Annotated in this window: 34 protein-coding genes (2 of these 34 only partly in view); 17 read left to right on the top strand and 17 right to left on the bottom strand. The window is 49.2% G+C overall.

Features of this window, described 5'->3' with window-relative positions; translation table 11 throughout:
- Positions 1–936, top strand: partial view of a citrate synthase gene (locus BMW71_RS01810; protein ID WP_092168647.1) — the 3' portion only. It extends 351 nt beyond the left edge of the window; only the last 936 of its 1,287 coding nucleotides appear in the window; its start codon lies off the left edge, out of view; it ends in the stop codon at positions 934–936.
- Positions 937–1,197: 261 nt separating this feature from the next.
- Positions 1,198–2,895, top strand: a complete 1,698-nt coding sequence (locus BMW71_RS01805; protein WP_092168644.1) for a DEAD/DEAH box helicase — start codon at positions 1,198–1,200, stop codon at positions 2,893–2,895.
- A gap of 55 nt (positions 2,896–2,950) precedes the next feature.
- Here BMW71_RS01805 and BMW71_RS01800 read toward each other — a convergent pair whose 3' ends face one another.
- Positions 2,951–4,474 carry an N-acyl-D-amino-acid deacylase family protein gene (locus BMW71_RS01800; RefSeq protein WP_244891043.1) on the bottom strand — a complete coding sequence of 508 codons (1,524 nt, stop codon included), beginning with the start codon at positions 4,472–4,474 and terminating at the stop codon, positions 2,951–2,953.
- 160 nt (positions 4,475–4,634) lie between these two features.
- Complete coding sequence (locus tag BMW71_RS01795; protein ID WP_092168638.1) at positions 4,635–5,591, bottom strand: ketopantoate reductase family protein; 957 nt, start codon at positions 5,589–5,591, stop codon at positions 4,635–4,637.
- Between the two features lie 493 nt (positions 5,592–6,084).
- Between BMW71_RS01795 and BMW71_RS01790 the strand changes: the two genes are divergently transcribed.
- From BMW71_RS01790 to BMW71_RS01775, 5 genes are all read left to right on the top strand, one after another.
- On the top strand, positions 6,085–6,780 hold the full coding sequence (locus BMW71_RS01790) for a class I SAM-dependent methyltransferase (protein ID WP_092170155.1): 696 nt from the start codon (positions 6,085–6,087) through the stop codon (positions 6,778–6,780).
- A 316-nt stretch (positions 6,781–7,096) separates the two neighbouring features.
- Entirely contained in the window at positions 7,097–7,786 is a 690-nt protein-coding gene (locus BMW71_RS01785; protein ID WP_143057526.1) for a hypothetical protein, read from the top strand.
- On the top strand, positions 7,783–8,193 hold the full coding sequence (locus BMW71_RS01780; protein ID WP_092168632.1) for a hypothetical protein: 411 nt from the start codon (positions 7,783–7,785) through the stop codon (positions 8,191–8,193). The genes BMW71_RS01785 and BMW71_RS01780 overlap by 4 nt, the downstream gene beginning before the upstream one ends.
- The gene (locus tag BMW71_RS23645; protein WP_154854464.1) at positions 8,194–8,352 is read left to right on the top strand and encodes a hypothetical protein; all 159 of its coding nucleotides are present in this window, start codon (positions 8,194–8,196) and stop codon (positions 8,350–8,352) included.
- 246 nt (positions 8,353–8,598) lie between these two features.
- Positions 8,599–10,068 (top strand): Gfo/Idh/MocA family protein, encoded by a 1,470-nt coding sequence (locus BMW71_RS01775; RefSeq protein ID WP_092168630.1) that lies wholly within the window; start codon positions 8,599–8,601, stop codon positions 10,066–10,068.
- Between the two features lie 121 nt (positions 10,069–10,189).
- Here the strand turns inward: BMW71_RS01775 and BMW71_RS01770 are convergent, their stop codons facing one another.
- From BMW71_RS01770 to BMW71_RS01750, 5 genes are all read right to left on the bottom strand, one after another.
- On the bottom strand, positions 10,190–17,518 hold the full coding sequence (locus BMW71_RS01770; RefSeq protein ID WP_092168627.1) for a PAS domain-containing protein: 7,329 nt from the start codon (positions 17,516–17,518) through the stop codon (positions 10,190–10,192).
- A gap of 57 nt (positions 17,519–17,575) precedes the next feature.
- Positions 17,576–18,610 (bottom strand): Gfo/Idh/MocA family protein, encoded by a 1,035-nt coding sequence (locus BMW71_RS01765; protein WP_092168624.1) that lies wholly within the window; start codon positions 18,608–18,610, stop codon positions 17,576–17,578.
- Positions 18,611–18,623: 13 nt separating this feature from the next.
- Positions 18,624–19,634, bottom strand: a complete 1,011-nt coding sequence (locus BMW71_RS01760; RefSeq protein ID WP_092170152.1) for a Gfo/Idh/MocA family protein — start codon at positions 19,632–19,634, stop codon at positions 18,624–18,626.
- Between the two features lie 89 nt (positions 19,635–19,723).
- Complete coding sequence (locus BMW71_RS01755; RefSeq protein WP_244891042.1) at positions 19,724–20,872, bottom strand: PKD domain-containing protein; 1,149 nt, start codon at positions 20,870–20,872, stop codon at positions 19,724–19,726.
- Positions 20,869–22,779 (bottom strand): DUF8034 domain-containing protein, encoded by a 1,911-nt coding sequence (locus BMW71_RS01750; protein WP_092168621.1) that lies wholly within the window; start codon positions 22,777–22,779, stop codon positions 20,869–20,871. Before BMW71_RS01750 ends, BMW71_RS01755 begins: the two co-directional genes overlap by 4 nt.
- A gap of 295 nt (positions 22,780–23,074) precedes the next feature.
- Between BMW71_RS01750 and BMW71_RS01745 the strand changes: the two genes are divergently transcribed.
- The 5 genes from BMW71_RS01745 (at position 23,075) to BMW71_RS01725 (ending at position 33,592) form a co-directional block, all read left to right on the top strand.
- A complete protein-coding gene (locus tag BMW71_RS01745) occupies positions 23,075–24,088 on the top strand; it encodes a nucleoside hydrolase (RefSeq protein WP_244891041.1) in 1,014 nt (337 codons plus the stop codon).
- 185 nt (positions 24,089–24,273) lie between these two features.
- Positions 24,274–26,688, top strand: coding sequence for a TonB-dependent receptor plug domain-containing protein (locus BMW71_RS01740; RefSeq protein WP_092168615.1), 2,415 nt, complete (start codon positions 24,274–24,276; stop codon positions 26,686–26,688).
- A 198-nt stretch (positions 26,689–26,886) separates the two neighbouring features.
- Entirely contained in the window at positions 26,887–30,840 is a 3,954-nt protein-coding gene (locus BMW71_RS01735) for a heparinase II/III family protein (RefSeq protein WP_092168612.1), read from the top strand.
- A complete protein-coding gene (locus BMW71_RS01730; protein WP_092168609.1) occupies positions 30,824–33,124 on the top strand; it encodes a hypothetical protein in 2,301 nt (766 codons plus the stop codon). The genes BMW71_RS01735 and BMW71_RS01730 overlap by 17 nt, the downstream gene beginning before the upstream one ends.
- A gap of 78 nt (positions 33,125–33,202) precedes the next feature.
- Positions 33,203–33,592, top strand: a complete 390-nt coding sequence (locus BMW71_RS01725; protein WP_092168606.1) for a hypothetical protein — start codon at positions 33,203–33,205, stop codon at positions 33,590–33,592.
- Here the strand turns inward: BMW71_RS01725 and BMW71_RS01720 are convergent.
- Both BMW71_RS01720 and BMW71_RS01710 read right to left on the bottom strand, forming a co-directional pair.
- A complete protein-coding gene (locus BMW71_RS01720) occupies positions 33,582–34,505 on the bottom strand; it encodes an ROK family protein (RefSeq protein WP_092168603.1) in 924 nt (307 codons plus the stop codon). The two genes, BMW71_RS01725 and BMW71_RS01720, sit on opposite strands and share 11 nt — an antisense overlap.
- 168 nt (positions 34,506–34,673) lie before the next feature.
- Entirely contained in the window at positions 34,674–35,501 is an 828-nt protein-coding gene (locus BMW71_RS01710; RefSeq protein ID WP_092168597.1) for a CvfB family protein, read from the bottom strand.
- 306 nt (positions 35,502–35,807) lie between these two features.
- Here BMW71_RS01710 and BMW71_RS01705 point away from each other — a divergent pair, with 306 nt between their 5' ends.
- From BMW71_RS01705 to BMW71_RS01695, 3 genes are all read left to right on the top strand, one after another.
- Positions 35,808–37,238, top strand: a complete 1,431-nt coding sequence (locus BMW71_RS01705) for an alanine/glycine:cation symporter family protein (RefSeq protein ID WP_092168595.1) — start codon at positions 35,808–35,810, stop codon at positions 37,236–37,238.
- A gap of 132 nt (positions 37,239–37,370) precedes the next feature.
- Complete coding sequence (locus tag BMW71_RS01700) at positions 37,371–39,668, top strand: acyl-CoA dehydrogenase family protein (protein WP_092168592.1); 2,298 nt, start codon at positions 37,371–37,373, stop codon at positions 39,666–39,668.
- Complete coding sequence (locus tag BMW71_RS01695) at positions 39,668–41,437, top strand: SLC13 family permease (RefSeq protein ID WP_092168590.1); 1,770 nt, start codon at positions 39,668–39,670, stop codon at positions 41,435–41,437. Before BMW71_RS01700 ends, BMW71_RS01695 begins: the two co-directional genes overlap by 1 nt.
- On the opposite strand, the gene BMW71_RS01690 is transcribed toward BMW71_RS01695, so the two are convergent.
- The 6 genes from BMW71_RS01690 to BMW71_RS01665 all read right to left on the bottom strand — a co-directional run bounded on the left by BMW71_RS01690 (position 41,434) and on the right by BMW71_RS01665 (position 48,755).
- Positions 41,434–43,005 (bottom strand): sulfatase, encoded by a 1,572-nt coding sequence (locus BMW71_RS01690; RefSeq protein WP_092168587.1) that lies wholly within the window; start codon positions 43,003–43,005, stop codon positions 41,434–41,436. The two genes, BMW71_RS01695 and BMW71_RS01690, sit on opposite strands and share 4 nt — an antisense overlap.
- Positions 43,006–43,031: 26 nt before the next feature.
- Entirely contained in the window at positions 43,032–44,480 is a 1,449-nt protein-coding gene (locus tag BMW71_RS01685; protein ID WP_092168584.1) for an arylsulfatase, read from the bottom strand.
- 765 nt (positions 44,481–45,245) lie between these two features.
- Positions 45,246–45,779, bottom strand: coding sequence for a GRAM domain-containing protein (locus tag BMW71_RS01680; protein ID WP_092168581.1), 534 nt, complete (start codon positions 45,777–45,779; stop codon positions 45,246–45,248).
- A gap of 193 nt (positions 45,780–45,972) precedes the next feature.
- Positions 45,973–47,586, bottom strand: a complete 1,614-nt coding sequence (locus BMW71_RS01675) for a phage tail sheath family protein (protein WP_092168578.1) — start codon at positions 47,584–47,586, stop codon at positions 45,973–45,975.
- Between the two features lie 163 nt (positions 47,587–47,749).
- Positions 47,750–48,127 carry a DUF1801 domain-containing protein gene (locus tag BMW71_RS01670; protein WP_092168575.1) on the bottom strand — a complete coding sequence of 126 codons (378 nt, stop codon included), beginning with the start codon at positions 48,125–48,127 and terminating at the stop codon, positions 47,750–47,752.
- A gap of 244 nt (positions 48,128–48,371) precedes the next feature.
- Positions 48,372–48,755 carry a DinB family protein gene (locus BMW71_RS01665; protein ID WP_092168572.1) on the bottom strand — a complete coding sequence of 128 codons (384 nt, stop codon included), beginning with the start codon at positions 48,753–48,755 and terminating at the stop codon, positions 48,372–48,374.
- A 296-nt stretch (positions 48,756–49,051) separates the two neighbouring features.
- Between BMW71_RS01665 and BMW71_RS01660 the strand changes: the two genes are divergently transcribed.
- Positions 49,052–50,419: an inositol monophosphatase family protein gene (locus tag BMW71_RS01660; RefSeq protein WP_092168569.1), complete on the top strand. Its 1,368-nt coding sequence runs from the start codon at positions 49,052–49,054 to the stop codon at positions 50,417–50,419.
- 136 nt (positions 50,420–50,555) lie between these two features.
- On the opposite strand, the gene BMW71_RS01655 is transcribed toward BMW71_RS01660, so the two are convergent.
- Together BMW71_RS01655 and BMW71_RS01650 are read right to left on the bottom strand one after the other, a co-directional pair.
- Positions 50,556–52,202, bottom strand: coding sequence for a RagB/SusD family nutrient uptake outer membrane protein (locus BMW71_RS01655; protein ID WP_177179554.1), 1,647 nt, complete (start codon positions 52,200–52,202; stop codon positions 50,556–50,558).
- Positions 52,203–52,267: 65 nt separating this feature from the next.
- The gene (locus BMW71_RS01650) at positions 52,268–55,345 is read right to left on the bottom strand and encodes a SusC/RagA family TonB-linked outer membrane protein (RefSeq protein WP_092168563.1); all 3,078 of its coding nucleotides are present in this window, start codon (positions 55,343–55,345) and stop codon (positions 52,268–52,270) included.
- 724 nt (positions 55,346–56,069) lie between these two features.
- Between BMW71_RS01650 and BMW71_RS01645 the strand changes: the two genes are divergently transcribed.
- On the top strand, positions 56,070–57,671 hold the 5' portion of the coding sequence (locus tag BMW71_RS01645; RefSeq protein WP_177179553.1) for a PA14 domain-containing protein. 180 nt of this gene lie beyond the right edge of the window; 1,602 of the gene's 1,782 nt are visible here — the first part of the coding sequence; the start codon lies at positions 56,070–56,072; its stop codon lies beyond the right edge, outside the window.

Here is a 57,671-nt window from a genome sequence, read left to right as displayed (position 1 = left end):
AAAAAGATTTTGGACGGATTCCCTTCCGTGGCGCATCCAATGGGTGTATTGTCTTCCCTGATCTGTTCGCTTACTGCATTTTACCCGAACTCACTGGATCCGAACAATACCGATGAAGAAATTCAACTCAGCATCGTGAGACTCCTGGCCAAAATGCCAACTTTTGCAGCTTGGGCTTACAAAAATAAAATGGGGCATCCGGTCAACTACCCCGACAATAACCTGGATTATTGCGGCAATTTCATGAAAATGATGTTTGCCCTGCCCTCAGAAAAATACGAAGTGGATCCGGTGATTTCAAAGGCCCTGGACAAACTGCTTATCCTGCATGCAGATCACGAGCAAAATTGCTCTACTTCTACCGTGCGTATTGTCGGTTCGTCACAGGCAAGCATCTATGCGTCCATTTCTGCCGGTATCAACGCCCTTTGGGGGCCGCTGCACGGAGGGGCCAATCAATCGGTGATCGAAATGCTCGAAGCAATCAAAAACGATGGTGGAGATTCTAAGAAATACCTTGAAAAAGCCAAAGATAAAAACGATCCTTTCCGGCTGATGGGCTTTGGACACCGCGTATACAAAAATTTCGATCCACGTGCTAAAATCATCAAAAAGGCAGCCGACGATGTCCTGGAGAAACTCGGGATAGACGATCCTGTTTTGGATATCGCCAAGGAATTGGAAACTGCCGCCCTGAATGATGCGTATTTCGTTGATCGAAAGTTATACCCAAATGTAGACTTTTATTCCGGCATCATTTACCGTGCACTAGGCATACCAACCGACATGTTTACGGTCATGTTTGCGTTAGGACGCCTTCCCGGCTGGATTGCGCAGTGGAAAGAGATGCGGGAAAACAACGAACCCATTGGCAGGCCGCGTCAGGTATACGTCGGCTCTACCGAAAGGTCGTATGTACCTATGGAAAAACGCTAATTGATCAGAAGCTAACCGAATAAAAAAGGGCATTTCCGCCCTTTTTTTGCTTTAAACCAGAATATAATTCAGTAAATTTTAGACTTCATAGTCAATTATTTTCTAATCTTAGATGCAATCGTTGGTAAATGAAAAAAAAATTACTTACCTTTGCAGCTTATTATCTAGTAAAATTTTTCTCCTACGCCGTGGGGTTCCTTATTGTTGATCGACACTGGGATATTTTGGAATACCGTGGCTCCGAGAAGTAAGGAACATTTCATGGAAAAAGAAGTAACATTTTCAGACCTTGGGGTTTCGGAAGAAATCCTAAGGGCAGTGGAAGACATGGGCTATACCCAGCCTTCCCCCATCCAATCACAAACCATTCCTTTATTGTTGCAAGGCTCCGATGTCATCGGACAGGCGCAAACCGGAACCGGTAAAACCGCCGCCTTTGGTATTCCGATCATCGATCGGATTGACAGCGGCACAAACAAGCCTCAGGCATTGATCCTCTGCCCTACGCGGGAATTGGCAGTGCAGGTAGAAGGGGAAATTGTAAAACTCACCAAATACAAAAAGCGAATTTCCTCCACCTGCATTTACGGCGGGGAGTCCATCGACCGGCAAATCAGAAGCTTAAAAAAAGGCGTACAGATTGTTGTTGGCACGCCCGGCAGAATAATGGACCATATGGATCGAAGGACCCTGGATTTGAGTGAGGTCAGCGTGATCGTTCTTGATGAGGCTGATGAGATGCTCGACATGGGGTTTCGCGAGGACATCGAGACCATTTTGAGTAGCATGCCTTCCGAACGGCAAACGGTATTCTTCTCGGCTACCATGCCAAAGCCGATTTTGGAACTCACGAGAAAATATCAGACCGATCCGGAAATCATTAAAGTCCTACGAAAAGAACTTACCGTAGAAAACATCACGCAGGTGTATTACGAGGTACGGTCCGGACTTAAAACCGACTTGATAAGCCGACTGATCAACTTACACCAATACAAACTCAGTGTGATTTTCTGCAATACCAAACGGGTGACAGATGAAGTTACCGAAGAACTTACAGCAAAAGGAGTACCTGCAGAAGCCTTACACGGAGACTTGTCGCAAGCCCAGCGTACCAAGGTAATGAACAAGTTCAGAAAAGGCCATTGCGCCGTTTTGGTCGCAACCGATGTAGCCGCAAGAGGCATTGATGTAGAAAATGTGGAAGCCGTCTTTAATTTTGACTTACCCCTGGACGAGGAAAACTACGTGCACCGGATCGGGCGTACCGGCCGGGCTGGAAAATTTGGAACGGCCATAAGCTTTGTTTCCGGCCGAAGGGATGCCGGAAAAATAAAAGATCTGGAAAGGTTTATCAAAACCTCCATTGATAAAGCAGCGCCTCCTTCGGTGGATCAGTTGATCCACATGAAAAAAGAACAGCTAATCAAAGACATTCACCGACAACTGGCCAAAACAGGAGACGATCAGGTGTTTGAGGAAGTCATCGGAAACCTGATGGCCGAAGGGCTATCGCTGGAACAAGTAACCATGGGACTGGTTAAATTGCACCTGGGCGAAGCCGTGGATAAGTTTAAGGAAATGAATTTTACACCCGAAAAAGAGCGTGCCTTCGGAAGAGACGATAAGCGCCCCAGAAGGGACCGATCGGACCGTGACCGGGGAAGCAAACCTCACCGAGGAAGTGAACGTGGCGGGAGAAAAGGGAAAAAAGAACGGGAGCCCAATATGGCCCGACTTTTCCTAAATCTTGGCAAGAAGGACCGCATACGTCCCAATGACATCGTGGGTGCCATTGCCGGAGAAACCGGGGTATCGGGAGGTAGCATCGGGGAAATCGACATTTACGATAGTTTTTCCTTTGTCGATATCCCGAAAAAGGATGTTACCCACGTGATCAAAGTCATGAATACAAATACCATTAAAGGCAAACAGGTCAATTTTGAAATTTCAAAACCCTGATTTTTCCTGAATAAAGGAGCAAAAAACCGGAGCCATCCCTGCAAAGTGGATGGCTCTATTTTTTTTCGGCGGGTGGGGATTTGCGGATAATTCGACCCCGTCCCGGACTGGCGTAGGTATCGGCCTCTTTCGCCACCTTGCCGTTTACCAAGACCCAATCAAAGCCGGACGCAAGTTGCGCCGCCGCCTCATAGGTAGCGTTGGCCTGCACCTGCAAAGGGTCAAAAAGTAAAAGATCTGCAAAATACCCCACTTCGATGCGGCCTCTGTCGGTAATTCCCAAATTGTTGGCCGAGAGAGCAGTCATTTTGTATATGGCTTCGGGAAGGCTCAACAGCGAATCCTTCACCACATATTCCTCAATGATCTTGGCAAAAGTGCCGTGGCCTCTGGGGTGGTTGGAGGTGGGGCTTCCGTCGGAACAAATATTTACAAAATCATCTTTTAAAAACGCCTTCATCACGGTTTCATCCATGACAAAATAGGCTGCACTTGCTCCGGAAGGACCGATATCCTCCACCAATACCCTTTCAAAGGGCTTCCCTCGTTCCAGGGCCACTTCCGCCAGGGTCTTGCCCTTGAAGGTGCCGGACCCAAGCAGCGTTGCCTCGGGGCCATTTCTGGCATTCACACGGTTTCTAAGGTGGTCTTCCAATTCGGACTTTCTTTCCCGGGCAACCGTCGGGTAGTCTGCCGGAGGCTTTGCCCATTCGGGAAACAAAAGTCCAATCCCCGTATAACTTGCCTCATAGGGATACAAGTCAGCAGTTACCTGCTTTCCTGACGCTCTTTCCCGCTCCATGATGGACAGAATTTCCCGGGCCCGATCGGCCCCTTTGGCGTACACGATTTTTATATGACTGACATGAACGGGGCAGTGGTCCCCTTGTTTCAAGAGTTCCTGCAGGGACGCTTCAATCTGATCGTCATCCTCATTCCGCATGTGACTCATGATCATGCCTCCCTTTTCCCCGACTACTCGTGCCAGCCGATCCAACTCCTTTTCCCCCGCCAGGTAACCGGGATTGTATTCCAACCCCGTGGAAAGCCCGAAGCAACCATTTTCCAAGGCCTCAGCCAACAAATTCTCCATCCTGGACAACCCTTCCTCAGACGGTTCCCTATCGTAGGCAACGCCAGAAACCATCCGCAAGGTACCGTGGCCCACCGACATCCCGATGTTTACTCCGGGGTGAAGCCGATCCACACTGTCCATCCAATGCTCAATGGCAGGTGTATTCGGACTGGACCCATCCTGACCCAAAAAGATGGTGGTAACCCCCATGGCAAGAAAATTCCTGAACTCCGGTGTCTTCAGCGGATCTCCATGCGCATGACTGTCAATAAAACCCGGAGCAACTACCTGCCCCTTTGCATCGACCGTGTGAGTAGCCTGGAAAACCCTGGCGGTATCCGTTTCGATCTTTGCTATTTTTTCGCCGCTGATTAGCACCTGCCCGTAGTAGGGCGGAGCACCCGATCCGTCGTGAATCCAGCCGTTTCGAATAACCAGATCGTAAACAGTACTGTCCGCCTGCTTCTGGCAACCAAAACTGGCCATCAGACCTAATAAAACCATACATCCAAAATACCTTTGTAAAGCAATCATCTGTAGAACAAGTTAATCCGCTTTGAAATATAGCCTATAAAGCACGATTCCACACCCTTTTTGACTTTTTTGATGTAAAATCAATCAATTTTAAGCCAATCCCTCCCACTTTCACGACAAATGGCTCCAATCAACAGGTAGTTTTGCCATTTTTTTGGATGTTTTCGCAAATCAGCACTTCCATCGATTCGTACCTTTCCGGAGACAATCCCTTCTGCCTTGATTTTGCGATTACCTCATCGACCAACACCTCCTTTTCCCCTGCATTGCCCTGCGCAACGTCGCGTTGAAACGAACTGCGGGAATCTGCGGGAAAACTCCGAACCACTGCCTGTGCCTCTCCAATAGCCGCAGGTGAAAGGGACACCCCCGACGCTTGCGCCAATTGCAGCAACTCTCCCATCAATTCTTCCCACAGGGCCCAGTGTACCTGTGATTGCAGGAGCATTCCAAATGTCAGTCCGTAGGCTGCCGTCACGGCACCCAAACTGGATATAAAAAGGAATTTTTTCCATAACTGCACGTCAATATCCGCACACAGGCTTACTTCCAGACCCGTTTTTCCCAGTAAAGAAAAAACCCAGGCGTACCGTTCGGTTGTTGGAAAACCAGCCGCAATTTTTCCGGGCCCGCCAAGGTGTCGCACCTGACCGGGTTTTTCTACATTGGAAACCAGGTAGATGCACGCATCGATTACCGCTGCACCGTTGACCAGTGGCCGTATCCTACTTGCCGCATCCACCATGTTCTGGAGGGGTATTACCAGTGTTTTTTCAGAAAAAAGCGTCTGATTCTCCGCTACGGCCGCCTCCAACCCGTTGGATTTGGTGGCGAGGAGCACCAGATCTACCGCCTCCGTAGTGGTGCCGCTTTGGATTAGCCGATCGGGTCGGACGACCGTTTTCGTGCCCTCCGATTCGAAAATTAGTCCCGTTTTCTGAAGCGCCCTGTAGGTTTCTCCCCGGGCAACGAAGGCGATTTCCAAACCCGAATGCTGGCCTGCAGAAAGCAGGCGTGCCCCCAAAAATCCCCCTACTCCTCCCAGTCCCAAAATTGCTACCGTCTTCTTTTCTTTCTCTACGTTCATACGCCTTGTTTTTGTTGATCAAAAATACGGTTCCCGTGAGGGTTACACTGTTTTATCCTGGCAAAAGTAATCCGAATTTTTCACCTACAAACCCCTCAATGCCCCGAACAGGTTCGATTTGGTAGAATTGCTACCCTAGCCAGCCTCCTTTTGGCAAGGTGATTTAATTTCCTACCAACGGATGAAGAAGGCCTTCTGCAACAAACTGGATAAATTCGTTGGAAAAAAATCTCCCCAAATCTACGATCGAACCTTCGTAGATGGAACTTTTTCAACCAGCCTGCCGTATCCTTCCAAGCCATCCGAAAGGTTACCCACTTCTTAACTGCTACGGTTGTGGGGAATTACTCAGTAGGCGGACCTGGCGCGACATCGGTACGAAGAGCCAGAAACAATTTATTGAATTTTGTCCCGTGGTACGTTATTTCCTTTGGGTATCCCCTTGCAAACCAATTCGATTCCTTTTATTTTAGAAAGAAATTCAAAAAAACGGATGGATTGGCTTTACGATGAATTTCAACAAACCGGAAAAGACTATGCCTCACAGGAGGAGGTCGACATTTACGATCCTTCGCACGATGACTTTAGAGACATAGGGCAGGAACTAGACGAAGCCGTGAACTGGATTCAACCTACCTTGCAAAGTCGCATCCTGGATATCGGCTGCGGGACGGGAAACTTTTCCATTCATTTTTCCGAGCGGTGTCAAAGGCTCTACGCACTGGATATTTCACCGCCTATGCTGGCGCTTGCCCAAAAGAAAGCAGCGGAAAAAAAAAGGGACAACATCGAGTTCATCCACGCCGGATACCTTACGTTTGATTTGCCGGAACGCTCAATCCATGGGGTGATAAGTTCCCTTTCCCTGCACCATTTGCCTGATTTCTGGAAAGCGGTAGCCCTAAAGCGACTATTTGCTGTCCTGGCACCTGGTGGTAAGCTTTACTTTCACGATGTGGTGATCCCCGACGATCATTCGGAAAAGGCGATTCAGGAATTTATCGACTTGCAAGGAGAAAGAGGTGGGGACTTCCTGCGGGAAGACACCCAGATTCATTTCAAGGAAGAGTACTCCACCTGCGACTGGGTCATGCAGGGCCTCTTGCGAACCGCTGGTTTTCGGATCCGGCAAGAGAAGACCCGAGACAGGGTTTTAAAGACCTACTACTGCGAGAAGCCACACGAATAATGACCGCACTTTTTTAAGGAGGCAGCTGGGTCAGACGGTGACCCGGCTATCCTGCAAATTTTTTACTAGAAAAAACGAATCGTTGCATTTAAAAGCACTAGCTCTATCCGGGGAGCTGCCGTCGGGGGACAAAACTATCAGATATTTTGGGTACCTTTAGCGGATGGTCTGTAAACTTCCAGCGGTTTTTCTGTTGGTACCAGGTATCTTCCTGGCCTGCACAAGCTTAAAACCCGTTCAACAACTGTCCGAGGAGGCCAGAAAAGGGTTGGGGCATTTCCACAAGCTAGGTTATAACTACGCCGAAACGTGTACCATGGATTGTACGTTTCAGAAGGTACGTACGTTCACTGTTGATCGGCGTCTAAACTGCGAATGTGCCAGTTACCAGAAAGCAGACAGCGTGGTTTGGGGGCTTTTTCGGGCAATGGAGCAGTATTGGATGGGTTTATCTGAGTTGGCGTCCCCTAGATTGACAAGCTATGACTTGAGTGCTCCGGTACAAAGTCTACACGCTTCCGAGTTCGTGAGCCTGTCGGAGGGAGAGGTGTCCGCAATCCAAAAGATGGCAGAATTTGCCGTAAATACCAGCACCGGTCGTTTTCGTAGCCGCCGTATCCTTCACTACATGAAAGATGCTGACCCACACCTGCGCCTGTTGACCGAAAAGTTAGGTTTTGTTCTGGAGCAAAACCTTCTTGGCTTACTCGAAATACAGCAGGAAGAATGGTACACGCACTACAAAACCCAGACAATAAATTCGGGGCTCAATGCCATGGAAAAAGAATGGGCTACCGAAAAACACTACCAATTAGTCGAGGATGCGGAAAAAATACGTCTGAAAGTCGTATCGCTTGTTGCCATGTTGGATTTGATTGCCGAAAAACACCATTCGCTGGCGGTAACTGCGGAAAAAATCGGAAGCGAAAATTTCCGAAATACAACGGCAGCGCTATCGGATGAACTAAAAGATTTATATGTTGTATTTGAGCAAGTGAACGAATGAAGGAAAGAGTGGATAGCGTTTTTTTAAGCCAATTGGCGGATGATTTTTTGGAAATAGCCAAAAAATTCAACGATTACCGGTTTGAAAAAATTAGCCAGCAGGTAATCAGTCAGGTCACGTTTGTCGAGATGGGCAAAGAAGCAAATCGGCTAATGGACACTGCGAGAGAAATGAAACTGCTGTCTACCTTGATTGTAGAAGAAGAAGCAGCGGAGGCGCTCAATCAGCTCCAATCCATTAATCTGGAAATCAAGCAAACGATCGCCACTTTAAAAAACGTACAGACTGCTTTCGACCTGATCGGGACCTTAGGTGAATTGGCAATGGCTATGGTGGAAAAGAAGCCCTCGGCCATTGCCGAAAAAATCCGCGCATTGATGGACTTGCTATCGGAAAAAACGGATTGAATGGACACCAAGACTGATCGCAGAAAAAAGCATCCGCCCAAGCCCGCTTCCCCCAAAGCGCCGGCTTCTCCGGTTTGTTTTCAAAATGGCCCGGATATCCAAGAAGCCTATCGGTTACTGCCACCGCCAGCGGCCGCGAAAACGGACAATGAGCACTGAGTCGCTTCCGCTTCCGCGAGGCAATTGATTCTTGCACAAACGCTTGATTTAGCTTTTCCGGGGAAAATAGACCGGTACCCCGAAACCAATCGATTTTTTTTCTTCCGGGAAATTAAACACTTGTTTACGGTTCCGAGCATCCGTTCATCCACAATTCCCGGTATGACCTGTATAAATGGAATAATTGTTCAAATCTTTCAGCAAAAATTTTTATTTTAGACCATTCGTATAACCAAAAAACATGTAATGAAAAAAAACAATATGCCCGATGAGGGTAATTCCAGAAGGAATTTCCTTAAAACATCCGCTACGGCGGTTGCCGGATTTTACATTGTCCCCCGCCATGTACTTGGCGGGCCGGGTTTTAAGGCTCCGAGCGACAAACTCCGGATAGCCGGCATTGGCGCAGGGGGGAAAGGATACAGCGATATCCGCAGTTTTTATGAAAGTGGCAATGCCGACATCGTGGCCCTCTGTGACGTGGATCCGGAACGCGCCGCCCGAAGCATCGAAGCATATCCGAAAGCCCGGTTTTACAAAGATTACCGGGAAATGCTTGAAAAAGAAGCCGATTCCATTGACGCGGTATCTGTTTCCACACCCGATCACAACCATGCCGTTCAGGCGCTTACGGCCATGAAAATGGGGAAACACGTATACGTACAAAAACCACTGACCCACACGATTCAGGAAGCGCGAATGTTGACGGAGGCCGCTGAAAAATACAAACTGGTAACCCAGATGGGAAATCAGGGAGCTTCAGGCGATGGGGTTCGGCAAATGCGCGAATGGTATGCAGCAGGCTTAATTGGGGAAGCAACCAAGGTGCAGTGTTGGACAAACCGACCTGTATGGCCACAGGGAGTACCCTGGCCCGGAGAATCCGGAAAAAAAGCCCCAAAAAATCTGGATTGGGACTTATGGCTCGGTACGGCTGAGGAAAAAGGATACGTAGAAAACTTACATCCGTTCAATTGGCGTGGATGGTGGGAGTTTGGAACGGGAGCTTTGGGCGATATGGCTTGCCACATCATGGAACCTGCCTTCCGCACCCTGGATTTGGGATATCCAACGGAAGCAGAGTGCAGCGTAGGTTCGGTCTATACCGGAGAATTTACACAGGGCTATTTCCCAAAAAGCTGCCCTCCTTCTTCGCATATCACGCTTCGGTTCAAAAGACCGACTGGCAAAGACCTGGAATTCCATTGGATGGATGGGGGCATCAAACCCAGCCGACCCGAAGAACTCGGCGCCAGTGAGCAAATGGGAGACGGTGGAAACGGCGTCATCATCGAAGGAACCCGCGGAAAAATGATGTGTTCGACCTACGGCATCGATCCCAAACTATTACCCACCTCGATCAACGAAAGTGTAAACGTGGCGCCAACCCTGCCGCGCGTAGAAGGCGCCATTGGTGGGCATTATGCCCAATGGGTAAATGCCTGTATTGCCGGATACGGAAGCAAGGAGTACAAGGAGCTGAGTTCACCGTTTTCCATCGCCGGTCCACTGACCGAATCCGTCCTGATGGGCAACCTGGCCATTCGTAGCTACGATTACCGCGAACCCAAGTCAGAGGGTAATGGATACAATTATCCAGGCAGGGATATCAAACTACTCTGGGATGGTAAAAACATGAAGGTGACCAATTTTGAACCCGCAAACCAATTTGTGAGCAAAACCTACCGGGCAGGTTTTGAACTCCCGCAGGTTTAACACCCATGGATAGGCATCGAAAACCCTGAAGCGAACTTCAGGGTTTTTTTTATCAAAATGTGTACCGGAGGCTTGTTCGTTCTTCGCCGATGAACCCTGTGTAGATCGGCCTTGTTTTTCCCTAATTCTGGGAAGGTGCGCTCGGGATAGTTGCTGAAACCCGCGGCAAGGTAAAGTAAAAGGTGCTTCCTTTACCGGGGGTCGATTCCAGGCCGATTTCACCACCCAGGTTATCGATTATTTTTTTTACGATAGCGAGCCCCATGCCGGTACCCCCGTATTCTGCTTTGTTGTGCAGCCGGTTGAAAATAATAAAGATTTTTTCGTGATACATCGGATCGATGCCTATTCCGTTATCCCGGACAGAAAACTTCCAAAACTCTTCGGCAACTTCCGCATAAATCTCAATCATCGGAGAGGTACCAGGCGAACGGTACTTCAATGCATTTCCGATCAAATTTTGGAAAACTTGTAAAAGGGGTGCTCGAAAGGAAATGACCGAAGGCAGTGCTTCGTAATGGATCGCTGCGCCACTTTCACGAATCGCCCGCTTTTGCAGGAGACAGACTTCGTCAACGATTTCCTTGGTAGCAATTAGCTTCAGTTTGTCCTCGCTTTTCCCAATTCGCGAATACTCCAGCAAATCCAAAATAATTTGTTTCATCCGCTTCGCCCCATCCACGGCAAACTGAATGTATTGATGGGCTTTTTCATCTAGCTCTGGTCCGTATTTTCGCTCCAACAAGCCCATAAAACTACTAACCATACGCAATGGCTCTTGAAGGTCATGAGAGGCCACGTACGCAAACTGTTCCAGTTCCAAATTAGAGCGTTCCAACTCACGGGCATGTAACGCCATCTGCTGGTTCATGACTTCCAACGATTCCTCGTATTCCTTTCTGTAGGTGATGTCGGTCATCGCACCAACCACGCGGGTAACGCGCCCCTCCTGATTTCGAATAAAAATCGCTCTATCCATCACAAAGGCAAAAAAACCGTCTTTCCGCAAAAACCGATACTCTTCAAACCAATTGGTTAGGGATTTGCTTTGCTTGAATTGGTGAATTTTATTGGCTACTCTTTCCCGATCGTCCGGATGCATTAATTCAACCAGGAGTTGCATGCTGGGAACGGTCGTTTCCAGGTCATACCCAAACAAGGTGTAAAACCCTTTCCCCCAAAAAAGAGTATCGTTGTCTACATCGTAATCCCAAATGGCATCGTTGGTTGCTTCGGCAATTTTCTCAAAACGTTCGTTGGAAAGGCGAACGTTTTGGAAGGCTACTTTCTCCCGTGTTACGTCTTTTATAAAGACGCTAAACCCTTCGCCGGAGGGATACGCATTCACTTCCAGCCATATGGCCAGCGCTCGGTAATATTCCTCAAAATGAATCGGTTTTTGCTTTTCCAGGGCTTCGGTGTATTTCGCCTGAAATTCCGGCTTGTTCACTTCTGGAAACACCTCATACAGTCTCTTCCCGACAACTTTTGACCGACTTACACCGAGCAAATTTTCGGCGCGTTGGTTCCAGTACCTTATTTTCAGTTCTCGATCCAATGCAAAAAATGCTTCCCCAATACTCTCCAGAATGGTGTTTTTTTCTTCAAAAGATTCCTGAAGTGCCAATTGACTGTTTCTGCGTTGGATGGCCGATGCCAGATTAGAGCTAATGGTTTGGAGAAAAGACAACTCGTGTTCGGACCAGTGCCGCTGCCCCTTGCAATCATCTATCCCCAACACCCCATAAAATTCGCGATTGATGCGGATCGGAACCAGGACCGATGCGCCAATCCCCCGCGCTTCCATCCGGTCTTTTAGTTTGCCTGGAGGCAAATCGCAGGTGTTGGTAGAAAACAGTGTCCCCATTTGCAAGGGTTGCAGGAGCTCTGCGAAATCGTCTGCTGCCTCAACTTGAAATCCAGAAACTTCGCCCTGCGAAAACGCGTCCTTTCTTACCCATTCGGTGAGCTGGTTGCTTGAGGTGTCGCCGCTTTTACTAAATCCCTGGTGTCGAAAGAGGTACACCCGATCCACGCCGACGGCATTGCCGGTGAGTTCAAACACTTCTTCCAATACCTGCTGCCAATCGTCCACCAACAAGAATTTTCCGATTACCTCCGAGATCACCTCTAACAGGCGGTTGTTTTTTGCCAACTGAATCTCGTTCGATTTTTGCGGATGGATATCCTGAAACGATCCAAACAACCGCAAGCACTTGCCTTCGGCAAATTCCGCCTGTCCAATACTCCTAATCCATCGTTCTTCACCCGTGTAGGTTACAATTGGCGCTTGAAAATCCCAGGATTTCCCCGTTTGAATGGTTTCGCTAAGGAGTTCTTTTACAAATTCCCGAAAATCTTCCCTATAAAACTCAAGAGTTTGCTCGAGGCCAGGGAAATAATCGTCAGGCAATTCGTAAATCTCCCGGGTGATTTTCGAGAGGAACAAATGTTCATCAATCAGATTCAGTTCCCAACTGCCCACGCGAGACAGCTGTGTCGCATTATCCAGCAGCGCTTGCAATTCCACCATTTCGGTGATATCGTGCCCGTAAGAAAAAACCAATCCCTCCTCTCCAAAAGCATCAGAGGAGTTCCAGGAAATCCAGCGGACTTCCCCTGATTTGGTGCGGTAGCGATTGACGAAGTTCCGCGCCTTTCTGTCACCTGTAATGGTTTCAGCAAACTCGTTTTCCGTCGGATTCAGGTCCTCCGGATGAATAAACGTCGAAAAGGGTTGGGAAGTCAACTCTTCGGCAGTATAACCCAACAAGCGACAGAAGGCTGGATTCACTTTTGCAAAGTGACCGCCCGGTGCAGCAATAGCAAGAACTTCCGGCGCGCTTTCAAACAACAACAGCATCTCCTCCTCCTGCCGCTTTCGTTTGATTTCCCCGCCAAGAAAGGCTCCCAGGTGCTTAAAAATGGATTTTTCTGCAGAAAGCTCTTGCTTTTTTCGGTCACTAAAAAAAAGCAAGACACCAAGCAGCTGTTCTCCCTGAAGCAGCGGTATGCCGAGGGCTGCTGTTAGTTTTCCTTTTTTACGCAGCGCCCTCCGCTGTAGCTTCTCATCTACTTCCGAATCCGTAAAAGCACGGGCTTCTTTCTCCTTCCAAATTTCCCCCGGGAGGCCGGTTCCATACGTCAAACTTCCGCCTTTTCCTGCCAACCGGGCCAACGCATCTTTTTTCCAAAACCCTTGTACCAGATTGATTCGTTTCCCATTGATCCCTACCAGCCATATTTCTGCGCCGGCATATCCGCCGTAGCGAGTAAGGTAAGCCAATACCCCCCGCAGCGTCTCTTGCAGACTTACCTCCTTTTTGAAAAAGCTGGCTACTTCGTGCTCCAGTTCGTTTTGTTGAGAAACCTTCTTGATCTCGGAGACGTCCCGCAAAACGCCGATCATTCGCTGCGGTTTACCGCTGTCGTCCCGAATCATGTAGCCAATTTCCTCAATCGTCCGAAAGCTTCCGTTCCGATGGAGAAAACGAAATTCTTTGTGCCATCGGTTTTGCCGCGGATTTCCTAAAAACATTTTTCTATCTACCTGGTTTTCCTCGGCATCAATGGGATGGATAAAGCCGGCCCAATCCGCCATTTGGTTTATTTCCTCGCCTTTTTCAAACCCGAATATCCTGTAAAACCCTTCTCCCCATAGAAATTTATCCGCCTGCACGTCCCAATCATAGATGGCGTCGTTCGTCGCCATATTCAGATAGGTATACCGTTCGTTACTCTTTCTGAGTCCCTCCAAAAATTCGTATTTGGTGAGTAACAGGGAAATCAATCGCTGGCAACGATCCATCGCAAAGTAGCCCCACTCTCCCGGGTTCCCCCGTTTTCCAAAATAAAATAACAGGGAGGCCACCAGCTTTCCCTCCGAATTAACTATGGGTTGGGAGGAACAAGCTCTAATTCCATGTTTTTTGAAAAGAGGCATGTAATCCACCCATTTTTCGTCGGACATCAAGTCCGGTACCACCACTTTCTTTTTGAGATTGGCCAAGGTGTTCCAGGAATTACTCTTCGTAGCTAGTTCCAGCCCTTCCATCCTTTCCAGGTATTCATCCGGCAGGGAGGGCGAAGCAAAATTATACAGGCGATTTCCGGAAATCCAAAGCAAGGAAGCTTTCATCCCCGGAAATAAGTCTTCGACTTGCTTTAGGTAATTTGCTATCAGGGGTTTTGGTTGGGAAAACGCATCCATACTGGTCTCCATAATCCCAATATCAATGGTCTCCATGCTGCCGTAATAATGTTCCATGGTGATGTCCCTCATCGCCCCTACCGCCCGGTAAGGTTTACCGTCCACTCCACGAAGGACAATGGCCTTATCGTGAACATAGGCGTAGTTACCATCGGATTTTTTCAGGCGGTATCGGAAGTCCCAAGGCATATCCGACCCTTCGCGTAAAATTTTATGAATTTCACTGAGGTAGGCCTCCAGGTCATCCGGGTGAATTTGCCGGTTAATCATCGCATTGTTTTGGGAAAGTGAACCTACTTCGAACCCGAAATTTTTTCGGAAACCATCTCCCAAAAACAGCTCGCCAGTGGCTGGATTGTAATCCCAAATGCTTTCCGAACCGGTTTGCATAATCAACTCAAAGCGTTCATTACTTTTCTTAAGGGCATTTTCCATGGAAATACGGTACGAAATATCGACGCCTATCCACTGCATTTCTCCGGGTTGCCCCTTTGCATCCGGCAAACAGATCAATTCCCATAAGGTATGGAGCGTACCACCTCCCTTCTTGGGGTTTTCAATTTCCACTTTCTGCACCTCTTCTGGCAAGGCCATGCATCCGGCCATCGATTGCCCTACTTTCTCCCGGTCCTGTCCTAAAACAAATGACCTGTAGCTATTCTCTAACGGAGATTCCTCCGGATATAACCAGCCGTAGTCTTCAATGAATTTTGGATTGGCATACGTGAGGTTGCCATCTAGATCCGTACGGATGACATAATTGGTCTGGGATTCATAAAAGCCCCTGTAGCGGGCTTCACTTCGTTCCAAGCGTTCCTGTACCTCAATCAAGTCCGTTATTTCGACGCTATTGACGACTATGCCCCGTACCGCCTCGTCGTCCAGTAAGTCCGTCGCCACGCTCTGCAGCCAACACCAGGATCCATCTTTTCGCTTGTACCGATACGGGTTGGATTTTATGCGTTTTTTTGCCGATAAATCAACAAAATCAGCAAATACCCGCTCCTTATCGTCGGGGTGAAAATAGTCTGCCGGCTCGTTTCCTAACAACTCCCCCTCTGCATAGCCCAGATAGTCGGGGTAGTTGGGACTGACATACACGTACCGACCATCATTGGAAAGAATTGCCGTCAAATCCGATCCACCCTGAACCAGTGCCTTGAACCGTTTTTCACTTTGTTCCAGCGCTTCTTCGACCGTTTTTCGTTCGGTGATATCTACCATTAAGCCTCGTAGTGACACCACCCTGTCCCCTTCCCGTTCGACCTGTACCATGTCCTGTATCCAGATCCAACGCCCGTCTTTGGCACGTAGGCGGTATTCGACGGTATAATCTTTTCCAGCTTCAATTTTCTCCGAGGTTTCGGACAAAACGCCCTCGCTATCTTCCGGATGGAGCAGACTCTCCCAAAACTCGGGGACTTGCAACCACTCCGATACGGTGTACCCCAGAATGGACGTTACCTGCGGACTCAGAAATAGCACGGTATTCGTTTGGGCATCTGCCTCCCAAAATATCCCATTTATGGTCTGAATGAGTGTATTGATCCGATCCTTTGAAGCACTTAATGCCGCCTCTCCCGCAATTTGATCAATCGTAGAACCAAGGTGCGCGACAAGGGTATCCAACATCCTAACTTCCTCCTGGAGAATGGGATATGATTTTTTGCCTTGAAAACTGTATGGATAACCAACGTTTAAGGTCAGATTTTTGCCCTGTACCGTTTCGTAAGTAGCGGTTAGGTTTGTGGAAAACCCGTCACAAGGGGAGCTGAAATGGTGTATATTGCCGTAACTCAAGGAAGCAATAGCGCTTTCCGGGTATTTCAGGCCGGATGGGACAATGGCCACAGCTTGCTTGAGTAGGGAATCGAGGTCCCCCTTCGGATGCCTCAACTGGGTAATCCGGTACAGGCACTCCTGCTCTTTGACCCTCTCCCTGAGAGAGTCCAGGGTTTTTTCAAGCCGAAATTCCGCTTCCTTCCGCTGGGTGATGTCCAGTATCACCGCATCCCAAACCACACTTCCATCTTTATGTTTCGTCGGGTTACCGGTGCCCTTGTGCCAGCGAAGTCTTCCGTCTGGGTGAAGGTAGCGCCATTCATGTATCCAAAAACTAAGATTTTCTTCCGACCGGCGAATTGTTTCCAAATGCTTTTCGATATCCTCCGGATGGTATCTGTCCCATATCAACTGGTTATCTTTCATGGCCATTTCGGCGGAAATTCCCCACAACCGGGAGGCCCCGTTGCTCACCATTTCCAGCGCATCTCTGCCATCAACGAACCTGCGGTAGCGGTACACTACTCCTGGAATGTTATCCGATATGGACTGAAACTGAATTTCTCTCTTTTTTCGTTCCGAGATATCGGTATGGGTGCCCGACATCATCAAGGGCTTTCCAACTGCCGACCATTTGGTCACCTTGCCGCGATCATTAATCCAGATAAAATGCCCCTTCTTATGAACAAGCCTGCATTCTACGCTATAATAATCCCTTTTTTTGGCAAAGCACTCCTCAAGAATCTTATCCGAGATCGACCGGTCTTCGGGATGAATCAGTGCATACCAGGTATCCATGGTAAATGGACTCAATTCCTCCAGGCTGTACCCGGCCATTTCGGCATAGCGCGCATTGATGATCACCTTATCTGCAACCATGTCCCACTCCCAGGTCCCTACCTGGGTAGCCTCCAATATATTATTCAGCCGCCGGGTTTCTGTTTCCAGGTTTACTTTGACAATGCTGAGTTTTTGGTGGCTTTTTCTCAATTCTAAAATCCGGGTAACCTGCGTACCCAGGACCTTTAATGCGCTTAGCTTTTCCGACTCAGGCCGCCTAGGCTTCTGATCAATCACGCATAGTGCGCCCATGGGATAGCCTTCCGGTGTAAAAATCGGTACCCCTGCATAAAAAACGATATTGGGTTCCCCAGTAACCAACGGATTATACTTGAAACGGGCGTCTTTTCGCGCATCTTCCACGAGCAAAATCTCTTCCGATGCATCCATTGCAATGCGGCAAAAAGAAACGTCAATGGGTATCTCTTTTCCCTCCAGTCCTATTCGGGACTTCAAAAACTGTTTCCTTTCCGATAATACCGTGATCAACGCGATTGGTGCACCGAATAATACACTGGCCACCTGAGAAATCGTATCGAATTCCTCTTCTGGGTCGCTGTTTAATACCCCATAGGTTGCCAAAACCTCCTCAACCAGTTGCTGTTTTTTTGATTCCATAAAAAATTAAAAAAGAGTAATATCCTTTTCGGAACGTAGGCGAAAGCGATGATAAGCCTAGGTTAAACGCACCTTTTTGTTCTCCTGAGACGAACGATAGATCCCTAAAATCAGCGCCAATGACCTTCGGGCATCTTCCCCGCTTACCAAAGGAGACCGGTCGTTTCGAATCGCTTCCACCATATCGCTCACCTGGCCCTGATGAAGCTTGTAATCGATGGCCATGGGGTCCGATGCGCCACTTCCTCCAATTTCCGATTGAGGCACAGGAACCGACTCTTGCCCTTTGATTGCGTAAACCACAATTTTACCGCCTTCCAGGATAATCGTGCCATTTTCTCCATAAATTTCCAGTCGCTCCGGATTTCCCGGATACAAAGAGGTACCGCCGGTGATGGTACCCAATGCGCCATTTTTAAAATTAAGGATGGCCGTGGCAGTATCTTCTCCTTCTATCGCATGTACCATGGTGCGCACCTGCCCGTACACGGTCTCGGCATCTCCCATGATGTCCAACAACAGATCAATGGTATGTACCCCCTGGTTGATCAAGGCCGCGCCACCGTCTCCTTCTTTCGTTCCTTTCCAACTACTGCTGCTGTAATAGGTGGGATCTCTGTACCAATTGATGGCGGCTGTCCCCATTAATAGTTTTCCAAGTTTTCCCGATCGCACGGCCTCTTTCAATTGTAAGTAGCCGGGCTTGAGGCGGTTTTGAAAAATAACGCCAAGCTTTACCCCGGAATCGGTGCACGCCTGAATCAGAGCATCGGCCCGCTCCAAACTAACCTCAATCGGCTTCTCCAGCAAAATATGCTTGCCCGCTCTTGCCGCTGCTATGGCAGGCTCCAGGTGGTTGCCACTATGGGTACAAATGCACACCACGTCAAGGCCCTCCCGGGATAAAAATGCCTGCCAGTCTGCATCGGCGGGCACCTTGAATTTTTCCGCCGCTTCTTTCGCTCGCTCCGGACTGGAGCTGCATACCGCCAGTAGTTGACTATCCTCGCATGCATTGATTGCCGCTGCATGCATCCCTGCAATGGCACCGGTCCCAATAATTCCAAATCCTAGTGGTCTTTTTTGAGTCATGTTAATCTACCGCTTATTTACTATAATACTGTTTGGTCATTTCTTCCATTACCCAGTTGGTGCGGGCTGCCGTCGCTCCCGTGCTCGGACAGGTATTCCCCCTACCCAGGAGTTGACCGACGATGGATTCAATTAGAAAGTACTGAATATTTTCCGGCATATCAAATGTCAACTCCTTTGCTGCTTCCCCGTCCTTTTGCAGACGCACCGAAGTACCCCAAAAACAAGGGAACGATATTTCACCCGAACTCCCAATAATTTTTATTTCGTCTTTCTTAGAAGACTCTCCGGTGGAAAAACACCAGTTTCCGGTACCCAAAACTCCGTTTTGGAACTTGAACGTAGCAAAAACAATGTCTTCTGCAGGGTAGTGGCCCGCCTGATTTTCAGCGATTCCGTGTACCGTTTCTATCGGACCGAACAGGTAATCCAGGTAGTCTAATTGATGGGAACCCAGGTCGAAAAAGTATCCCCCTCCCGCTACCTCGGGGTTGATTCGCCAGTTCGCCGCCGTATCTTCCTTCAAATCGGGATGCCTGGATTGGTTGATGGTGATGCTCACGTAGCGGGGATCCCCTATCTGTCCTTCGGCTACCAGGCGTTTTACCGCCAGAAAATTCGGCAGTGTCCTTCGGTAATAGGCGACGAATAGTGGCACCCCCGCTTCCTCACAGACACGGATCATCTCTTGACATTCCGCATAATTTCTGGCCATGGGTTTTTCCACATAGACCGGCTTTCCGGCGGCCGCCGCTTTCTTTGTCAACTCCAGGTGAGCATCCGGTGGCGTAGCGATGTAAATCGCATTCACTTCCGGATCTCCAATCAAGGCATCCGCATCCCCGTACCACCTTGGGACACCGTGCCGTTCGGCATAATCTTTTGCCTTCGCTTCGTTTCTACGCATAACGGCTACCAGGCGGGACCCGGGTACCTTTTGCATGGCCGGTGCACTCTTCTTTTCACAAACGGCCCCCACACCAAGGACGCCCCACCGTACTTCTGTATCCTGAATTAACTTCATGGGGATAAACTTAGGAAAAATTTTTAAATGCGCGTACCGATCGACACGGTAGATTTCATTTTGCTGGTAAATCATTTCGTCCAACAGCTTTAAGGAATCATCACTTCCCAAAACCGGGTCTTCCTGTCCGTTTTTCCAGCGCCCGTTATTTCCAGGGTCACGTTGTAGTGCACGCCGGATTCCGGGTATTGGTAAAGTGGGTGTTGCTCCGTCGAAAAATCACCGTTGCCAAAATCCCAATGCCAGGATTCGATAGCGCCTACGGATTCGTCTCGAAAGGCAACCGTCCGTTCCCGGTTCTCGATCAGGGAAAAGGACCAGTCCGCCTTGAAGTCCGGTACCTGATCCCCTTCGAGGGGCATCAGCCGAAATGCACAGAGATAGGAGGCATCGGACACCATTCGGGTATCGTGGGATAAATTGTAATGCCCGTCCCGTTCACCCCCGTCAAAATCCAATACCGACCAGGACAAGCCAATCAGTTTGTTTTCGACTAACTGGGATGCTTTGGCCTGCTGGGGTCCTTCCACCGGTGCATAGTCAAAGGGCGTAATCCAAAACTCCAGTGTCAATTTACCAGCTTCTCCTTGCGTGAAATCGTACGAATAAGCCCGATGGGCATACGGAAAGGTGGCAATCCAGGGTTGAGAGCCCCAAATAAGCGTCCAGCTTCCGCGTACGGGGGGCGTGAAAATGTGGTAATTTTGTGCATGGTATCCGCTAAATGCCAAATGGTTCTGGACATGCGCAGGGCTTGCCCCCCATTTCCTGGCCTCTGGTAGCAGGGGATTGTAAATAAACGGACCTCCCGACAGATCTCCATCCACCACCAGTTCAAATATATCGTTCAGGTATCCCTGGGGATTAAAACGCTCGAAATCCCAAAAATCATCGTAAGCCTGGTACAAAACATACAGCCGATTCAGGCCCTTCACCCATCCTACCGTAACGGTCACATCGATATCAGAGGTATCAATATCTGTCCCATGCCCGTCTTCGGTGTCGTTAAGTTCGGTGGTCCCGTAGGTATAGGAGGACGGAACCCGGTCCCAATCCGAGGCAATTCCATCTATTTGGGGCATGGTTTCCGGGGTAAACTGGTAGATCTTAAACACACGCCCCGCTCGGGCTGTTGCCGGATGAAGTCCGGCTTCTTCTTGCGCCCAAACCGGCGAGTTGATCAACAGCAACAAACCCGCGAGGCAGCCAAACCTCAGGCAATTTTTTGAAACCATCATTCTTCGTACGATTTTTCTGTCACCGGAATCTTGTCCCCATGCCAGGGGAAGGCATAGCTGGGAGCATTTTGAAATCGGGTCATTTCCAGTTCCAATTTCACTACGGCTCCTGGCGCCAATTCTGCCTGAAAAAAGTGGTGGTTGACCGTGTCGAATTGGTAAGGATATACCTCAATTTGGTTTACTCGTTTGATATGATGCTCCCCAAACATGCCCCCCTGCACGATTACCTTTCTGCTTTCGGTAGGATGCAGGTTGACCAGTGTCAGGGAAACACCCGCTTCGGTAATCTGTTCTACCAGTGCCGCCAGATCCGAAGGGATGCCGGACCGCTTGTTTTCCGGGTCAAAATATCGAACCGACGTATGCAACAGTCCCCCGTGGTAAATATGGTTGGGAGCTCCCAGCATGGTTTGCACCAGCCCCTCCAGGATTACCGGATTGAGGTTCAACCAGTGGTGTACGTCCTGCTGATCCGGGGTGGTCGTGTCCTTTCGGATGCGCTCCAACCGGTCCTGCATCTCCCGATACGTAGCATTCAAAATATCCACCGGATAAGTAGGTACCTCTCCTGCAAGATAGCCGATCCAGGTAGCGGTATTTCGTTCCTCGCCTTTGCCTTTCACGTAATTCAGTTCCCGCATTTCGTTTGGATCCACCAGTTCCATTACCCGATCCCAATCTTCTTTTTTTCGGGACATGTACCAAATATGGGTGGGGTACATGGCTTGTAAAGGCCTGAAATCGTACCAGCCCCGCTGATCGTACCGATGGGGCAACAACTTCTTTCCGTTTTCGATCCTGCCTTCCTTGCTTATCGCTTCAATTACTGAATTTGGCAGGGCGAGGTACCGGTCATCCCCCGAAACCAGGTACGCATTAGACGCTCCGATCGTAGTCGCTTCCAATTTATTTCGCACACCATGCGGCCATTTCCAGCCGTAATATCCTCCCCACCAATTGCCATTCATGTGCTCACCGATCTGTCCGGACAGGCCTACATTATCGGGGATGATGCCTCCATTTTCTTCCACCCGCCCCATCCAGGCGCTGACGTAGTCCAGCACCCAGGTTTTGTACCGTTCATCTCCCGTGTACATAAAGGCATTCAGCATCAAACTGGTAGCCGCCAAATTGAGGGGGACGTCTCCTTTCATCATCCGTTCGTTTAGCGCGTCCAGGATCAAGGCAAATTTTTCGTCGTCATTCCATGCTTTTCCGGAGCTGACAGTGGGTATATCGTCATATGGAAGCGGATAATTGGATAGGATCGGTCGGTGCGTAACCCAATCCTCTGCCGTATTTACCATTCTGGGTCCCAGGCTGCCATTAAGTGGCGAGCGAATAATCTTCAGCGAACTGTCGAAGTTGGAGCTATCTGTACCGTCATCAAAATACAAGGCAGCAAATTTCAAGGCGCGTTCCCGCATCTTTTTGTCGGTGGGATCTGCCAATCCGAAAAAATAAAAATTCGTGTACGCTTCTCCGTGATGCATCCAGTCGTATCCCGCGTCAAATTCGTCGACAATTTGCCCGTACTCGGTGAATTGCCGGGTTACTCCTTCCCAAAGTTTTCTTGAAAGGGCGTCTATTTCCTCCGGCCCGCCTAGTGCGTAATACAAGGGAAAATTGTAAAAACTCTCGTAGCCATCATCCGATCCATCCATTCCCGGCCATTCCGTTCGCCACTTTAATCTGCCGTCCGGAAGGGTGTATTTATCTACAAATTCCATCGCCGCCGGGTACAGGGCATCCATTAAGTGCCGCTGCAACAGGGCCCATTCCGGAGGCGGGGCAGACGTGCCGTAAGGAACAGATTTTAGGGGTACCGAATCGGTCTGCGAAAAAACTTCGGTGGAAACCAGCAATAACGAAAAAAACAAACCATCTCTAAGCAAGGAATTCATCGTCGTAGTATTTTGGGAAATGGAATATACTAAAATATACCAGTAAAATAAAAAATCAATGGGTCCGCTATGTTGTAAGGTAGCGGAATACCCGCATCCGCTTTATTTGTTGGCGCACAATGTAGAGAATCGACTGGCAAAAACCAGGTTTCTTCCCGCCAGCTTGACAAATGATCACTACCGTGGCAGCAAAGCAAGCAACCTAAGAAATAGTTGGAAATTAGTCCGGTTGTGGTTACCTTTTGCCTACTGAAAATCCGTATCTCACTACTGTAATTCATTTTCCTGAGTCGCCATGAACCACTTCGTTATGCAAACCCAGTCGCCGAAAAACACGCTCATTTTAGGTCTGATTCTCTGGTTATCGATTACGACCGTATATTCCCAAAAATACCCCGATCTTACCGATCAGTTTAGGCTGGACCGATTGCAAGCCCCGACCGGAAGGGTACAGGTGGTCATCGACACAGATACCTACAATGAAATCGACGATCAATTTGCGGTGGTATATGCCCTGCTATCGCCGGAGCACCTGGATGTTCGTGCCATTTATGCCGCCCCCTACCTGAATAATCGTTCGGAAAGTCCAAAGGACGGGATGGAAAAAAGTCTGGAAGAAATTGAGCGGTTGCTGGATAAATTGGATCGCACGCAAGACGGTTTTGTCTATAGCGGATCGGAAAACTTCCTGGCTAGCCTGGATAAACCCCTGGAAAGCCCTGCTGCAAGCGACCTGATACAGCGGGCCAGAAACTCGGATGGACCGCTGTACGTCCTTACCCTGGGTGCTCCCACGAACGTGGCATCAGCCATTCTGTTGGCGCCGGACATCCTCCACAAAATCGTGGTAGTGTGGCTGGGAGGCAAAGGGCTAAACTGGCGCACGGCAACTGAATTTAACCTGATGCAGGATCCGATCGCCTCACAGGTGCTTTTTGACTCGGGAGTACCGCTTATCCAATTACCAACCCAGCCGGTGACCTCGCACTTGCTAACTACGGTGGCCGAAATGGAAACCTATCTGCAGGGAAGAGGAGAAATTGGGGACTACCTGGTTGAAATTTTCAAGGACTACCATAAAGGAGATCCCTTTGGTTGGTCAAAGGTGATTTGGGATATTTCTGCCATCGCGTATGTGATTAATCCCGACTGGTTTACAACAGAAATCCGAAGCAGCCCCCTGCTTACCGACCAACTTACCTACAGCATCGATAATACCCGCCACCTGTACCGGGTAGCCACCTACCTGAATCGGGACAAAATATTTGGAGATCTTTTCAGAAAGATTCACCAAAATAGCGAAAACTGAGCGGAGCATTAGAAAGACGCTTTCGGAACGGGCCGGAAGTAGCAGCCGGTGAATGATATACGAAAAAATGAGTACCTATGGCCCAATAATTGAAGTAGGTTTGGTTGCATTTCGAAGTATAATGCTTGCTGGCCTTACCCGGCTTGCACCTAATAGCGGATTTCATCACCAAAATTTCGAGACCAATGAACCTCCTAAAGACAGTAGTCATATGCATTTTTGTTTTTTTGGCTCTATCGGCGTGGATATTTCTTACCAACCCTATTCTGGAAAAAATTGAAACCAACCTCTCGGTTTGGAGAATCAACTACGCTCCCGAAAAGGTTTACCTGCACCTGGATAAATCTTATTACATGGCAGGAGAGATCATTTGGCTCAAAGGGTACCTGGTACATGCCTCGGATTTAACGCCCGGTACCAAAAGTAACATCCTCTACGTCGACTTGCTCGACGAAAACAACGGGTTGGTAAAAAAACTCCGGTTGGATGCGGCAGCGGGGGGTATACCGGGAGATTTGTCGATTCCCGCCGACTTGCCGGAAGGCAAATACACCCTGGTTGCGTACACCAATTGGATGAAAAACTTTGGCGAGGAAAATTTTTTCAAAAAAGACCTGTACATCTGGTCGCCCGATGCATCGGCTGCCTCCCCTGATGCAGGAGACCCTGGTAGTCCGGATTTTCAGTTCTTTCCTGAGGGAGGAGAAATGGTTCACGGAATTTCCGGAAAAGTTGCCTTTAAAGCTACCGGAGGCAATGGGCTAGGGTTACCCGTAACGGGTGCGGTATACGATGATTCCGGATCAACACTAGGTGATATCCGGACAAGTCATGCCGGAATGGGGTATTTTACCTTGACTCCCGACAGTTCGAAAACCTATGTTGCCCACGTTGAGTTTGAAAACGGCGTTTCACAGGAATACCTCCTTCCGGATGTTGCCGGACTGGGGTACGGAATGGGCATTCAATCCGAGGGAGAACTGATAACCATTACCACCTCCACCAATAAGCCCGGCGGTGAAAACGTCTTGCTTACTGGGATCGCCCGGGAACACCTGCACTACTCCCGGGAGTTTCACCTGTCCCCATACGAAAAAAAAATCCTGGAAATTCCCAAGTCGGCTTTTCCCACGGGCATCGTACGCCTTACACTGGCAAAAGCTACCGGGGAACCGCTGGCTGAACGGCTGGTATTTGTCCACCATGAGGACCAACTAAATGTACGGATTCGTGCCAACCAAGAACAGTTTGAAAGCCGTGAGGAGGTACTGCTTGAAATTGAGGCACGTGATCAGCAGGGCAATCCCGTCGAAGCCGAGTTTTCGCTAGCCGTCACCGACGACCAATTGGCCGGCAAGGACGCCCATGCCACAAACATCGAATCCTACCTGCTGCTCTCCTCCGACCTACGCGGGCAAATCGAATCCCCCGGGTACTATTTTGACGCCAGCAAGCAAAACCGTCGGGCAGCCCTGGACCTACTAATGATGACGCAGGGTTGGCGAAAGTTTACCTGGAAAGAGATCGTGGAAAATGATTTTCCTGCCATTTCCCACGCTCCCGAGCTGGATATTCGAATTAGCGGAAATCTGGCAACCGACAACGGGAACGCCATCGAAAACGGGGACGCTGTGCTATTCCTTAAGGATAAGTACCAGACTTTTTTAACTACCGAAACCGATGAAAAGGGGAATTTTGTGTTCGAAGGTTTCTATTTCAGGGATTCCATTGATGTATTGATACAGGGAAACGACGCACGCGGGAGAACCCGCAATGTAAACGTCACCATTGATCAGAAGCCCTTTATTCCCCAGATTCGGTCCGATTACCTGGGCCCCTCCGCGGAACAACTAAACCGGCAAAAACGGGCACCAGGCATGCCCCTGTTTCAGGGCATGGAAAACGAAATCGGCGGTCTTGATTTGGGTGAAGTTCTGCTGGAAGAGGTAGTTGTAGAAGGTCGGGCGGAGATTTCCAGGCCATTTACCCTACACCGCGATGCGGATGTGGTGCTTGAGTCCGGCCAATTGCCGGTTTCCCCATCCGGAAACATCCTTGAAGCTTTGCAGGGAAGGGTCGCAGGATTACAAGTGCTGCGTTCCGGTCCAAACCAATTCCGGGCCGTCATACGGGGACAAGGAACTCCCCTCTACCTATTGGACGGCGTGCCGGTGGATGAAAGCATGCTGCAGAGCATCAGTCAATTTGATATCAGCCGGGTAGAAATCCTGAAAAGTCCGGGCAACACTGCCATCTACGGTGGCAGAGGCGGCGGTGGAGTGATCGCTCTCTTCACCCATAGAGGACCAACAGAGATGCAAGAACCGGAAACAGGCGATCACATCATCGTTCAACGGGTCGGCGGTTTCAGCAAAACAAGACAGTTTTATTCCCCCAGGTATGGAGAGAATTCCCAGCCGACAGTTTCCGACCTGCGTAGCACCATCTACTGGAATCCAACGGTCAAAACCGACGAAAACGGTACCGCTACCCTGCGATTCTATACAGCGGACAGAAGTAGTTTGTACCGGGTGGTAGCAGAAGGTATTTCCGAAAAAGGAAAAGTCGGTGAGGCAGAACTGCTGCTAGAGGTCTATTAGACAGCACGGTTCAAACGGTAGTAGCCGTTCTGGGTTTATTCTAGAGGTCAATTTGCGATACCCTAAAATCCAGCAAGGGAGGAGCAATCAATTCGGGAACAGGCAATCGATTGACTCCTATGAAGGATTGATTTTTAGCATTTCTGATGCGAACTCCTTATTTTAGGTTATTGAATTGACCTTAAACCCAATGTACGGATGAGAATAAAACGTGCTGCATTTTTATTTTTGTTGCTCTTGCCCGCGCTTCCCTCGGTTTGCCAGACGGAAGCTACCGCACCACCTTTGGTTTTTCCCCGCCAATTTATCCATCCGGGCTTACTACAAAATCAGGAGGACTTAGACTACATGAAGGCCAAAATCGCCTCTGGCGATCCGGCCTGGCAAGCCGCTTTTGAGCGCTTGAAACAGGAGGCTTCTTTGGATTTTCAGCCGCAACCGTTTACCCATGTCGTGAGGGGATCGTATGGAAGGCAGGGGAAGGGGCATCGGGAGTTGTCCGCCAGTGCGCTGGAAGCCTACCGGCATGCCTTGTTGTGGTTCGTTACCGAAAATCGGGCCCACGCAGAAAAGACCATTTCCATCCTGGCTGCCTGGTCCGAAAGATTGTGGGATTTTGATGACAACGATGCCAAACTACTTGTCGCCCTAACTGGACAACATTTCCTCAATGCTGCTGAACTCATAAAGCATACCTACGATGGCTGGAAAGACGAAGATCAGAAAGATTTCGAACGGATGATGCTCACCGTGTACTATCCATATATCCACGACTTTTTCACAGAGGCGAACGGCAACTGGGATGCCGCCATGATCAACACTATGCTTTGTATCGGCATTTTCACGGACCGACCAGCGCTTTTTCAACGCGCCGTCGAGCGGTTTTATTGGGGACCAAATAATGGAGGCATTACCAAATACATCTACCCCAACGGACAGGTGCAGGAATCGACACGGGATTGGCCTCACGTGCAATTGGGGCTTGGGGAATTGGCCAAGGCGGCACAGGTAGCCTGGACACAAGGGATGGATTTTTACCAGGTAGCGGAGCAGCGACTCGCACTTGGTTTCGAATACACCGCAAAATACATGCTGGGGGAAGAAGTGTCCGTATACGGAACGATTTCTCCCAGAGGAAGGGGAGAATTCCGCGACATTTACGAATCCGTGTACCACCATTACACCGAACTAAAAAATTTGCAAATGCCCTATACCGAGCGGGCGATTCAGCACACCCGACCTGCTTCCTCCTGGTATTTTCTAGTAGCTCACCGAGCCCCAGCTCCGGCAGCACCTACCGATTGGGCTAGTCCCCCATTGGTAAACGCCCGACCGCAGACCGGAGCACAGGAAAACCCGGAATGGAATCCGAACGAGGGAGATCTGATCGTAAAGCCCGGCGAGTCTATCCAACGGGCACTTGAGCAAACTTCCGGTACAGGCAGGAAAGTTTGGTTGCAAGAAGGAATATACCAATTGGAGGAAACCTTGCTGATTCCCGGCGGTGTACATTTGGAAGGCAAGGGAGCGGCCACTGTGTTGATGATGGAAGCAGGAAAAGCAGGATTGACGATCGGTAACAGCGATCCGGAGATACAAGACGTGGTCATCCGTCACCTGTTGATCGAGGGCGCGGAATCGGTAGATCCTGGCACGGATCCCAATCAAGGGCGGCGTCAGCGTGCGCGACAGTCCGCCTTGCGAAGGGAAGGGTTGGTTTTTTCTGCCGATACCGAAGGTCAACTTCAAAACATCCGACTGGAGCAGGTTACCGTTCGAAACTTTACCAAACACGGTGTTTCCATCCGGGGTGCCGAAAATTTGGAAATCATCCGCTGTGACTTCAGCGATAATGGATCCAATGTGGTCCCCGGAAAGGGACTGCATCACAACCTCCACCTCTCGCGGATCAAGAACGCAACTATCAGCAAGGGTCGCTTTTCCAACGCTCCCTGGGGCAGTGGCATCCACCTGTCATATGGGGAAGCCATTGTGATGGAAGGCAACGAATCCTCCAGAAACAAACTGCATGGCATCCACCTTACCGAAAGCGGCAACCTGCTGGTCGAAAACAACCTGCTGGAAGGAAACGACCGACACGGATTGTTTTCAGACAATTGGCTGGAAGGAGTACGGAACCTAGAGGCAAAAAACAACATCTTTCGCAACAATGGCGAAAAGGGCAGCCAGGTTTCCGAGTGGAATCAGGGAACCATGGGATACAATTTGTCGGTGGACAATAAAGGCGACTTACGCCATGGAAAATCCTCGAAGGCTTTTCACCGAAACTTTGAAAAGGTACGTGCCCTGATGGATTTCGAATCCAGTCCCTGGGCAGGTGGCATACAGCAGGCCGGTAATCCACTTCTGGCCGCCCGCCGCATGGTGTACCATTTTCGGGAGAGAACCCAGGTAAACCATCCGCTTCGCCGTCAATTACGCACCGATCCTATAAACCTGGCAACGGAGAAAGACCTGGAAATAGCCCGGAATGCGCTGGAACACCGCATGGTAGGGCAGCCTGCCTATCCTCCCTTTTTCGTCGGGGAGGACATCGATTGGGCCAGCAGACCGGTTCCCGACAACGAATGGGTCTGGCAGTTGAACCGAATGACATTTTGGGATGCCATGGGTAAGGCCTATAGGCAAACTGGAGAGGAGAAATATGCCCGGGAATGGGCACGTCAACTGATGGACTGGATAGAAAAAAACCCGAGAGACGAAGATCATCGCTACGCCTGGAGATCCATAGAAACGGGGATACGGGGTCACCGTTGGACGCAACTTTTTCACTATTTTATCGAGGCCCCCTCCTTTACGCCGGAGGCCTTGGTAAGTTTTTTGGTGGCCTTGCACGAACACGCCGATTTCCTCATGAGCAAATACAGCCAGGGAAGCAACTGGGCCTTGATGGAAGCGGAGGGATTGGCATTTATTGCGATGACCTTCCCCGAATTTAAAGAGGCGGACGAGTGGTTGACGGAGGCGATTCACCGCCTCAATGCAGAAATTCATAACCAGGTATATGCAGACGGGCATCAGCGGGAACTCGCCTTTGGCTACCACATGGGCAGTATCGGGTGGTTTTTACGAACGTATGCTATGGCTGAAATGAATGGGAAAAGCCACTTGTTTACGGATGATTACCTGTCTATGATCGAGAAAATGGCCGAAGTGCCCGTGAAACTTGCCTTTCCGGACGGTACCACGCCACAGTTTGGCGACGCTTGGACAGGCAAACCGGGGCAATATTACCCACGATTGATCGAATGGGAGAAACTTTTTGACCGGCCTGACTTTTTGTATGTAGCCACCGGGGGAAAACAAGGAGAAAAACCTGATAGCCTGGCCTTTGCCTATCCGAACAGTGGACTATACTCCATGCGAAACAGTTGGGATCCTATGGCTACTTGCCTGGTCCTGAAATGCGGCCCCGACGGTGGAGGACACAGCCAACCCGATAATGGCACCTTCGAATTGTATGTAGGTGGAAGAAACCTGACACCGGACTCGGGGAGTTTTATCTACAGTGGCGACCCGGAGGGAAGGGCCTGGTTCCGCCAAAGCCGGGTACACCAAACCCTTACCCTCGACGGCGAAAACATTGCCTATGCTCCACGCTTGCTGCTGTGGCAACCCGGTACGAAACACGATGTACTGGTCGTAGAAAACCAAAATTACGAGGGCCTCGCTCATCGACGCGCCGTCATCTTTTTTGATCATTCCTTTTTTATCCTAATCGATGAGGCCATTGGAAAGGCGAGCGGTACACTGGACCTAAATTTTCAATTGGCCCCCGGACCGGCAAGGTTGGACAAGGAAAATCTGGCAGCGACCACACAATTTGACACCGGGTACAATTTACACGTACAGTCCCTGCAACAGCAAGCACTGAGCCTGGAAGAAGCGGAGGGTCAGGTATCGTTTGTTTACACCAAAAAAGAACCCCGAACGGCATTTTCCTTCCAAAAGGAACTGAAAAACCGGTCCAAAGGAACGCGCTTTCTCACATTGCTACTCCCCTTTCGGGAGGAACTTCCCGAAGTATCCGCTCATATTCAGGGAAATCCCGCAATCGGTTCCCGGAAAATACGCCTAACAGTCAATTATCAGGGCACTGAAGAAACCATTACGTATGAATTACCAAAATAAACGGCACTCCATGAATTCTGTATGTACCTTTCCTCCATTTTTGATACGCTTCTCTCTTCGTATCCTGCTGCTGGTGGGTAGTTTAGGGATCGCATTACCGGTGCTGGCTCAGCTCCCTCCGCACCTTCCCTTTCACCTTACCCAGGCCGGATGGCAGGAAAGCGGGGTAGCAAACGAGGACCTATTACGCGTGATTGGAGCTACGTGCAGGGTGATGGCGGCACAACAGGATGCCTCTGGTGCCATCATTGACCCCTACCTGAAGCGGGAGCACCAATATGCTACCCCTTATTTCGCATTCGCCGTCGGGGTTTTATTGGATGCCGGGGCTGGAAACGAGCTGAAGGAAGCCGGAATCCTGGCGATGGAGCACAGCACCCTGAATTTTTCGAACGGAACGAAATCCATACCGGATGAGCACGGAGAATTTTTTATTAGTCCATTAACGCATGCGCTGAAACTTTATGAGGACCATGTGGACAACGCCCGGCACGACCGCTGGACGCAACGAATGAAAACGCCTCTTTCCGCAGTCATGCAGAATTTCGACGGGCGGATCAACAATTGGCGTACCTACGCCATGAAGGGCGAATGGAGCCGGGCAGGTAAAGGGCTGCGTGAAAAAGCAGGCGCTACCGAATTTATCGAAAAAGCATGGAACGAGTACAGCCAACGGATCCGAATCGTAAACGACCGATACAATCTCTACCAGGACTGGAGCAGTGACCCCCAATCTCTTGCGGTAGAAGCGGTAGGTAGGGGCAACCTCCTTGCCTTGGCGATGGAGGGATACGACGGCCCTTCCTCCGGGGAAATCCTGTCTGCGGTGAAAAATGGGACGCACACCAGCCTGTTTTTGCAGGCCCCGGATGGGCAGGCTCCCCCCAATGGGCGGACAGATAACCACATTTTTAACGACGTATTGTACCAATTAGCGTTTGATGTATTGGCAGAAGACGCCTGGAAACAGGGAAACCACTACCTGGCCGGTCAATACCGGCGGGCGGCCAATCTGGCTTTTCGGAGCATTCTGCGCTGGCAGCGCACAGCGGATCCCTGGGCCGGTTCTTTTTTCATTACCAAAAATTGGTTTGAGCCCGGAGATCGAATCGGATACCAGCCGGCCAGTCAATGGGGTAACTACAGCGGAGCCATCGTGCAGCACCTGGCAGAAGCCTACCTGAGCAGGAAATCAGCCATCCCGGAAAAGCCGGCACCTGCCGAACTGGGTGGGTATGCGTTTGAAATAGATGATCGGTTCGGAGCCTTTTTTGCCAACGCAGGGGGCTTCCAGGTGATGGTAAACCTCCGGGGTGCAAGCGTACCAAAGTACGGCCTGAGTTGGACTCCACTGGGTACCGTGCGCATGATCCGGGAAGGCTGGGACGGAAGGCTGGGCCCTGCCGATGGCGAGCATGAGCTGAAAAGAGGCAACACGGTTGACCTGGTTTCTGGCAGTGGCGACCGGGTGGATCGGTACCGTCCGCAATCCGGAATCTCCTTTGGTCCGGAATGGATGGAAAACGAGCACTGGGTACGGATCGCTGACCTGCCCGCCAATTACCAGGGAGAAGCAGAAATTCACTTCGTCCACCCCTTGTTGGTGCGATTCACCATTCACTACAGCTACGTGACCGGAAGAGGGGGGCCGTTTTTTAGTCAGGAATTTATCCTGACTCCAGACATGCTGGTAACCCGGCTGAAAAGTGCCCAGGATATTCCCTTTGGCCTTACAGTCCCACTGCTTGAAAACGACGGACGTCCCCTCTCTACCCAAATTACCAACGAAATGGCCCATACCGGGTATACGGATCAAGGAGATCGGCAATACTTCATCGCCTTAAACGAGCAGGTACGCATCGATACCGGTGCCACATCCATACAAAGCACCTATGGTTGGCTGCAACCGGTACGGTTTGAAACGAGCGAGCCATCTACCGACCTATTGGTGTACCCGAGAAAATCCGGGGAGCTGGAAGCTACTGCCCTGAGGAGGGGATTTCGATGGACGGGAGGCGGGTTTGAAACACCGCTGGCCAGTGTTGGAGCATCCCATTACATCGGAGAAAAGCTGGCCGGGGGAGAGGGGAAATCCCTGGACCTGGACGGGGATGGCGAATCCGAGGTAGTTTTCGACAAATCCTGCCTATTTGTCCTGCAAATGGAGAATGGCCTTGTTCAGGCCGTGGAAACGGACCGGGAGGTGGATCTGGAGTACCGGGGAAAGACCTACAAACTCTCCGCCTACCAGCCGCTTCAGATAAACCATCGTTTGCAAGAATAATTCCTCACTTCGTAGGTCTAAGTCAAACAATCCGGGTAAATTTGGGTTCCTGATCACGATCACCGTCAAATCACACCCATGAAAAACGGAACGCTGCCTGTCTTTTTTATCTTTTGCCTGCTATTACTCGGGGTTTCGTGTACCAGCAAGCTCGATACCGGTTCCATTGATATTTCTAACTGGAAAAAGGACCGCAACGGCTGCCTGGGCTTGCGCATCCAGGACCTGGAGGAGTTGCGGGAACTAAAGAACAGCTTTCTGGCAAGTTACAACCAGGAACTCATCAAGACATTTGGTCGGCCGGACCGGGTTGTGTTGGTAGACAAAAGCCAGAGTTTCTTCGTTTACTTTTTAGAACCGTCGGATGAGTGTGGGATAAAACCAGAAAAAGAACCTTTGAAGGTCCTTTTTCGTCTCAATGCGGTAAGCAAGGTGAGTGAAGTAACGATTACCTATCTCAATCCATAAAGCAAAGAGCGGCTGCTCCAAGCGTTCCGGCATCGTTTTCGAGGGTAGCCCGCTGCATCTTAATATCAGAGAGGTAATACGGACTCAAATACTGGTGCACCGTTTTGTCCAGAGAAGGCATAATGTAAGGCAGGGCTGCAGAGATGCCACCTCCAAAATAAATCTCGTTTACATCCAGTATGCGAACCGTGGATACGATGGCTTCTCCAAGGATCTCCCCTACTTCAGCGAAGGTTTTCAGTGCGATCGAATTGCCCGCTGAGGCGGCTCCCACCAACACATGCATGCCCAATTCCTGTCCGGCTAGTTGGCCTACTTCCTCCGGGAATGTATCCATCATGCGTGCGGCAATTTTCAGTATCCCATTTCGTCCGATTAATGGTTCCAAACGACTATTTCCCCTGGAAAGCATGTGCCCCATTTCCATCGCATTTCCGCGAACGCCTTTAAATACTTCCCCATCCAAAATCAGTGCACTTCCAATTCCTGTTCCCAGGGTGATAAACAAGTAGTCCTGCGAGGTCTGTCCTGTTCCGAAATGCAGCTCTCCTACCGCTGCCGCACTGGCATCGTTTTCCAGGTGGAAGATGGTATTCGGATATTTTTCTAGTAGGGCGCTTTTGAGATCAAATCCGTTTAACTCGGAAATGGCCGGTATTTCAAGCGTTGTCGTGCGGTCCTTGCTTACCAATCCCGGCAGGCCGATTCCAACGTGTTGTACTTCGGGGAACTTAGCGAGGTATTTTCCCACCACCTCAACGAAAGCCAGGTTAAAACCCAATGGGTTCTCTCGAAGGGAAGCGGTAATTTCTTTTGCAAACTGAAGAATCTGGCCTTTCGTATCAACCAGCCCAATTTTTACATGCGTACCCCCTACGTCTATACCCAAAAAGTTTTCCGTTTTTTTATCCATAGTATCTGCGAATCAAGTATGTGTTAATTGTTAAGACCTGCAAGGGAACGTACAAGCTTCCACCTCCCAGCCAAAATGACCGCGCAAGTCGACGGGTAAAAATAATGGTTTTTCCGTGAAATTCTCGAAACAGGGGCAGGAATGGAAAAAATAAACCCAGCGTGGGTTTCAAACCGAATAAATCCCGTCTTCTTTGATTACTATCTTTTTCTTTTTGTAAAGTTGGCCTATGCACTGTTTAAACTGCTTTTTACTCATACCCAATTCGTTTCGAATCTGCTCGGGATCGGACTTGTCCGACAAGGGCAAGAAACCATTTTCCTGTACCCTCCGAAGAATAAAATCTGCACCCTCTTCGTATTTCTGTCGCCCTACCTGTGTTAGTTGTACGTCGATCTTACCATCTTCCCGTAATTTCTTAATAAATGCCCGAACCGACTCTCCGATTTGGACCGGTGTAAAAACCTCGTTTTCGTAAATCAGCCCTTCGTAAAAGTCCTGTATTAAGACCTTGTAGCCGAGCGCCGTCCGATCAAAAACCAGTGCCTCCACTTCCTGTCCCACCTGAAATCCACTGGTATCGGATAGTAGAAAATCTTCGTATTTGGATACCCCCACGAGTCGATTGGTCCGGTGGTCCAGGCAAACCATGGCCAATACCCGATCCCCTTTCCCCACTTTCTCCCGCATTTCGGAAGTTGGGAGGAAAAGGTCCTTCTCCAGTCCCCAATCCAAAAAGGCACCAATCGCCGTCAAATCCTTGACTTCCATCACGGCAAACTGATCGAGTAGGGCCACTGGACGATCGGTTACGGCCACCGGACGGTCTTCGCTATCGGTATACACAAAGACCTCCACCGGGTCTCCTTCTTTTTCCTCCCCCTTGAGGTAACGCTTTGGCAGCAGTACTTCGCCGGAATCACTCAGCTGCAAATACGCGCCGTTTTCCGTAAACCGGTTGATGGGAAGGGTGCTGATTACTCCTAATTCTTTCATGCAATGTGTGGTTACAGGACGGACACGTTCCGTGCAATACAACACAAATGTAGTGATTTTACGGAATTCCGGCGGGCTGAAATCGGTGATTGAAGGGACCAGTGCTACCACCTCATTTCCAGATGGTGCCTAAAAACTGCAAAAAACGAATAAAACAGTAAAATCGGCATCCAAAATGTACACGCTGCAGAAAAAGGCACCCAATTTTTATAAAAGGTCGATAATTTTTGACGGCAAAACCAAATGTAAACTTATTTTGGTTTTCTTTGTGTTCCATACACCATTTGACCAAAGCCAACCTTTTCCATGGAATCGATTATTTACGCCATCAACGATATTATCTGGAGCAATGCCTTGATCGTCCTTTGTTTGGGTGCCGGGATCTATTTCTCCATTGTTACCAAATTTCTACAGGTCCGGTATTTTCGGGAAATGATCAAACTTCTGTTTGGAGGCGAGTCCTCCGACAAGGGGGTCAGCTCCTTCCAGGCCTTTGCCATTGCCATTTCCGGAAGAGTGGGAACGGGAAACATTGCGGGTGTAGCTACGGCAATTGCCATGGGAGGCCCTGGAGCCATTTTCTGGATGTGGATCATTGCCTTTCTGGGGAGTGCCTCTGCCTTTATCGAAGCCACGCTGGGACAGCTATTCAAGGAGATAAAGGGTGGACAATACCGTGGCGGGCCTGCTTTCTACATAGAAAAAGGATTGGGCATCCGGTGGTACGCCATGCTGTTTGCCTTCGCAACCATCCTCAGTACGGCCTTTTTCTTACCCGGTGTACAAAGCAACAGCATTGCGCTTAGCGTGGAAAATGCATTTCAGGTTCCCACCTGGATAACCGGACTGGTAATTTGTTTTTTTCTGGCGCTGATCATATTCGGTGGCGTGAAGCGAATCGGTAAGGTGGCGCAAATTGTGGTGCCTTTTATGGCTGCGGCCTACATCCTGATGGCGGTGATTATCATGGTTCTTAACATCACGGAAATCCCGGGGGTCATCCGGTTAATCGTCAGCTCGGCTTTCAATATGGAATCCACCTTTGGCGGGATATTTGGGATGGCCATTTCCTGGGGGATCAAACGAGGCATCTACAGCAACGAAGCAGGGCAGGGAACCGCACCCCATGCTGCAGCAGCCGCCGAAGTAAGCCATCCGGTAAAACAGGGCCTGGTTCAGGCCTTTTCGGTCTATGTGGACACCTTGTTCATTTGTACCGCGACCGCTTTTATGATCCTGTTTACGGGGCAGTACAATGTGGTCGACCCGGAAGGAGGGTTCATTGTGGAAAATCTTCCGGGAGTCCCTATTGGACCCGAGTTTACCCAGTTTGCCATTAGCGAGCATTTTCCGAACCTGGGCCCGGGTTTTATTGCCGTTTCCCTGGCATTTTTCGCCTTTACCACGATCATGGCTTATTATTATATTGCAGAAACCAATTTAAGTTTTCTTCAGCGGGACCAAAACCGACAGTGGCCGTTGTTTTTGCTGCGTGCCCTGATTTTAATAGCCACCTTCTATGGGACGATCCGTACAGCCGCACTGGCCTGGACACTGGGAGATATTGGCGTGGGCATGATGGCCTGGCTAAACATCATTGCCATTTTCCTTTTACGAAAGCCTGCCATGGATGCCTTGAAGGACTACGTGGAGCAACGGAAAAAAGGCCTGGACCCCACCTTTAATTCCGACAGCCTGGACCTAAAAAATACGGAAGAATGGGACAAAATAGACTAAACAGACGAGCCTTGCTCCGGAAAGGCGCCCTACCTGCCCTGTAATTAGCGTTAAGTTTTGCCGGCAAGCCCGCAAAGGATGGAATAATTTTCTTATCTTCTTAATCGTTATCAGACAACAAACGATTGAGGCATGCAACAAACCCTAAACTTACCTACTCCCGGAGCTCTCGTACTCTTACCGGTGGTGTACATGGTGTGGTCCGAAACCCTGATTGATGGTCAGGAAAACAAACCTTTTTTAAAGTTTCTGTCCCAGGCAGACTGGCTTAGCGAAGAAGACAAATCCTTTCTCAAAGAGAAGCTTAGCCCAGAATCCCCTCCCACACGGGAAGAAATGGAATTTTGGTGGGAGACCGTTCATGCGGCTAGCGAAGAATCCAAAAACTACCCCAACCTTGTATCGTTGGGCATCGATCTGCTAAAAAAAGCGCGCCCGGAGGCCCTGTATTCTTTTCCCCTGCAACGGGCGGAAAAAGAATTGGCCCAACTTGAAAAAGACCTTGGAATCGTCGGGCAAGCTGCGGCGTTAAGTTTTAAATCTTCCCACAGCAATGTTTCGACCCAATACGAAACCCGGGAGGACTTTGCCGTTCAGGCACTCACGGAACTACTGGATGGTCCACGAAAACCCTTGATCGATTCACTCAAGCAGTACCTTGCTACGGAGGACTTTGCCTACATTCAACCGGATGACCTGGAAAAATACCGCAATCAAGTGCTTTCCTGGTGTCGCCTACTGGCGGGAAAAGGCTATGGGTCCATTGGTTATCCTACCGACTATGGGGGAAAGGACGACATGGAAGCTTATTTTACCGTGATGGAGACATTGAGCTATCGGGACCTGAGCCTGGTCATCAAGTTTGGGGTGCAATTTGGCCTTTGGGGAATGAGTGTGCTGTCCCTGGGTACCAAAAAACACCACGACAAGTACCTGAAAGCAATCGGCACCCTGGAACTTCCCGGTTGTTTCGCCATGACGGAAACCAATCATGGGTCAAACGTGAAGGGAATTGAAACGCGGGCAAGCTACGATCACGAAAGTAAAACCTTTACGATCCACACGCCACACCGGGATGCCCGAAAGGAATACATTGGCAATGCTGCGCTTCACGGCCGAATGGCTACGGTGTTTGCCAAACTCCTGATTGATGGGAAAGATTATGGCGTAAGTACCTTCCTGGTCCCACTACGGGACGAAGCAGGCACTACCCTGCCCGGCATTACCATCACCGACTGTGGTCGAAAAATGGGACTAAACGGTGTAGATAACGGCTTGATTTCGTTTGACAACGTGGTGATTCCTAAAGAAAACATGTTGGATCGTTTTTCTTCGGTAGATGCGCAAGGAAACTTCCAAAGTCCCATCGCCAGTGATAACAAGCGTTTTTTTACCATGTTGGGCACCCTCGTTGGGGGTAGAATTGGCATTCCCCGCTCGGCGCTGGCAGCAGCTAAATCCGGATTGACGATCGCCATTCGGTACGGGGATCGGAGAAAACAATTCGGCCCGGAGGGAGGCGAAGAAATCCCCATTCTCAATTACCGCATGCACCAGCGCCGGCTAATCCCCTTGCTGGCGAAAACCTATGCCTGCCATTTTGCGATGGAATACGTCACCAATCGGTTTCTTAAGCGACAGGAGGAGGAAATGCAGGAAATCGAGGCCCTGGCAGCCGGCATGAAAGCCTACGTGACCTGGCACACTACTGCTACGCTGCAGGAATGCCGGGAGGCGTGTGGGGGAAAAGGGTATTTGTCCGAAAACCGAATCGATGCCCTAAAGAACGATACCGATATTTATACCACTTTTGAAGGAGACAATACCGTACTCATGCAGTTGGTCGCGAAAAGCCGCCTAAGCGCCTATAAGGAGCAGTTTGAGAACATGAATTTGTTTACCATCATCAACTACGTGGCTTCCAAAACCAAAACGTCCATTACCGAAAAAAACCCGCTAATCATTCGGAATACGGATGAAAACCACCTGCTGGATCCCGATTTCCATTTGAGTGCTTTCGAATACCGGGAAAACAGCATTTTGGATGCCGCTGCCCGGCGATTGAAACGCCTTATGGACGAGGGCATGGACCCCTTCGATGCCGTAAACGTGTCCCAGCATCACCTGGTAAACGTCGGGCAGGCCTATATTGAGCGGGTGATCCTGGGAAAATTTATCCAAAAAGTCAAGCAGACCCCGGACCCGGCCATCCAAACGGTACTCAATAAGTTGTGTAATTTATTTGCCCTGTACCAGCTTGAGACCCATAAGGGTTGGTATCTGGAACAAGGCTATATGGAGGGGGTAAAGACCAAGTCGATCCGAAAGATGGTCAACCAACTCTGTTGGGAAATCCGGAAGGATGCTGTGCCCCTTGTCAATGCATTCGCCATACCAGACGCCTGCCTGGCTGCTCCGATCGCCTTGTAATGGACGAGCTCATTGTTTTCGCCGTACTGGGCATCTCCTTGATCTTGTTTATTTGGGGAAAAATCCGCTACGACCTGGTGGCTTTACTGGCGTTGCTAACCCTTGCCGTGACGGGCCTGGTACCCTTCGAAGACGCGTTTTCCGGATTTGCCCACCCCGCCGTGATTACAGTGGCTGCGGTGCTGATTGTAAGCAAGAGCCTGGAGAATTCCGGGATTGTTCAGGTAGTCGTACGGCTAATGGAAAAGGTAGGCAAAACCATCAGCCTGCAAATAGCCGTCATGGCAGGTGTAGTGGCTTTGGCCTCGGGCTTTATGAACAATATCGGTGCCCTGGCCTTGTTTATGCCGGTAGCCATTCAGATTTCCCGAAAAAACAACTTCTCCCCATCTCTGGTGCTGATGCCCCTTGCCTTTGCCTCCCTATTGGGTGGATTGACCACGCTTATTGGCACACCACCAAACATCATCATTGCGACCTTCCGCAGCCAAAACGGGGATGCACCGTTTGGCCTGTTTGATTTTGCTCCGGTAGGCGCCGGCATCGCACTGGCGGGAGTGGTATTCATCGCACTGGTTGGCTGGAGACTAATTCCCCGAAGGAAATCCAGCGATCCCGATGAATCCTTGTTTAACATTGAAAACTACATTACGGAAGTACGTATAGCCCCAGAGTCCGATCTGAAGGGTGAAAATATTCGGCAACTGCTCAACGAAAACGAGCAGGACATGAAAGTCCTGGCAATTATCCGAAATAAGGAACGGATTCATGCCCCCGGACCTTACCTCCTTTTAGAGGAAAACGACATTCTCATTCTTGAATCCAATACCGAAAACCTGGAGGAATTCCTGGGGACCCATGGCTTAAAACTGGTGGGTACCGAAGATTTTTCCGACGAAGTAACCGACGAGTCAGACATTACCATGGCCGAAGGAATTATTCAGGAAAACTCACCCCTACTGGGCCAAACGGCAGCAAATATCCACATGCGTTCCCGATACGATGTAAACCTGCTGGCCTTGTCCCGGGGTGACCGAACCCTAATCAAACGAATCGATCACGAAGTATTTCGTGCAGGGGACGTTTTGTTGCTGCAGCTTCGAAGCAGTCAGCTATCGGATATCTTTCAGGAGATGAAATGCCTGCCTTTGGCAAAAAGAAACCTGGACTTGGGCAAGCCCAACCGATCCTTGCCCGCACTGGGTATTTTTGTTGCGGCCATTATCTCCGTTGTCGCGGGACTATTACCGGTAGCGATCGCTTTTACCCTGGCGGCCATGCTGATGGTTCTTTCCAAAATACTTCCGCTAAAGGACTTTTATACCAGCATCGATTGGCCTGTCATCGTCTTGCTGGCAGCCATGATTCCGGTAGGAACGGCTTTTGAGACCAGCGGAGGGGCAGCGTCTGTTACCGAACTCATGCTGATCTATTCTGATAGCTTCCCTGCCTGGAGCATGCTCCCTGTCATCATGCTCACGACCATGCTGCTATCTGCCGTCATAAACAATGCGGCTACCGTTGTTTTGATGGCGCCAATTGGCCTTAAAATTGCCGAAAGCCTCGCCCTCTCTGCAGACCCCTTTTTGATGAGCATTGCAGTCGGAGCCTCCGCCTCGTTTCTTACCCCTATTGGCCACCAATCCAACACCCTGGTGATGGGTCCGGGTGGCTACCGCTTCGGAGATTACTGGAAACCCGGACTTCCCCTGACACTGCTGGTCATGGTGGTAGGTGTGCCCCTGATACTTTGGTTCTGGCCGCTTTAGTCGGTAGTGATGCTACCCCACCAGTCCGAATTGGGTTCCCAATCCTCCTTGAGAAAATCCAGGCGCTGTTTTTCCAGCCGGGGCAATAGCACCTGCTCCATTTCTTCCAACCGCTTGTTGTACAGCTCCCGATCGAATTCGGGGTCCAGAACGGGCAGAGACACCTGTTTTTTTTCCAGGTACCGGCTGAGCAGGGCGGTTAGCCTTGCGTGTTCGGCTGGATTTTCCTGAGATAATTCCTGCGTTTCGAAGGGATCATCGGGGATGTGGTACAATTCCTCGTGCCCGTCCTCAAAATAGCGAATTAGCTTCCAATCGCCTCTTCGGACCATGGCCGAAGGAACGCCGCCCTGGTTGCCATAATGGGGGTAGTGCCAGAAAATGGCGCGCGCTGAAGGAGTTTCCCCGTCCAGCAGCGGGACCAAACTCATCCCCTCGATTTCCTGGACCGGATCCGTTTTCAATCCTGCCAAGTCTACCAATGTGGGAAAAAAATCAGCCCCCACCACCGGATAATTCAGCGTCTTACCGGCCGGTTTGCCAGGGACTTTGATCAAATAGGGCACCCGAATCCCCCCTTCCCAGTGCTGGCCCTTGCCGCCCTTTACCAGAAGGTTAGTCGTTGCGAACGCGTCACCTGCCACCACTCCTCCATTGTCCGAAGTAAATACCACAATGGTACGCTCATCCAATCCCAGGCTCCGTAAGCGATCCAGAACGATCCCCACAGCATCGTCCACAGAAGCCACCAATCCGGCATAGTTGGGATTGTCCTGAACCGTCCGGAAAGGTAATTTTTCACCCATTTCAAATCCCTTTTCACGAATCCCCATGGATTCGGCCTTATCCCGGTATTTTTCCCAGCGATCCTTGCTGGTTTGCACGGGTGCATGGACGGCATAAAAGGACAGAAAAGCGAAAAAGGGTTCTTCTTTGCTGTTCGTAATGAAATCGGCAACCTCACGCCCCAGCCGAAGGGTTAGGTTCTCCCCATCCGGACCATCCGTGATTTTTGGATTGTTATAGGGCGAAAAAAAGCCACCGGCAGGTGAGCCCTTGTCCCAACCCGCCACGTTCGCATCAAAACCGTGGTCTTCCGGATAGCTCCCCTCCCCTCCCAAATGCCATTTTCCGGCAAAAAAGGTACGGTAACCGTTTTGTTTAAACGCCTCCGCAAGGGTGGTCGCATCTGCGGGAAGTTCGTGCTGGTAATCCGCCGGTAACATGGGATCGTGTCGCTGATGGGTTCGCCAATCGGTCCCTGTCTTTGCCCCGATCCAGTCGGTAATGCCGTGACTAGCGGTAAACTGACCCGTCATGATGGTTGCCCGGGCCGGACTGCATACCCTGCTTCCCGAATAGCCATGAATAAACTGAACACTTTCGCTGGCCAATTGATCCAGATGAGGTGTCTCATGAAAGGGAGACCCGGAAAAACCCAAATCCGCATAACCCAGGTCGTCTACTAAAATGAAAAGTACGTTGGGTGGTATTTGCGTTTCCTGCTTGCAAGAAAATAAAACCGATACCAGCAGCGCAATCGGAAGAACAACAGTTGCTTTTTTCATGGGGTAAATACTAAGGGGATTGATGACTAGTTTTCGATTTCTTGGGCGTAGAGTTTGAATACCGGGTTGGGGCGGTGACTCCGCTCCATCAGGGCTTTTAGCTCCGCCACCCGTTCCGGATAGCGATCAGCCAGGTCGGTTTGCTCACCGGGGTCCTCGGCAAGGTTGTACAACTCTATGGGTGGATTTGGATCGGTATTCAACCGAACACGGATCGCTTTCCAATCGCCCTGTCGGACGGCTTGTTTACCTCCCTGCTCGATAAACTCCCAATAGAGGTAGGCGTGTTGGGCTTGCTCCTCCGATTGACCCAATAGTGTGGGTGCAAAGGAAATACCGTCGGTAGTGGCGGGTATTTCCGCTCCGGTAAGGTCCCCGATCGTAGCGAACATGTCCCAAAACGCAGAGGGATGATCGCTTTTACCCGGTGCTATTTTTCCTGGCCAATTGGCAATCATGGGAACCCGGATGCCTCCTTCGTACAAATCCCGCTTGTGTCCCCTGTACGGCCCGTTGCTGTCAAAGAATTCCGGATCCGCTCCCCCTTCGAGGTGCGGGCCATTGTCGGAAGTGAACACCACCAGGGTGTTTTCGCGCAAACCTAAGTTTTCCAGTTTATCGAGTATTTCTCCTACCTGCCGGTCCAACAGTTCCACCATGGCCACAAAAGCTGCCCGGGGATTTTCCTGAGACATGTAGCCTCCGATTTTATAGGTCGGCCCTTCATCCACCCCTTTATACGGTGTTTCCTCAAACCGCCCCAGGTGCTTTGCCATCTCCTCCTCCGGAGCAATCAATTCCGCATGGGGAATGATACTGGGAACATAGAGAAAGAAGGGCTGGTCCTGGTAATCCTCGATAAACTTCAAGGTCTGCTCGTGAATCAAATCCGGTCCGTAAACACCGAGATTGGTTCCGGCGTTTTCTTCAAGGACCACCGAATCCTGGTTGTGCCAAAGGTGGTAGGGGTAATAATTGTGCCCCATGCGCTGGCAATTGTACCCGTAAAACACATCCACCCCTTGATTATTGGGGTCCCCTTCCGAACCGGGGTAGCCCAAGCCCCATTTGCCAAAAGCACCGGTAGTGTACCCGGCAGCTTTGAGCGATTCGAATAGCGTAAAAACCGAATCAGGCAAAGGGTATTGCCCTTCGGGTTGAATTTCATAATTGCCCCGGACCGGCGCGTGGCCGGTATGAAGTCCTGAAACGAGGGTACTTCGGGAAGGCGCGCAAACCGTAGATCCGGAATAATGGTCGGTGAAAAACATTCCTGTTTCGGCCAATTTATCGAGATTAGGCGTATTGATGTATTCCTGTCCGGTAAATCCCAAATCTCCATAGCCCAGGTCATCCGCCAGGATGTAGACAATATTGGGTTTCGGACCCTCCGTCTGAACTGTTTGATTGGTAGTACCTGAGGAACAGGCATAAAAAGCCAGGCCAAAAAGGCCGCAACTAATGGTACGATGCATGGATGGTTATTTTAGAGAATGGTACAGCGGGTAAATTACCAATAATTTCAACAAAAAGAAAAGGAAAACGTCCGGCGGCAATTGCATGCAGCCGCCTAAAAAAATATACAACAACGGTGGGAACCGTATCTCGTTGGCGGGCAATGGTGCATTTGGTAACCGGTTTGCCCGCATTGAAAAACCGACCTTACTTCGGGAAAGCCGGGTGGAGCATTGTTTCGCATTCCCTTTTTTACAACAGCCATGCGTCTCGATGCAAGTTGATTGGTGTATGCATAAGCGCTGTACGGTTTTCTGTGTATCGACCCCTAATTTTGGAAAAAAACGGCCATGGAACCGCTCAAAAAAGAACCACCGCTACCGCATAAAGTGGCTTTACCCCCCCCAAAGCATAAAAAACGCCGTACCAGTCGAAGTATTTCCATAAAGCATGAGAAATAGTCCTAAAAAATGAAAGGTAGGCCAATTAATCCCTTACAAATTGGTAGTTACTGGACCCGGTTCAAACCCAGTTTTTAATAGGCAACCGTTTTTTCTACCGAGCGGATCGGTAGAATAATCTGACAATCAGGGGTAAAAAAAATCAAACCATAGGTGTCATTTTGTTCAATTATACACGCTGAATCCAATTACTGCCGTTCATCATTCGTTGCTCACCAATAGGGAACAGGTAAAAAGAAAAACCGTAAACTATCTATTTAATGCGCTTAATCATTGATAAATTAGTTAATAAAATTTGCTTACAATCAAACGAAAGTGGACGAATCATCCCACAATCCTTTTGCTGAGATCTGCGATCAAATCCTCAGCTTCTTCCACGACTATTTGGTATTCCCTACCCGCTTTCGTGTGAACGCGAATACCGGGATACCCCCTTTTTCTCGCCTCCCTTTTTTCAACCCCGGAGATCGTTTTATAGTCAATATCCGTTTGCCCTTTTTGTATGTTCAGTGCGTGGGACTTGAAAATGAGTTTTTTGTTGGTTAAAAAGAGTTTGCCTCCTACTCCTTCCATGCCTTTGAAAAGGGTGGCGGGTGCTTCTCGCTGGATTTCTTCCCCCTGCTCCAGTACCGGATGGATGCCCGCTCCAATTTTGCTATACACCGCTCCCCCCAGCCGATTAAAGATAAAGGGGAATACCAAACCAAAGGAAAGACCAAAAAACAGTCCCCGAACCAGTAAGCCCTCCGGCGAATACCGGGTTTCACCCGAAAAATAGTCCATTGCCCAAATTCCAAGAGTGTATAGCACGCCCATTTGAAAAGCAAGCATCAGGCGGTATTTCCAGTCTGTTCTCATTTTTATCTGTAACGCGGTGTTAAAATCATTTTCTAGCGGTCATCACCTGGGCCGACTCCGACTTGAAAGGGCCTTGCACGCATGCGCCGGTAGCAATTACCTGCATCGCTTTCTTCCAACTCCATTTTGGCCTGCCATTTTTGTATTCTCAAGGAAGCGGAAAATCCTACCCGGGGCCATCCAACTTTCGGAATTAGTTATGCTTTTCCATGGGTTGTTCAAAGGATATTTCGATAAACTCAGCGGGTTGGCTCAGGGCTACCAAAACCCTTACCCGCAGGATACCGTTCCGAATGTCCTCTGCCGTCATCGTTTCCCCCAGACCAATATGTACCGAGAAAGCATCCGCAGGACGCGCACCGGCCAGGGCTCCCGTTTTCCATTGCTGTGTCAGGAAGTTTTCCAGCATAGATTTGATAGTTATCCAAGTAGCAGCCTGATTGGGTTCAAAGGTATAGGCTTTGACAGCAAACAGCATCGATTGTTCGAGTACCATCGCGGTCCGTCGCACAGGAATGTATCGCCAGTCGGTACTGTTTCCATCCAACGTGCGCGCGCCCCAAACCAGCACCCCTGCTCCCACAAATGAGCGGATAGCATTGACTGCTTTGCCATCCAAGGGGGTATTTAGGTACTCCTGCTCTTCTGAGGAAATGGATACCGATGGGGCAATGACGGAATTAAGGGAGAGGTTGGCGGGGGCTTTCCAAACCCCGCTCGTGGAATCCACCAAGGTGTACAACCCGGCCATTGCTGGCGCCGGAGATAGCTGATTGAGGTACTTTCGCAGCAATCCCATTAGTGAGCTATAGGAATGACTTACCGTCAAAAGCGTTCGGTGCAAGTCAGCGGGAGACAATTTACCGGAAGTATCGGGATTATCGTCCCAGCTATTCAGGGCAGCTGATGTATAATCGGGAAGTTGTTTTACCAGAGATAAAATCCGCTCCTTTCGTAGGGCTTCGCTTTTTGATTCATTTTCGGGGTGATCGACTAACGAAAGTTCCCCACGGATCATTTCAACCTGCCGGCCCAGGCTATCGTCCGTCAGATTTTGAAAGGACAGATCCGATTCGTTTACGATCGTTGTTTCCAGCCAGGGATAATAGGCGGCGGCGTAGCTGAGTGATTCAGTGCCGATCTCTTCGCGGAACCATTCCACAACGGACTTCCCGCCCCAGGGATTTTGCAAAGCTTTGTAGCCCTGGTACACATCCAAAATGGCCATCCGGTTCCCCATCTGCGCGCAATGGGAAATTACCTCGCGGCAAACCCCGTAAAATGCCTCGGCTGTATCCAGCGATACGGCATCGGGAACCAGTACCAGGGTGGGTTCCATTTCCTTTTCCAGGGCTTTCAAACCGGCGATTAGGCTGGCTTCCCGGATGGAAACCTCATCGTTGTATCCGCCTATGGAGACAATATAGCAGGTACCGCCGCCATTTTGGTAAAACAACTGCATGGCCGCATAGAGCCGGTATGCCGGTCCTACCCTGCTCAGGCAATAGCCGTTGATTTCGCCGACCGGTTCATTTACTGCTGTTTCGTTGGTACGCTCCCTAGCTACCACTGCCTGATCCGGCTGGTTCGCTACGTCTCTTTTCGCATGAAGCCGAAACAGGCGTGGAGCGGGTCCTCCAAAAAACTGTTCAAATTCCGAAAAGGAGGTAATACGCCTGGCTTGGTTAGTTGGCCGGTTGGCGGTGTACCCGATAAAAGCGGGAACCGCACTTGGTACTTCCACCACCGAAGAAGGAAAGGCATTTTTTTCTTCGATGTATACGCCTGGTTTTTTAAGTGGCTTCATGTAGCTTGACCGTTTATTTTATAAAAAAAAAGTATTTCCCGCAGGTTTTTTACTCCAGCCGGAGCAGACATATTCGATGCGATTACTTTTGAAAACCAGTTGAAAACGGAATTAACTTTCAAAATTCGATTAACTGGGCCCACCAAATTCAAACCCGCTTCGGTTAGCAATCCGATTCCCCTCCCCTTTCCCACCAGTCAATGGTTTTCTTAATAAAGGCGGGAAGACCTGTTTTAGCCAGCACCACTGACTTTTTTATCCGTATGCAACCCTTTCCGGTATCAAAATCCTGAAGTAATTCCTTCGCGTCTGGAATTTTGGTGATAGTACCTACATACAGGCTGACGTAGGCACGCTGGGCGTTTAGATGAAAAATCGTCCGGTCCTCAAGCCAATAGGCCAGCATCTTGTATTCGATTCCTTCCCTTAGCCTGGATCCCTGGCTTTTAATCAAAACGCGGATTTCCTCCAATAGCTCCTTTCTCCAGTCTGATTCCAACTGTTCCAGGTAGTGACCAACGGTTTCTGCCTCGTATTGCATCGCTTTAATTTTACCGGACTTCGATTAGCCCCGAACCAATAGTTGATTTTTAGCAGCTACCCCGGATTTCCTACCAACTATCGCCTAACCAAAACTGAGGGAAAACCGAATATTCTAAGGTACTAAAAAATATTGACCCCGGTTGCAGGGCTTGCAAAAAATTGCGGTTGGCTCGAAAATGCCGGGTTGGCTTATCCATCGGGCAAGCCGATATTTATAGATCTATGAACCAGGCTTTTACTGCCTATCCTTCCAGCGCCCGTTTGAGGTAAAGCAATGGACCGGTATGGTAGGAGTGGCGATTGGCCATGAGGATAATTTCCCGGAATATCGTGTAATCCGGAGCATGCGCAATGGGGGCAAACAGATCAATCGAATCATCTTCTACCAGCCGGATCAGTTCCTTTCGGTCGGCAAAAAAACCTTCTATAGATTGTTTCCAGGTATACGTGTCCGCTTCGGCTGTTGGCCAATAGTCCTCCGGCCAGTTCATTTCCCGGTAGTTGGGGTTGTTTATAAATTCGATGATATCCCGCTGCGCCCTTCGCATGTGTTCTACCAGGAACCAGGGAGAATGGGGAATGCCCGGCACTTTATTGTTGATGGTCTCCAGCGGAAAGTCGGTCACGGCCTTAACCCGATTTGTGTACTAGTTGACGTTCCAATTCCAATTCTCGAAACCAAAGCTCTTCTTTTTTCCAATTTTCAATGCCAGTTATCGCTGAGTTAATTTGGAAGTTTTCTTTCCTCCATACAATGTGCCCTGATCGTAAAAACTATCGCTTCGAACGCCATTCGTTCAGGTGTTTCTCGACCGGAAATACCTGTAATCCCACTGAGTTTTTAGTAGTTATTTATCGCCAATACCTGAAAAGACGCTGAAAAACTACAAAGCCAGCTTTTTTTCGCAACAAAGCAATCCATATGTCTCCAGCTAACATTTTACTAATCAACTTATTTTATCTTGTGATGTACAAGAAACTACTACCAGTAAATATGGAGGGAACCGTTAAGAGCCATTTAAAACAAATGATTGCCAAAGGCAACACAATTGAACTATTAAATTTCTTTAAGAAACATCAGCACGACCTGTTCACCCCTATCAGTTTGCGGAAATTTCAAGCGCTAATCGAAAAAATTAAGCAAAATAATGAAGCACACCGAAGAGCGCGACACCCTGATAAATTAAAGCCAAGCTATGTTGGTCCATTGGGTGAACTAGTAGACTTGGTGGAAGCGATGGACGAGATTAAACTACAAAATTTTTATACACCGATTGAAAAAGAAGGTAATGATACTACACTTGAGCAGAAAATAACAGCTCTGGGCCTTTGGGACAGTTTGGTAACCTGTGCCCGTGAAGCCGCCGTAGCCAGTGGCATCACGGCAATGGCGTTTTATAATGGGAGTTGGTCGCCTACAAAAGATGTCGGCCCACATTTAGGAAACTCTTCTACCAATGCAGATGTGGCCGCCACAGTTTCTCTGCTACGGGCTGTGGATGCCAAACTTCCCCAGATTTGCCGACAGCTGGGCTGTGAAGACCTTCAATATTTTGCAGAGGAAACAAGCTCTCCAACCAAAAGTATGGTGGAAAAACAGGTGGGCCCGTCGCTTAAAAGTAGGATAAAAGGGGAGCGAGAGTTCTTTTCACCAAAAACCAATACCATCCGGGTAATTGCTGATGCGATCGATGGAACCGGCAACTTCAAAAAAGGATTTCCCATCTTTTGCTCTGCTGTGGCCATTATCGTAAACAACACCCCAAGGGTTTCGGCTATTTACGATCCAGTCCAACACATCGTTTACACGGGTTTGCTGGCGGGCATTCCAAAAGAGAGAGATCCTTTAAATACTGCTAATAAATGGCATGTTTCCATCGGCCTAAAGATTCCGGTCTTGCCGATTGCTGGCAATAGACGTTTGTCGGAGGAGCACGTTGGCATTCACTTTACAAGAAGCAAGCATAATGAGCAATCACTTAAAGAAATGATCGGGTTGATCGAACATTTGGTCGCTGCTTCTTCAGGAGTTTACGCGGTCAACAGTGGGGTTTTTTCGTTAGCGGAGGTCGCTAGGGGAGCACTTGGTGGTTTCATCAACAACAAAACAAACCCGTGGGATGTAACGGCCGGGGAAGTGTTAATCAAAGCCACGGGGGGTCAGGTCACGGATTTTGGGCAAAAGCCGATCGATTACACCCGACCTGGACCTGTATCTGTTATCGCTGCACCCAACCGCCAACTTTATGATGAGCTTTGGCAGATTGTGGAAAGGAAAACCGCTCGATAAAAAATTGGCTACAAATGGATGCATGCCAGTCGGCCCGCATACTACTTCCACATCAATGAACCATGCGTTTGTAACAAAAAAAGCTGGGACGTCCGTCCCAACTTTTTCGAATAGTCATTTTGTACCCGCTACTTAGTTACTGCGGGTTTTGTTTCAATAACTCGGGATTGGCATCTATTGCGGTTTGCGGAATCAGAAATGTCCTACGAAATGGATCGCTGTCGGTTTTGGAGGTCCACGTATCTTCGAACCTACCAAAACGGATCATATCAGTCCTACGCACCATTTCCCAGTAAAGTTCGTACGTCCTTTCGCGCCAAATAGTTTCCAAGTCGACAGCGGAAAGTTGCCTGGGGTGGTTGCGAGCAGCACGGATGATATTGAGATCGGCCAATGCCCCAGCCTCATCACCACTACGCAGTTTGGCTTCCGCGCGCATCAAATACACATCAGCTAATCGGATGAGCGGGATGTCTTGCCGGCTGAAATTTCGACCATTGGTCGCTACTGGATCCACTTCGTATTTAGAAACCCTGGCACCATCGGAGTGGCCGGTATTGTTTTCCAAATCCACTGCCACTGAAAAATTGACCGCTTCGCCAGTTCGGCGGGTATTGAATAACATTTCGATCGCCAAATCACCATTGGCATCCCGTTTGAATCCGGTGCCTTCACCGTTCAAGACAATACCGTATTGCTGACCTTGTAGGATCCCACGATTGACAGCCCAATCTTCTTCAGGGACGGAAGTTACCGTGCCATCCTGTGGCACAAATACTTTGGAATACCTCTGATCGTCGGTATTATCTTGCCAAAGTTCCCAAAATTCGGGACATATTGAAGCACCATCGGTGCCCGCAGAGTTCAAATTGACCAGACTGAAATGCTGGTTACGTGCCAAGGCAAACCAGGTAAATCTTCCTCCGTCATTCCGGGTATCGCGCTGATCGTAGGCGAAAATGAACTCCGGATGATTGTTGTTGTCTAGATTGAACATGTTGAAGTAATCTTCCGTCTCCAACGCATATTCGCCAGAATTTATGATCCGATCACAATTTTCAATGACCAGATTCATGTCCTCGTTGGCAAAACTAACACTAGAGCCGTAGCGATCCAGATACACGCCACGGTTGAGATACAATCGTGCTTTGTAGCCCCAAACAGCCCCCTTAGTCAACCGGCCTGAACCAACTTGACTTTTAGTGGACAGGTTGCTCTCGACGCTTTCCAACTCTGCTATGATGTAATCGAACGCTGCCCCGTCCCGCAGCACCGTGGATTCTTCATTCAAGTCTTCTGTATTTTTCACAAACACCACATTAAACAAATCGAACAAGTACCAATTGTATATCGCAGCCATACCCCTGGACTCAGCGGAAAACAATGCAGCTTCGGCCCCATCGATAAAAGAAAGGGTGTTGATGGCAATGGCCCCCCTGGCAACGCCCCGGGTCAGTTGGTTCCAAACAGCAGTAGCCCGGCTGTGGGATGATGTCCAAGAGTGTTGGTGGGCTTCGATGAGCCTACCGCCGTTGAACCAATCGGAGCCACCTCGGAAAGGCACAATAGCCGATTCTGTGGTGATTTCCTGCAGGAGCAGGTAATCTTCATGGCCGTTAAACAGGCCGTACATTTCTGAATAAACAGGAGCTGTGATACCCACAGTGGCGCCTTCCCCCTGGAGCAGATCCCGGTTGAGGGCCTCATCTAAAATCTCCTCTTCCAAATCGGTACAAGCGACAAAAGAGGCGAAAAAGAATAGATAACAGATACTTTTTTTCATGATAAAATTGCTAGTTAACATTTCTTAAAACCAGTTTTATTAGAGTTTTTGGACAATGAGGCTTATCAAAAAGCAACATCCAAACCGACCATAAAAGAGCGTGCCCTTGGGTAGTTGATGTGATCGATTCCAAAGGAAGTGATGCCACCCACACTCTGGTTCACGTTCACTTCTGGATCAAACCCGCTATAGTCGGTGATGACAAACAGGTTTTGCCCGGTTACAAAAACACCCAAAGTTCTGGCCCACCTGAAATCGGCGAGATCAAAGTCATACCGAAGGGTTGCATTGTTCAAGCGAAGGAAATCACCCTTTTCAAGGTAGCGAGTAGATTCGGTTGCCGAGTTGGTTGCCCCTTCCTCGGGGTTAAAATACGCTTCGGCAATATTTACCCCTTGCGAAAGCTGTGGATTATTGAAGTAAGCATTGGCAGTGTTGCTGTAAATCACATTTCCTGACACCCCATTGAAGTTGTAGATAAAGCTAAATCCGCCATGCCGCAGTGTGCCGTAAAAGTTGTAGGTAAAATTAGGGAGTGGTGAACCAGAAACCACCCGGTCACCAGCCGTAATGACACCATCGCCATCGGCGTCGCGGAAGATGTTTTGCCCGCGTTCGTCAAAACCCAGATGTTCGCGCAAAAAGAATGTACCGACTGGTTCGCCATTTAGGATTGCAGCGGAGGTTACCCCCGACAACCCTGGCCCATCCAAATTACCGGTAGCCAGTAGCGAAAAAGGTGCATTCTCCACGCGGTTGTCGAGAATCGTTGCATTGGCACCCAATTCGTAAATGAATTTTCTTGTACGAGGAGAACTGTAGTTTACCGACATTTCCAAACCCTCGTTGATAATATCCATATCGATGTTTTCCCAACGACTTGAAGTTGGGGAAATAGGATCAGGCACGGTCAGGTTCAACAACACATCGGTGGTGTTCTTATAGAAATAATCAACAGTACCAAAAATTGAACCATTGAAAAGGGCAAAGTCAAGGCCGATGTTGGTTTGTGTCGTCACCTCCCACCTTAGATCAGGGTTTGCAGTTCGGTTGAAAATGAAACCGGCATCCACACCTGAATTACCTGGGCCGACTGTCACGGGATAGCCGCGGTCGCGCTCATCGACAGAAGCCGTCAAAGAAGGCTGAGTGATTTTGTTAGGGATTTCCTGATTACCGGTTGCGCCCCATCCTGCTCTCAATTTCAAATCGGAAAAGGTAGTAGAACCGGCCATAAAACCATCTTCACTTATCCGCCAAGCACCTGATAAAGAAGGAAATACACCGTACTTATTGTTTTTTCCGAATCGGGAAGAGCCGTCCGCACGGAGTGTTGCAGTTAGCAAATATTTATCGGCAAAGGTATAGTTGGCCCTGCCAAAGAACGATTGCAACTCGTTGATTTCCCCACTTCCTCCTGCATCATTGATATCGATACTTGAACCGATTTGCGGGGCAAAGACGGGATCGATCTCGTCGGTCGTAAAATTGCGAATGCCCCAGCGGTTGCTGCGTTGGAAGAACCTCTGATACGAATGCCCTGCCAAAAAGGCGAGTTCATGTTCCCCGAAAACCCTCGAATAATTCACAAAATTTTCAATGAGCCGGTTGGTGTTCTCCGCCGAAGCAAACTGGATTTCTCCTTCAGGGGTTTCAATTTTCGGCAAACCGCTGGGTCTTGCGAGGTTTTCGGCATTGCTAACCCCCCTATCCATGGCAAAGTTCACTTTGTACACCAGCCCTTCGGCAATGTTGAACGAGCCTTCAATATTCCCTAATACCCGATCCAACCGTGATTCGGGATAGAATAACTCTACGCTGGCAAAGGGGTTCCTGCCATTGGGGAATATGAATAAAGAGCCGTCAGGGTTGCGGACGGGGTAGGTTGGGTTAGCTCCCAAAATATCGGGAATTAAACTGCCAAAGTTTGCACCAGCGTTGTCTAGTTTACCAATCCCCAAGTTAGCTGTATGCCCTGCTGTCAGGTTAATGCTCAAACTGGCACGGTCTTCTAACAATCGCTGGGAGAAATTGACCCGGCCTGTGTAGCGTTTTAACGAGTTGGTTTCTTGAATACCCTCTTGATCGAGCGAACTCAAAGAAGCGTAGAAATCCGAATTTTCGCTGCCACCGCTGAAAGAAATATTATGGTTCTGCGTGAAGGCAGTTCTGAAAAATTCATCTTGCCAATTGGTGCTATTATTTCTATCGTAAATGGTTATTTCACTGGTATTACCGATGCCTTCTTGAAAATCAATGAATTGCTCCGTACTCAATACGTCGATCTTCCTGGCAATGTTAGATACACCAAAGAAATTGGAGTAATTCACGCTTGATTTATCGATGCTTCCTTTCTTGGTCGTGATGATGATGACACCATTGGCTGCCCTGGAACCATAAACGGCAGCCGCAGAGGCGTCTTTCAGCACATCGATGGATTCAATGTCGGCGGGGTTGATGAAGTTCAACGGGCTGGGTGCGGGGCTGTTGCCAAAGCCCACGCTTCCTCTATTGGCATACGTGTTGCTACCGTTGTCCAGCGGGACTCCATCAACAACGATGAGTGGCTGGTTGCCTTCCCTAAGTGTGGAAACTCCTCGAATCAAGATGGTCTGGTCGGCGCCGGGTTCGCCGTTAATACCCGTAACGTTCACCCCTGCGAGTTTACCCTGCAAAAGTTCAGCAGGAGAAGCGATAATCCCATTGTTAAAACCATCTTCCTTCAAACTGCCCACCGCCCCAGTCAAGTCAGCTTTCTTTTGGGTGCCATACCCAACCACCACCACTTCATTGAGCAGCGCATAATCTACCCTCAAACTAACGTTGAAAATTGATCGGTTGTTAACAGGCACCTCTAATGTTTGATACCCGAGGTAGTTGATAAGCAGCGCCTCTGCCCCCTCCGGTAACGTGAGCCTGAATTCACCATCGGCGTCGGCCGCCGTACCTTCGGAGGTACCCTTAATGTTTACTGTGGCGCCGGGCAAGGGTTCCCCTGTATCAGCATCACTAACCTTCCCGGTAATGATACGGTCTTGCCATGTTCCTGTGCCTGCCAGCAAAGGAGGGGTAGCAACGATAGGACTGAGCAGTACCAAAAAGGTAGCGAATGATACTGCAATTCTTCGTAAGGAGTTTTTCATAAAAGGTTTACATAAAAGTTTATACAAAACCGAGTAGTTGAATCCCTAACAGACAGTTACATTCTAGATAAACCGTTCCTTATCTGGTACGTTCAACACTCATATACTCCAACAAAATAACTACTTGATTATCAGCCTTCCATTAGGTTTCTGTTTAATAAAAATAAGGGATAATTTAGCCGTATGAGCAAATCAATAGTTTGTAATTGGTAGTTTGAACTAAATTCATTTCCCGTACCCATATCTCGATTTATCTGCTGATTAAAATAAATAAGGACTGGATATTTCCAAAACGGCACTATTAGTAATTCTGGTTTCGAAAGAAAAGCTATATTAAAAAACCCGTCGATTATTAAAAAAAAAGCAAAAATGCATGTAACAGGCAACTTTTATCCTCTAAAGAAACTCTTTATTAGCATTGAATGAGAAAAAAGTGATATAGGTTTTTAAAATTCGGATTTCCCGAGGGGAGGAAACACTATTTTAATCAAATGCATATTATTTCTTAGTATCTTAGTAAAAAACCTTCCAGATATTTACCGCGATTATGTGTAAAACACCTTTATCGGTTTATTTCAAGATCGTTTTCTCACCTACATCCATGCAAAAGTACTTTAACTCTATATGTTTTCTGATGTGGTCACTTTCCGTATTAGCACAGGCACCGGAGCACTTCCAATCAAACTTACCAACAGAAAAAAAGCCTTGGACCAACCTTCAGTTCTTGGATAATCCCGACCATTTCCAATTTGCCATTATCGGTGACCGCACGGGCGGGCATCGCCCTGGGGTTTTTGCCAAAGCAGTTGAAAAGTTAAATATCTTGCAACCCGAATTTGTCATGAGCGTTGGCGACCTGATAGAAGGTGATTCCCAAACATGGGAAGGCCTTGAGACCGAATGGTCCGAATTTGATTCTATCCTTTCACCACTGAAAATGCCCTTTTTCCACCTTCCGGGCAATCATGACACGGGCACCAGCCCCACAAAACGTAGGTTCTGGGAAGATAAGTTTGGGATACGCTACTATTACTTTATTTACAAAGACGTGCTTTTCCTGGCTTTGGAATCCAATGAGGGGCAAGGGGAACGCATCGAAGACGAACAATTGGCATACGTCAAGAAAGTGTTGGAAGACCATGAAGATGTCCGATGGACGCTGCTTTTCATGCATCACCCGCTGTGGGACTATAGCCACAATACCAATTTCGAACAAGTGGAAACCATGCTTGCCAATCGGAAATACACCGTGATTGCGGGTCACCAGCATACTTACCGCTATTTCAGCAGGAAAGACCGAAATTACTACATCTTGGCTACAACAGGCGGTGGAAGTTCACTACGCGGTCCTTCTTACGGGCAATTCGACCACATTACCTGGGTGACGGTGACAGAAAACGGCCCAATTTTGGCCAATCTGATGCTCGATGGAATCCTCCCACACGATATCACCAATACCGAGCTGGTGGCGCTCTCGCAAAATTTAGTTAAAAGTACCAGCTTCGAGGGTGTACTTTTAACTCCCAGCGCAGACATATTTGAAGGGGGGATATTGCAGGTAACTGTTCAAAACGATGCCGAACATCCCCTTCATTTAACAGGAAGGTTTTTCCACCACCATTATGTGCTAGCCTCAGAAGGCAAGGTTAAACTGACCGTTCCGCCCCGGAAGCGTTCACACTTTATGGTCGACCTGCGCGTAATCGAGCCTTTCCCTATTTCATATCAAATGGCCATAGATTTTGATTGGTCGATCAGCTACCATTTACCGGAACACCCGGATTTGTCGCTACAAGGCGTGCTTACTGTCCCTTTGGAAGCCAGCACGGTGGATATCATTCCCACGCGTAAGGCGCAGTTCTTGTCATCGACCGAATTGGTGATGGTGCAGCCAAGCAAGTTGGGTAAAATACATTACACCCTCGATGGAAATGCACCCACCCAATCTTCTCCCGTCTATGAAAAGCCCATCCGCATAGAAAAAGATCAAACTGTCCTCGCCCAAATCTTTGACGGGCAAGGAAACGGCACCCAACCCGACACCTGCATAGTAACAAAAATTGAAAGTGGTGGTGGGCTACGTTACCATTATTTTGAATATGATCCCCAGAAAGTGGGGCGATGGGAGCTGTTGCCCAATTTCAACCAATTGATTCCTACCGTCTCAGGTACTACACGAAATTTTGACATTACAGCTATTGAGCAACGCGAATACTTCTATGGGCTTTTGTTTGAAGGAAAACTGAAAATCGATAAAAGCGGGAACTACACCTTTTACATTCATTCCGACGATGGTTCCAAATTGCTTATCGATAACGAATTGGTT

This window comes from Cyclobacterium xiamenense (assembly GCF_900109255.1).
GTDB lineage: Bacteria > Bacteroidota > Bacteroidia > Cytophagales > Cyclobacteriaceae > Cyclobacterium > Cyclobacterium xiamenense.
Note: the sequence above shows the minus strand (reverse complement) of the source record. Positions and strands in the feature narration are given on the sequence as shown.

Coding starts and splice junctions, on each gene's coding strand:
- BMW71_RS01805 (WP_092168644.1), top strand. CDS start 1,198: ATGGAAAAAGAAGTAACATTTTCAGACCTTGGGGTTTCGGAAGAAATC.
- BMW71_RS01800 (WP_244891043.1), bottom strand. CDS start 4,474: ATGGTTTTATTAGGTCTGATGGCCAGTTTTGGTTGCCAGAAGCAGGCG.
- BMW71_RS01795 (WP_092168638.1), bottom strand. CDS start 5,591: ATGAACGTAGAGAAAGAAAAGAAGACGGTAGCAATTTTGGGACTGGGA.
- BMW71_RS01790 (WP_092170155.1), top strand. CDS start 6,085: ATGGATTGGCTTTACGATGAATTTCAACAAACCGGAAAAGACTATGCC.
- BMW71_RS01785 (WP_143057526.1), top strand. CDS start 7,097: ATGGATTGTACGTTTCAGAAGGTACGTACGTTCACTGTTGATCGGCGT.
- BMW71_RS01780 (WP_092168632.1), top strand. CDS start 7,783: ATGAAGGAAAGAGTGGATAGCGTTTTTTTAAGCCAATTGGCGGATGAT.
- BMW71_RS23645 (WP_154854464.1), top strand. CDS start 8,194: ATGGACACCAAGACTGATCGCAGAAAAAAGCATCCGCCCAAGCCCGCT.
- BMW71_RS01775 (WP_092168630.1), top strand. CDS start 8,599: ATGAAAAAAAACAATATGCCCGATGAGGGTAATTCCAGAAGGAATTTC.
- BMW71_RS01770 (WP_092168627.1), bottom strand. CDS start 17,518: ATGGAATCAAAAAAACAGCAACTGGTTGAGGAGGTTTTGGCAACCTAT.
- BMW71_RS01765 (WP_092168624.1), bottom strand. CDS start 18,610: ATGACTCAAAAAAGACCACTAGGATTTGGAATTATTGGGACCGGTGCC.
- BMW71_RS01760 (WP_092170152.1), bottom strand. CDS start 19,634: ATGAAGTTAATTCAGGATACAGAAGTACGGTGGGGCGTCCTTGGTGTG.
- BMW71_RS01755 (WP_244891042.1), bottom strand. CDS start 20,872: ATGATGGTTTCAAAAAATTGCCTGAGGTTTGGCTGCCTCGCGGGTTTG.
- BMW71_RS01750 (WP_092168621.1), bottom strand. CDS start 22,779: ATGAATTCCTTGCTTAGAGATGGTTTGTTTTTTTCGTTATTGCTGGTT.
- BMW71_RS01745 (WP_244891041.1), top strand. CDS start 23,075: ATGAACCACTTCGTTATGCAAACCCAGTCGCCGAAAAACACGCTCATT.
- BMW71_RS01740 (WP_092168615.1), top strand. CDS start 24,274: ATGAACCTCCTAAAGACAGTAGTCATATGCATTTTTGTTTTTTTGGCT.
- BMW71_RS01735 (WP_092168612.1), top strand. CDS start 26,887: ATGAGAATAAAACGTGCTGCATTTTTATTTTTGTTGCTCTTGCCCGCG.
- BMW71_RS01730 (WP_092168609.1), top strand. CDS start 30,824: ATGAATTACCAAAATAAACGGCACTCCATGAATTCTGTATGTACCTTT.
- BMW71_RS01725 (WP_092168606.1), top strand. CDS start 33,203: ATGAAAAACGGAACGCTGCCTGTCTTTTTTATCTTTTGCCTGCTATTA.
- BMW71_RS01720 (WP_092168603.1), bottom strand. CDS start 34,505: ATGGATAAAAAAACGGAAAACTTTTTGGGTATAGACGTAGGGGGTACG.
- BMW71_RS01710 (WP_092168597.1), bottom strand. CDS start 35,501: ATGAAAGAATTAGGAGTAATCAGCACCCTTCCCATCAACCGGTTTACG.
- BMW71_RS01705 (WP_092168595.1), top strand. CDS start 35,808: ATGGAATCGATTATTTACGCCATCAACGATATTATCTGGAGCAATGCC.
- BMW71_RS01700 (WP_092168592.1), top strand. CDS start 37,371: ATGCAACAAACCCTAAACTTACCTACTCCCGGAGCTCTCGTACTCTTA.
- BMW71_RS01695 (WP_092168590.1), top strand. CDS start 39,668: ATGGACGAGCTCATTGTTTTCGCCGTACTGGGCATCTCCTTGATCTTG.
- BMW71_RS01690 (WP_092168587.1), bottom strand. CDS start 43,005: ATGAAAAAAGCAACTGTTGTTCTTCCGATTGCGCTGCTGGTATCGGTT.
- BMW71_RS01685 (WP_092168584.1), bottom strand. CDS start 44,480: ATGCATCGTACCATTAGTTGCGGCCTTTTTGGCCTGGCTTTTTATGCC.
- BMW71_RS01680 (WP_092168581.1), bottom strand. CDS start 45,779: ATGAGAACAGACTGGAAATACCGCCTGATGCTTGCTTTTCAAATGGGC.
- BMW71_RS01675 (WP_092168578.1), bottom strand. CDS start 47,586: ATGAAGCCACTTAAAAAACCAGGCGTATACATCGAAGAAAAAAATGCC.
- BMW71_RS01670 (WP_092168575.1), bottom strand. CDS start 48,127: ATGCAATACGAGGCAGAAACCGTTGGTCACTACCTGGAACAGTTGGAA.
- BMW71_RS01660 (WP_092168569.1), top strand. CDS start 49,052: ATGTCTCCAGCTAACATTTTACTAATCAACTTATTTTATCTTGTGATG.
- BMW71_RS01655 (WP_177179554.1), bottom strand. CDS start 52,202: ATGAAAAAAAGTATCTGTTATCTATTCTTTTTCGCCTCTTTTGTCGCT.
- BMW71_RS01650 (WP_092168563.1), bottom strand. CDS start 55,345: ATGAAAAACTCCTTACGAAGAATTGCAGTATCATTCGCTACCTTTTTG.